The sequence below is a fragment of the Burkholderia sp. MSMB1835 genome, assembly GCF_001526365.1.
GTDB lineage: Bacteria > Pseudomonadota > Gammaproteobacteria > Burkholderiales > Burkholderiaceae > Burkholderia.
The window spans coordinates 114,430-171,354 of the sequence record NZ_LOYP01000015.1; the positions used below are offsets into that span (position 1 = coordinate 114,430).

48 protein-coding genes and 2 pseudogenes (1 of these 50 only partly in view) are annotated in these 56,925 nt (G+C 68.7%); 26 read left to right on the forward strand and 24 right to left on the reverse strand.

Annotated features, from left to right (window positions below; genetic code table 11):
• The first annotated feature begins 626 nt into the window (after positions 1 to 626).
• The 4 genes from WS96_RS07050 (at position 627) to WS96_RS07065 (ending at position 6,483) form a co-directional block, all read left to right on the forward strand.
• Complete coding sequence (locus WS96_RS07050; protein ID WP_059831662.1) at positions 627 to 1,367, forward strand: gluconate 2-dehydrogenase subunit 3 family protein; 741 nt, start codon at positions 627 to 629, stop codon at positions 1,365 to 1,367.
• Complete coding sequence (locus tag WS96_RS07055) at positions 1,367 to 3,145, forward strand: GMC family oxidoreductase (protein ID WP_059831463.1); 1,779 nt, start codon at positions 1,367 to 1,369, stop codon at positions 3,143 to 3,145. The genes WS96_RS07050 and WS96_RS07055 overlap by 1 nt, the downstream gene beginning before the upstream one ends.
• Positions 3,142 to 4,569: a c-type cytochrome gene (locus WS96_RS07060; RefSeq protein ID WP_059831465.1), complete on the forward strand. Its 1,428-nt coding sequence runs from the start codon at positions 3,142 to 3,144 to the stop codon at positions 4,567 to 4,569. The genes WS96_RS07055 and WS96_RS07060 overlap by 4 nt, the downstream gene beginning before the upstream one ends.
• Positions 4,570 to 4,767: 198 nt before the next feature.
• Positions 4,768 to 6,483 carry a cation:proton antiporter domain-containing protein gene (locus WS96_RS07065; protein WP_059831467.1) on the forward strand — a complete coding sequence of 572 codons (1,716 nt, stop codon included), beginning with the start codon at positions 4,768 to 4,770 and terminating at the stop codon, positions 6,481 to 6,483.
• A gap of 99 nt (positions 6,484 to 6,582) precedes the next feature.
• Here the strand turns inward: WS96_RS07065 and WS96_RS07070 are convergent, their stop codons facing one another.
• Entirely contained in the window at positions 6,583 to 8,478 is a 1,896-nt protein-coding gene (locus WS96_RS07070; protein WP_059831469.1) for a peptidoglycan D,D-transpeptidase FtsI family protein, read from the reverse strand.
• A 417-nt stretch (positions 8,479 to 8,895) separates the two neighbouring features.
• On the reverse strand, positions 8,896 to 9,243 hold the full coding sequence (locus tag WS96_RS07075) for a DUF3564 family protein (RefSeq protein WP_059831471.1): 348 nt from the start codon (positions 9,241 to 9,243) through the stop codon (positions 8,896 to 8,898).
• Between the two features lie 647 nt (positions 9,244 to 9,890).
• Between WS96_RS07075 and WS96_RS07080 the strand changes: the two genes are divergently transcribed.
• Entirely contained in the window at positions 9,891 to 11,102 is a 1,212-nt protein-coding gene (locus tag WS96_RS07080; protein WP_059831472.1) for an SDR family oxidoreductase, read from the forward strand.
• 55 nt (positions 11,103 to 11,157) lie between these two features.
• Here WS96_RS07080 and hpaR read toward each other — a convergent pair whose 3' ends face one another.
• The gene (hpaR, locus tag WS96_RS07085; protein WP_027782888.1) at positions 11,158 to 11,598 is read right to left on the reverse strand and encodes a homoprotocatechuate degradation operon regulator HpaR; all 441 of its coding nucleotides are present in this window, start codon (positions 11,596 to 11,598) and stop codon (positions 11,158 to 11,160) included.
• Positions 11,599 to 11,750: 152 nt separating this feature from the next.
• On the opposite strand from hpaR, the gene WS96_RS07090 reads away from it, so the two are divergent.
• The 7 genes from WS96_RS07090 to hpaI all read left to right on the forward strand — a co-directional run bounded on the left by WS96_RS07090 (position 11,751) and on the right by hpaI (position 17,830).
• Positions 11,751 to 12,440: a fumarylacetoacetate hydrolase family protein gene (locus WS96_RS07090; RefSeq protein WP_059831474.1), complete on the forward strand. Its 690-nt coding sequence runs from the start codon at positions 11,751 to 11,753 to the stop codon at positions 12,438 to 12,440.
• Complete coding sequence (locus tag WS96_RS07095; protein WP_059831476.1) at positions 12,437 to 13,201, forward strand: fumarylacetoacetate hydrolase family protein; 765 nt, start codon at positions 12,437 to 12,439, stop codon at positions 13,199 to 13,201. Before WS96_RS07090 ends, WS96_RS07095 begins: the two co-directional genes overlap by 4 nt.
• 22 nt (positions 13,202 to 13,223) lie before the next feature.
• Positions 13,224 to 14,687 (forward strand): 5-carboxymethyl-2-hydroxymuconate semialdehyde dehydrogenase, encoded by a 1,464-nt coding sequence (hpaE, locus tag WS96_RS07100; protein WP_059783680.1) that lies wholly within the window; start codon positions 13,224 to 13,226, stop codon positions 14,685 to 14,687.
• Positions 14,688 to 14,901: 214 nt separating this feature from the next.
• Complete coding sequence (hpaD, locus tag WS96_RS07105; RefSeq protein WP_034204956.1) at positions 14,902 to 15,750, forward strand: 3,4-dihydroxyphenylacetate 2,3-dioxygenase; 849 nt, start codon at positions 14,902 to 14,904, stop codon at positions 15,748 to 15,750.
• Positions 15,751 to 15,794: 44 nt separating this feature from the next.
• Positions 15,795 to 16,187: a 5-carboxymethyl-2-hydroxymuconate Delta-isomerase gene (locus WS96_RS07110; protein ID WP_059831478.1), complete on the forward strand. Its 393-nt coding sequence runs from the start codon at positions 15,795 to 15,797 to the stop codon at positions 16,185 to 16,187.
• Between the two features lie 20 nt (positions 16,188 to 16,207).
• Entirely contained in the window at positions 16,208 to 17,011 is an 804-nt protein-coding gene (gene hpaH / locus WS96_RS07115) for a 2-oxo-hept-4-ene-1,7-dioate hydratase (protein ID WP_059831480.1), read from the forward strand.
• Positions 17,012 to 17,023: 12 nt separating this feature from the next.
• Positions 17,024 to 17,830, forward strand: coding sequence for a 4-hydroxy-2-oxoheptanedioate aldolase (gene hpaI / locus WS96_RS07120; RefSeq protein WP_059831482.1), 807 nt, complete (start codon positions 17,024 to 17,026; stop codon positions 17,828 to 17,830).
• Between the two features lie 76 nt (positions 17,831 to 17,906).
• On the opposite strand, the gene WS96_RS07125 is transcribed toward hpaI, so the two are convergent.
• Positions 17,907 to 18,698 carry an AraC family transcriptional regulator gene (locus tag WS96_RS07125; protein ID WP_059831483.1) on the reverse strand — a complete coding sequence of 264 codons (792 nt, stop codon included), beginning with the start codon at positions 18,696 to 18,698 and terminating at the stop codon, positions 17,907 to 17,909.
• 95 nt (positions 18,699 to 18,793) lie between these two features.
• Here WS96_RS07125 and WS96_RS07130 point away from each other — a divergent pair, with 95 nt between their 5' ends.
• The 4 genes and pseudogenes from WS96_RS07130 (at position 18,794) to WS96_RS07140 (ending at position 20,994) form a co-directional block, all read left to right on the forward strand.
• Positions 18,794 to 19,045, forward strand: a complete 252-nt coding sequence (locus WS96_RS07130; RefSeq protein WP_034204951.1) for a hypothetical protein — start codon at positions 18,794 to 18,796, stop codon at positions 19,043 to 19,045.
• A 31-nt stretch (positions 19,046 to 19,076) separates the two neighbouring features.
• Complete coding sequence (locus tag WS96_RS07135) at positions 19,077 to 20,039, forward strand: quinone oxidoreductase family protein (protein ID WP_059831485.1); 963 nt, start codon at positions 19,077 to 19,079, stop codon at positions 20,037 to 20,039.
• Between the two features lie 365 nt (positions 20,040 to 20,404).
• A pseudogene (locus WS96_RS34425) lies at positions 20,405 to 20,497 on the forward strand (DUF6402 family protein); the annotation flags it as partial.
• 32 nt (positions 20,498 to 20,529) lie between these two features.
• On the forward strand, positions 20,530 to 20,994 hold the full coding sequence (locus WS96_RS07140; RefSeq protein ID WP_257127956.1) for a hypothetical protein: 465 nt from the start codon (positions 20,530 to 20,532) through the stop codon (positions 20,992 to 20,994).
• Positions 20,995 to 21,137: 143 nt separating this feature from the next.
• On the opposite strand, the gene WS96_RS07145 is transcribed toward WS96_RS07140, so the two are convergent.
• The 5 genes from WS96_RS07145 to pdxR (WS96_RS07165) form a co-directional block, all read right to left on the reverse strand.
• On the reverse strand, positions 21,138 to 22,229 hold the full coding sequence (locus tag WS96_RS07145) for a porin (RefSeq protein ID WP_059831488.1): 1,092 nt from the start codon (positions 22,227 to 22,229) through the stop codon (positions 21,138 to 21,140).
• A 131-nt stretch (positions 22,230 to 22,360) separates the two neighbouring features.
• A complete protein-coding gene (locus tag WS96_RS07150; RefSeq protein WP_059831490.1) occupies positions 22,361 to 23,428 on the reverse strand; it encodes an ABC transporter ATP-binding protein in 1,068 nt (355 codons plus the stop codon).
• Positions 23,421 to 25,193, reverse strand: a complete 1,773-nt coding sequence (locus WS96_RS07155) for an ABC transporter permease (RefSeq protein ID WP_059831491.1) — start codon at positions 25,191 to 25,193, stop codon at positions 23,421 to 23,423. Before WS96_RS07155 ends, WS96_RS07150 begins: the two co-directional genes overlap by 8 nt.
• Positions 25,194 to 25,306: 113 nt before the next feature.
• Positions 25,307 to 26,407 (reverse strand): ABC transporter substrate-binding protein, encoded by a 1,101-nt coding sequence (locus WS96_RS07160; RefSeq protein ID WP_059831493.1) that lies wholly within the window; start codon positions 26,405 to 26,407, stop codon positions 25,307 to 25,309.
• 178 nt (positions 26,408 to 26,585) lie between these two features.
• Entirely contained in the window at positions 26,586 to 28,064 is a 1,479-nt protein-coding gene (gene pdxR, locus WS96_RS07165) for a MocR-like pyridoxine biosynthesis transcription factor PdxR (RefSeq protein ID WP_059831495.1), read from the reverse strand.
• A gap of 101 nt (positions 28,065 to 28,165) precedes the next feature.
• Here pdxR (WS96_RS07165) and WS96_RS07170 point away from each other — a divergent pair, with 101 nt between their 5' ends.
• The 3 genes from WS96_RS07170 (at position 28,166) to WS96_RS07180 (ending at position 31,798) form a co-directional block, all read left to right on the forward strand.
• Positions 28,166 to 29,401 carry a multidrug effflux MFS transporter gene (locus tag WS96_RS07170; RefSeq protein ID WP_059831497.1) on the forward strand — a complete coding sequence of 412 codons (1,236 nt, stop codon included), beginning with the start codon at positions 28,166 to 28,168 and terminating at the stop codon, positions 29,399 to 29,401.
• Positions 29,402 to 29,532: 131 nt separating this feature from the next.
• Entirely contained in the window at positions 29,533 to 30,213 is a 681-nt protein-coding gene (locus WS96_RS07175; protein ID WP_034204943.1) for a response regulator, read from the forward strand.
• Between the two features lie 163 nt (positions 30,214 to 30,376).
• Positions 30,377 to 31,798, forward strand: coding sequence for a sensor histidine kinase (locus tag WS96_RS07180; protein WP_059831664.1), 1,422 nt, complete (start codon positions 30,377 to 30,379; stop codon positions 31,796 to 31,798).
• 81 nt (positions 31,799 to 31,879) lie between these two features.
• Here the strand turns inward: WS96_RS07180 and WS96_RS07185 are convergent, their stop codons facing one another.
• From WS96_RS07185 to WS96_RS07220, 8 genes are all read right to left on the reverse strand, one after another.
• The gene (locus WS96_RS07185) at positions 31,880 to 32,746 is read right to left on the reverse strand and encodes an MOSC domain-containing protein (protein ID WP_059831499.1); all 867 of its coding nucleotides are present in this window, start codon (positions 32,744 to 32,746) and stop codon (positions 31,880 to 31,882) included.
• A gap of 87 nt (positions 32,747 to 32,833) precedes the next feature.
• Positions 32,834 to 33,787, reverse strand: a complete 954-nt coding sequence (locus WS96_RS07190; protein ID WP_059831500.1) for an ABC transporter substrate-binding protein — start codon at positions 33,785 to 33,787, stop codon at positions 32,834 to 32,836.
• 33 nt (positions 33,788 to 33,820) lie between these two features.
• Entirely contained in the window at positions 33,821 to 35,002 is a 1,182-nt protein-coding gene (locus tag WS96_RS07195) for a c-type cytochrome (RefSeq protein WP_059831502.1), read from the reverse strand.
• A 50-nt stretch (positions 35,003 to 35,052) separates the two neighbouring features.
• On the reverse strand, positions 35,053 to 35,868 hold the full coding sequence (locus WS96_RS07200; RefSeq protein ID WP_059831503.1) for an ABC transporter ATP-binding protein: 816 nt from the start codon (positions 35,866 to 35,868) through the stop codon (positions 35,053 to 35,055).
• On the reverse strand, positions 35,862 to 36,965 hold the full coding sequence (locus tag WS96_RS07205; RefSeq protein ID WP_059831505.1) for an ABC transporter permease: 1,104 nt from the start codon (positions 36,963 to 36,965) through the stop codon (positions 35,862 to 35,864). The genes WS96_RS07200 and WS96_RS07205 overlap by 7 nt, the downstream gene beginning before the upstream one ends.
• 4 nt (positions 36,966 to 36,969) lie before the next feature.
• Positions 36,970 to 38,004, reverse strand: coding sequence for an ABC transporter substrate-binding protein (locus WS96_RS07210; RefSeq protein WP_059831507.1), 1,035 nt, complete (start codon positions 38,002 to 38,004; stop codon positions 36,970 to 36,972).
• A 31-nt stretch (positions 38,005 to 38,035) separates the two neighbouring features.
• Positions 38,036 to 38,875 carry a class II aldolase/adducin family protein gene (locus WS96_RS07215; protein ID WP_059831508.1) on the reverse strand — a complete coding sequence of 280 codons (840 nt, stop codon included), beginning with the start codon at positions 38,873 to 38,875 and terminating at the stop codon, positions 38,036 to 38,038.
• 16 nt (positions 38,876 to 38,891) lie between these two features.
• The gene (locus WS96_RS07220; protein WP_059822516.1) at positions 38,892 to 39,977 is read right to left on the reverse strand and encodes an LLM class flavin-dependent oxidoreductase; all 1,086 of its coding nucleotides are present in this window, start codon (positions 39,975 to 39,977) and stop codon (positions 38,892 to 38,894) included.
• Between the two features lie 246 nt (positions 39,978 to 40,223).
• Between WS96_RS07220 and WS96_RS07225 the strand changes: the two genes are divergently transcribed.
• On the forward strand, positions 40,224 to 41,672 hold the full coding sequence (locus WS96_RS07225; RefSeq protein ID WP_059831666.1) for an acyl-CoA dehydrogenase family protein: 1,449 nt from the start codon (positions 40,224 to 40,226) through the stop codon (positions 41,670 to 41,672).
• 70 nt (positions 41,673 to 41,742) lie between these two features.
• On the opposite strand, the gene WS96_RS07230 is transcribed toward WS96_RS07225, so the two are convergent.
• Positions 41,743 to 42,717 (reverse strand): LysR family transcriptional regulator, encoded by a 975-nt coding sequence (locus WS96_RS07230; protein WP_179949919.1) that lies wholly within the window; start codon positions 42,715 to 42,717, stop codon positions 41,743 to 41,745.
• A gap of 17 nt (positions 42,718 to 42,734) precedes the next feature.
• Here WS96_RS07230 and WS96_RS07235 point away from each other — a divergent pair, with 17 nt between their 5' ends.
• On the forward strand, positions 42,735 to 43,301 hold the full coding sequence (locus WS96_RS07235) for a cysteine dioxygenase (RefSeq protein ID WP_034204932.1): 567 nt from the start codon (positions 42,735 to 42,737) through the stop codon (positions 43,299 to 43,301).
• A gap of 105 nt (positions 43,302 to 43,406) precedes the next feature.
• Positions 43,407 to 45,032, forward strand: coding sequence for a rhodanese-related sulfurtransferase (locus WS96_RS07240; RefSeq protein ID WP_059831512.1), 1,626 nt, complete (start codon positions 43,407 to 43,409; stop codon positions 45,030 to 45,032).
• 69 nt (positions 45,033 to 45,101) lie between these two features.
• Here WS96_RS07240 and WS96_RS07245 read toward each other — a convergent pair whose 3' ends face one another.
• Complete coding sequence (locus WS96_RS07245) at positions 45,102 to 46,247, reverse strand: glycerophosphodiester phosphodiesterase (protein ID WP_059831513.1); 1,146 nt, start codon at positions 46,245 to 46,247, stop codon at positions 45,102 to 45,104.
• A 369-nt stretch (positions 46,248 to 46,616) separates the two neighbouring features.
• Between WS96_RS07245 and WS96_RS07250 the strand changes: the two genes are divergently transcribed.
• Both WS96_RS07250 and WS96_RS07255 read left to right on the forward strand, forming a co-directional pair.
• Positions 46,617 to 47,684 carry a phytoene/squalene synthase family protein gene (locus tag WS96_RS07250; protein ID WP_059831515.1) on the forward strand — a complete coding sequence of 356 codons (1,068 nt, stop codon included), beginning with the start codon at positions 46,617 to 46,619 and terminating at the stop codon, positions 47,682 to 47,684.
• Positions 47,685 to 48,164: 480 nt separating this feature from the next.
• A complete protein-coding gene (locus WS96_RS07255) occupies positions 48,165 to 49,385 on the forward strand; it encodes a porin (protein WP_034204928.1) in 1,221 nt (406 codons plus the stop codon).
• 104 nt (positions 49,386 to 49,489) lie between these two features.
• Here WS96_RS07255 and WS96_RS07260 read toward each other — a convergent pair whose 3' ends face one another.
• The 3 genes from WS96_RS07260 to pdxR (WS96_RS07270) form a co-directional block, all read right to left on the reverse strand.
• Positions 49,490 to 49,909, reverse strand: coding sequence for a cupin domain-containing protein (locus WS96_RS07260; protein ID WP_059822507.1), 420 nt, complete (start codon positions 49,907 to 49,909; stop codon positions 49,490 to 49,492).
• A 10-nt stretch (positions 49,910 to 49,919) separates the two neighbouring features.
• On the reverse strand, positions 49,920 to 50,357 hold the full coding sequence (locus WS96_RS07265) for a carboxymuconolactone decarboxylase family protein (RefSeq protein WP_006479143.1): 438 nt from the start codon (positions 50,355 to 50,357) through the stop codon (positions 49,920 to 49,922).
• Between the two features lie 96 nt (positions 50,358 to 50,453).
• Positions 50,454 to 51,938 (reverse strand): MocR-like pyridoxine biosynthesis transcription factor PdxR, encoded by a 1,485-nt coding sequence (gene pdxR, locus WS96_RS07270; RefSeq protein ID WP_059831517.1) that lies wholly within the window; start codon positions 51,936 to 51,938, stop codon positions 50,454 to 50,456.
• 225 nt (positions 51,939 to 52,163) lie between these two features.
• Between pdxR (WS96_RS07270) and WS96_RS07275 the strand changes: the two are divergent.
• Together WS96_RS07275 and WS96_RS07280 are read left to right on the forward strand one after the other, a co-directional pair.
• Positions 52,164 to 53,077, forward strand: a pseudogene (locus tag WS96_RS07275) (LysR family transcriptional regulator).
• Between the two features lie 122 nt (positions 53,078 to 53,199).
• Positions 53,200 to 53,949, forward strand: a complete 750-nt coding sequence (locus WS96_RS07280; RefSeq protein ID WP_059831668.1) for an SDR family oxidoreductase — start codon at positions 53,200 to 53,202, stop codon at positions 53,947 to 53,949.
• 67 nt (positions 53,950 to 54,016) lie between these two features.
• On the opposite strand, the gene WS96_RS07285 is transcribed toward WS96_RS07280, so the two are convergent.
• Entirely contained in the window at positions 54,017 to 55,654 is a 1,638-nt protein-coding gene (locus tag WS96_RS07285) for a glycoside hydrolase family 32 protein (RefSeq protein ID WP_059831518.1), read from the reverse strand.
• Between the two features lie 196 nt (positions 55,655 to 55,850).
• On the reverse strand, positions 55,851 to 56,925 hold the 3' portion of the coding sequence (locus WS96_RS07290; RefSeq protein ID WP_059822503.1) for a glycoside hydrolase family 68 protein. 509 nt of this gene lie beyond the right edge of the window; 1,075 of the gene's 1,584 nt are visible here — the last part of the coding sequence; the start codon falls outside the window, past its right edge — the gene reads right to left on this strand; it ends in the stop codon at positions 55,851 to 55,853.

The window sequence follows — 56,925 nt, forward strand, 5'->3', positions numbered from 1 at the left end:
CATCGCCATCCGAGCGGGCGTCGCCGGGAAGCGACACGCGGCCCACGTGGCTCTCACGTCTCTCACGTCTCTCACGTCCGTCACATCCCCCGCGTCCCCCGCGTCCCCGGCGCCTCGCGTCCAGCTCGTTTGCGCGACCGGCGAACGCATCCGCCATCTCGCCATCCTTGCACATTCGGTCTTGCGAACTTCCCATTGTTGCTAATTTCGATGCACTGAATTGCATCGAACCCTCTAGTAATGGAACCGGTTCCATATATAATTCGCCGCACTCGTCGCCCGGCCGGAAAAGAGGGTCGTGCACGTTGCGCTTGCTGTCCGCCGACGCGACGTCTAAGTTGAACAAGGGTCGTGGGCGATGACGGACAGATGCAGGCCGATGCCGGTATTTGTCCGACGATAGGCCCGCGAAGAGGTCCAGCCGTGCAGGGCCGCCAGCCCCGGGGCGACGTGCGGCAGCAATGACGGCGCCGCCGCGGACTGCGCCGCCGGACGCCTGCATCGAGGTTGTGCGCACCACCCGAAAGAACACGGCGACCGGCCGCCCGCGGCACGGCTGCCCGCCGGGCACGCGGCATGCGGAATGCGCGCGTCCGAACCCGATCCCCAACGATCAACATCCGACCATGTCCACGCCACCTGACAAACCCAATTCGCGTCGCCGTTTCCTGCGCACCTCGGTCGCGCTCGTGCCGATCGCGTCGGTCGCCGGCTGCGACCTGCGTTCGTCGTCGTCGTCCGCGACGACGGCCGGCAACGCGTCCACTGCGTCGGCCAGCGCCGAACGCGCGCCGTACAAGCCGACCTTTTTCGATGCGAAGGAATGGGCGTTCGTCCAGGCCGCCGTCGACCGGCTGATTCCTGCCGACGCCGAAGGCCCCGGCGCACTCGAAGCGGGCGTGCCCGAATTCATCGATCGCCAGATGGAGACGCCGTATGCGCACGGCGCGACGTGGTACATGCAGGGGCCGTTCCAGCAGGGCGTGCCCGAGCTCGGCTACCAGTTGAAGCTGGTGCCGCGCGACATCTACCGGCTCGGCATCGCGGCCGTCAACCGCTATTGCGAGAAGACGCACGGCAAGGCGTTCGCGGATCTCGACGCACCGACGCGCGACACGGTGCTCGGCGCGCTGGAGAAGGGCAGCGCGCAGATCGACGACGTCCCGCCCGGCGTGTTCCTCGGCCAGTTGCTGCAGAACACGCGCGAAGGCTACTTCTGCGATCCGGTGCATGGCGGCAATCGCGACATGGCCGCGTGGAAGATGATCGGTTTCCCGGGCGCGCGCGCGGACTTCATGGATTTCGTCAACCAGAGCGGCAAGCCCTATCCGTACGGCCCCGTCTCGATCAACGGGGAGCGCAGCTGATGGCCGCAGATAAGAAGCCGCACGTCGATGCGGTGATCGTCGGCTTCGGCTGGACCGGCGCGATTCTCGCGAAGGAACTGACCGAAGCGGGCCTGAACGTCGTCGCGCTCGAGCGCGGCGAATACCGCGACACCTATCCGGACGGCGCGTACCCGAACACGATCGACGAGCTGACCTACAACATCCGCAAGAAGCTGTTCCTCGATCTGTCGAAGACGACCGTGTCGATCCGCCATGGCCTGCAGGACACCGCGCTGCCGTACCGGCAGCTCGCCGCGTTCCTGCCGGGCGAAGGCGTCGGCGGCGCGGGGCTGCACTGGTCGGGCGTGCACTTCCGGATCACGCCGGAAGAGCTGCGCCTGCGCAGCCACTATGAAGAGCGCTACGGCAAGAAGTTCATCCCCGAAGGGATGACGATCCAGGATACGGGCGTCACGTACGACGAGCTCGAGCCGCATTTCGATTTCGCCGAGAAGGTGTTCGGCACGTCGGGGCAGGCGTACAAGGTCGGCGGCAAGGTGGTCGGCGACGGCAACGTGTTCGAGGCGAATCGCAGCGACAACTTCCCGCTGCCCGCGCAGCTCAATACGTATTCGGCGCAGCGCTTTTTCGATGCGGCGCACTCGCTCGGCCTGCATCCGTACCGGCTGCCGTCGGCGAACACGTCGGGGCCGTACACGAACCCGTACGGCGTGCAGATGGGCCCGTGCAACTTCTGCGGCTACTGCAGCGGCTACGCGTGCTACATGTACTCGAAGGCGTCGCCGAACCTGAACATCCTGCCGGCGCTGAAGCAGGCGCCGAACTTCGAGCTGCGCTCGAAGTGCCACGTGCTGCGCGTCGACCTCGACGACACGAAGAAGCGCGCGACCGGCGTGACCTACGTCGATCCGGCCGGGCGTGAAGTGCACCAGCCGGCCGATCTCGTGATCGTGGCCGCGTTCCAGTATCACAACGTGCACCTGCTGCTGCTGTCGGGCATCGGCAAGCCGTACGACCCGGTGTCGGGCGAAGGCGTCGTGGGCCGCAATTTCGCGTACCAGAACCTGTCGACGATCAAGGCGTTCTTCGACAAGGACACCTACACGAATCCATTCATCGGCGCGGGCGGCAACGGCGTCGCGGTGGACGACTTCAACGCGGACAACTTCGATCACGGCCCGCTCGGCTTCGTCGGCGGCTCGCCGCTGTGGGTGAACCAGGCCGGCGTGAAGCCGATCAGCGGCATCGCGACGCCGCCCGGCACGCCGCAGTGGGGCTCGGCGTGGAAGAAGGCGGTGAAGGACAACTACGCGCACACGATCTCGATGGATGCGCACGGCACCAACATGTCGTACCGCGACGTGTACCTCGATCTCGATCCGACCTATCGCGATTCGTACGGCCAGCCGCTGTTGCGGATGACGTTCGACTGGAAGGACAACGACATCAGGATGGCGCAGTACGTGACCGGGCAGATGAAGAAGATCGCGGAGGCGATGGGGCCGAAGGCGATCGGCGTGTCGACGCGCGAGTTCGGCAAGCACTTCGACTCGCGCCAGTACCAGACGACCCACCTCGTCGGCGGCGCGATCATGGGCACCGACCCGAAGACGAGCGTGCTGAACCGCTATCTGCAGTGCTGGGACGTGCACAACGTGTTCGTGATGGGCGCGTCCGCGCTGCCGCAGGGCATCGGCTACAACCCGACCGGGATCGTCGCGGCGCTGGCCTACTGGTCGGCACGCGCGATCCGCGAGCAGTACCTGAAAAATCCCGCCCCGCTGGTGACCGCATGAAGAGGACGATGAACCACCACAACGCCGCGCGCCGCGTTTCCCCGCTGCGGCGCGCGCTGGCGATCGGCGCGGCATGGACGGCATTCGGTCTGCCGGGCGGTGCAGCGTTCGCACAGCCCGCGTCCGCGCCGGCCGCGGCTTCGGGCCCGGCGGCCGCACCGGCGGCGCTGTCCGCCGACGCGGCCCTCGTCAAGCGCGGCGAATACCTGGCCCGCGCCGGCGACTGCATCGCCTGCCACACCGCGAGCGGCGGCAAGCCGTTCGCGGGCGGGCTGAAGTTCGACACGCCGATCGGCGGCATCTACTCGACGAACATCACGCCGGACCCGAAGACGGGCCTCGGCGGCTGGACCTACGAGGACTTCACCCGCGCGGTGCGCGAAGGCGTGCGCAAGAACGGCGACACGATGTATCCGGCCATGCCGTTCCCGTCGTATTCGCGGCTGACCGACGACGACATGAAGGCGCTGTACGCGTACTTCATGCACGGCGTCGCGCCCGTCGAGCACGAGAACCGCGCGGTCGACATCGTGTGGCCGCTGTCGATGCGCTGGCCGCTCGGCATCTGGCGCAAGATGTTCGCGCCATCGCCGAAGCCGTTCGACGCGGCGCCGTACACCGACCCGGTGGTCGCGCGCGGCGCGTATCTGGTGCAGGGGCTCGGCCACTGCGGCGCGTGTCATACGCCGCGCGCGCCGACGATGCAGGAGCGCGGGCTGACCGACGCGGACGGCCCCGACTTTCTGGCCGGCGGCGCGGCGATCGACGGCTGGGTGCCGACGAGCCTGCGCGGCGAGCCGCGCACGGGCCTCGGCACGTGGAACGAAGCCGAGATCGTGCAGTTCCTGAAGACCGGCCGCACGCTGCGCACGGCCGCGTTCGGCGGGATGACGGACGTGGTCGGCCACAGCATGCAGCACATGACCGACGACGACCTGAACGCGATCGCGCGCTACCTGAAGACGTTGTCGCCGCGCGTGCAGGGCGAGCAGCCGCACGTGTACGACGCGGCCGCCGCGAAGGCGCTGCAGACCGGCGATGCGAGCAAGCCGGGCGCGGCCGTCTATCGCGACAACTGCATGGCCTGCCATCGCAGCGACGGCCACGGCTATACGCGCGTGTTCCCGGCGCTGGCCGGCAACCCGGTCGTGCAGGGCGACGATCCGACCTCGCTGATCCATGTCGTGCTGGAAGGCAGCGCGCTGCAAGGGACGCGCACCGCGCCGTCGACCTTCACGATGCCGCCGTTCGGCTGGCGCCTGTCGGACCAGGAAGTCGCGGACGTGTCGAACTTCGTGCGCACGAGCTGGGGCAACACGGGCGCGCCGGTGACCGCCGCGCAGGTCGCGAAGGTGCGCAAGAGCGTGCCGTCGACGCGGCCCGAGCCGCCGCCGGGCGCGCGCTTCCCGCAAGCGTCGCGCTGACGGGCGCCAGCCCGCCGGCGGCCCGGCCCGCGCGACGTGCGGCCGGGCTGCGACGCGTTACCGCTGCGCAGGGGTTGCACCCCGCCAATACGCGCCGCCGCGTTGAAATTTTCGCGGCGGCGCGCCATTTTTCCGCCTCATCCCGTATCCTTTCACTCTTGAACCTTACTAATTCGTTACAAGAGCTTGGGAGGGGGGATGCCTCATGACGTCAGCCTGATTGCGTTGCTCGCGGCCGGTTTCGGTCTCGCGATGATCTTCGGTTATCTCGCGTCGCTGCTGAAAATGCCGCCGCTCGTCGGCTATCTGCTCGCCGGGATCGTGATCGGCCCCGGCACGCCCGGTTTCGTCGGCGACCTGTCGCTCGCGCAGCAGCTCGCCGAAGTCGGCGTGATGCTGCTGATGTTCGGCGTCGGTCTGCATTTTTCGCTCGGCGATCTCCTCGCGGTACGCAAGATCGCGCTGCCGGGCGCCATCGTGCAGATCACCGTCGCGACGCTGCTCGGCGGCGGGCTCGCGCTCACCTGGGGCTGGAGCCTCGGTGCGGCGCTCGTGTTCGGGCTCGCGTTGTCGGTCGCGAGTACCGTCGTGCTGCTGCGCGCACTCGAAGGGCGCGGGCTCGTCGAGACGGTCAATGGGCGCATCGCGGTCGGCTGGCTGGTCGTCGAGGATCTCGTGATGGTGCTCGTGCTGGTGCTGCTGCCGCCGGTGGCGGGGCTGCTCGGCGGCACGCCGCCCGGCGACGCGCATGCGGCCGGCGGCAGCGTGTGGGGCACGCTCGGCGTCACGATGCTGAAGGTCGCGGCGTTCATCGCGCTGATGCTGGTGGTCGGCAAGCGCGTGTTCCCGCGCATTCTTTGGCTCGTCGCGCGCACCGGCTCGCGCGAATTGTTCACACTGTGCATGATTGCCGCGGCGGTCGGCATCGCGTTCGGCGCGGCGAAGCTGTTCGACGTGTCGTTCGCGCTCGGCGCGTTCTTCGCCGGGATGATGATGCGCGAATCGGAATTCAGCCGGCGCGCGGCCGACGAGACGCTGCCGCTGCGCGACGCGTTCTCGGTGCTGTTCTTCATCTCGGTCGGCATGCTGTTCGACCCGAAGGTGCTGCTCGACGAGCCGCTGCACGTGATCGAGGTCGCGGCCATCGTGCTGATCGGCAAGACGCTCGCGGCCGTCGCGCTCGTGATCGCATTCCGCTATCCGCTGAACACGGCACTGACCGTGGGCGCCGGCCTGGCACAGATCGGCGAGTTCTCGTTCATCCTCGCGGGGCTCGGCCGCGCGCTCGGGCTGTTGTCGGCCGAAGGGCAAAGCCTGATTCTCGCGGTCGCGCTGATCTCGATCGCGATGAACACGCTGCTGTTCGCGCTGATCGATCCGGCGCTCGCTTGGATCCGCAAGCATTCGGCGTTCGCGCGCAAGCTCGAGGCGCGCGACGATCCGCTCGCCGCGCTGCCGATGTCGACGCCGCAGACGCATCTGACCGGGCAGGTCGTGATCGTCGGCTACGGCAAGGTCGGCACGCGGATCGCGCATGCGCTGGACGAGCGCGGCATCGCGTATGTCGTCGTCGAGCAGAATCGCGAGCTCGTCGAGAAGTTGCGCGCGGACGGCATCGCGGCCGTGTCGGGCGATGCGATCGAGCCGATCGTGCTCGTGCAGGCGCATATCGCCCGCGCGGGGATGCTGGTCGTGACGCTTCCCGACGTGTTCGACGTGCGGCAGATCGTCGAGATCTCGCGCACGCTCAATCCGACGCTCGAGGTCGTGCTGTGCACGAACAGCGGCGACGAGGCCGCGCTGCTGTCGAGCGAGGGCATCGGCACCGTGTTCATGGGCGAGTCGGAACTGGCGCGGGGGATGACCGAGCACGTGCTCGGCCGGATGGCGAAGCCGGCGGCAGCCACGCATTGACGGCACGCAGCCGCCATCGGCCCTGCGTGCTTCAGTCTCGGCGGCGCGTTCCAGGCGCGCGGGATCGGGCGATGCGGACACGGCATCGCCCGTGACGCGTCAACCTGCGGTAGCCGCTTTCGCGGGCGCGGGAGCCCCGGATCGCGCGGCCGTCTTGAGCGATGCCGATGGTTTCTGCGTGACGGTCGTCGTTGCCGCCGCCGCTTTCGGCGCCGCGACCGTCTTCTGCGGCGCGGCGATCTTCGCCGGCGCATTCTTCTCCGGCTCGACCGGCGCGTCGGGCGGCACGCCGAGCAATTGCAGCGAGCCGCTCGTGACCGACGCGAACACCGGGCCGGCCACCGTGCCGCCGTAGTAGCCCTTGCCGCGCGGCTCGTCGATCATCACCGCGACGATCAGGCGCGGGTTGCTCATCGGCGCCATGCCCGCGAACAGCGCGCGGTACTTGCCCTTCGCATAGGTCGCGCCGACCTGCTTGCGCGCGGTGCCCGTCTTGCCGCCGATCCGGTAGCCGTCGACGCGCGCGCGGCGCCCCGTACCGCCTTCTCCCACCGCCATTTCCAGCATCGAGCGGATCGCCGCCGCCGTCTGCGGCGACGTCACGCGATGGCCGCGATGCGCGTCGATCGTTTGCTGGTCGGTGCCGTTCTTCAGCAGCGACACCGGGTGCAGCGTGCCGTCGCCCGCATAGGCCGTGTAGGTCTGCGCGATCTGCAGCAGCGACATCGACAGCCCGTAGCCGTACGCCATCGTCGCCTGCTCGATCGGCCGCCAGCGCTTGTAGCCGCGCAGCCGGCCCGACGCGACGCCCGGGAAGGTCAGTTCCGGCGCGCGGCCGATCCCGTATTCCTGGTACTTGTTCCAGATCGTTTCGGCAGGCAGGTTCAACGCGAGCTTCGCGAGCGCGACGTTGCTCGACTTCTGCAGCGCCTGCGCGACCGTCAGCGAGCCGTGGTTCGATGTGTCGTGGATCACGGCCGGGCCGATCTTGTAGGTGCCCGGCGACGTGTTGATGATCGTGTTCGGCGTGACCTTGCGCTCGTCGATCGACAACGCGACGACGAGCGGCTTGATCGTCGAGCCCGGTTCGAACGTGTCGATCACCGCGCGGTTGCGCAGCTGCTGGCCGGTGAGGCGCGCACGGTCGTTCGGATCGAAGGTCGGGTAGTTCGCGAGCGCGAGGATCTCGCCGTTCTGCGCGTCGAGCACGACGACGCTGCCGGCCAGCGCGTTGTTCTCGATCACGGCGGCCTTCAGCTGGCTGAACGCGAGCTGCTGGATGCGCCGGTCGATCGTCAGCTCGATCGTCGCGCCGTGCTGCGCCGGCACGAGCGGACGCGTGTCCGACACGATGCGGCCGAGCCGGTCGCGGATTACCTCGCGCTGGCCCGACGTGCCCTGCAGGCGCGCGTTCGCCGCGAGCTCGACACCTTCCTGGCCCGTGTCCTCGATGTTCGTGAACCCGACCACGTGCGCGGCCGATTCGCCTTCCGGGTAGAAGCGCTTCGAATCGGCGATCTGCGTGACGCCGTCGATCGCGAGCTTGTCGAGGCGGCTCGCGGTGTCCGCGTCGACCTGCCGCTTGAGCAGCACGAACGTCTTGTCGTTGCCGAGACGTCGCTTTACCTCGACGAGCGGCATGTCGAGCAGCTTCGCGAGCTGCGGGTAATCGGTGTCGGCGACCTGTTTCGGGTTCGCCCAGATTTCATAGGTCGCCAGGCTGACCGCGAGCATCGCGCCGTTGCGGTCGACGATGCGCCCGCGCATCGCGTCGAGCTCGATCGTGCGCTGATAGCGCTTCTGGCCCTGGCCGACGTAGAAATCCTGATTCGCGACCTGCACCCAGAAAGCGCGCGCGATCAGCGCCGCGAACGCGAGGAACACGACGACCACGATCAGCCGCGAGCGCCACATCGGCAGGCGCGACGCGAGCATCGGATTCTTGGTCGCCGCCGCGTACGGATCGGCAGGGTGGGTCTTCTTTTTCACGCTCATGCAAGGGCCGGGTCGGGCCGCCAAGTGGCGGCTGGTCAGTCTGAATAATGCGATTGTAATAAATGAGTAAACATCGTGTGGGGGAAGTATGTTCCGGCCCCGCAAAAAAGGCGAACGGCAGGCGGTCCGGAAAGGGAGAGGAAGAGAGGAAGGGCGGAGCCGACGCAGGATTGCGTGCCGGGTGCGGGTGATGGAACACGGACGATCCCTCGCATGCCGATCCGGGCATGCGGCCTCCGACCGGCCCGATCTCGATCGCCCCCGGCGCGCGATCAATTGCCCGCACTCCGGTTATTTCTTTAATCCCGAAAATGAAAAGCGCCTCCAGCCGAGGCGCCATTCATGCTGAATATCGAAATGAATATCACTGTTACCGGAATAAACCCGAAAACCGCAGACGATTGATGTCAATAATACCTATCGGGCAACGGAAATAAATTCCCGGTATTCCGGCGGGGTCGTGCAGGTATCGACCGCCTGCAGGCGCCACGCGCCGTCGGGATGCTCGCCGGCGAGCACCGCGGGGCCCTGTTCGCGCCGCGTCGCATCGAACGACAGCCCCTTCAACTGGCAGACGGCATGGCCGCCGTCCGCCGCGCAGAGCGCCATCGCGCCTTCCACGTCGCGGACCTTGCCCCAGGTCGGAAGGTCGATGCCCTGATGTGCCTCGCGCGACCACAGTCCTTCGTCGGTGTCGACCCACAATACCGCGAACGATTGCCGGGTTGCCGATTCGCTGCCATTAATCCGAATGGTGAGGCGCATTGCATCGTCTCCTGAAAAAAATGACACATTCGATCGTTTGGACTTGAACAGTCTAGATAGACTGGTGTGAAACGCAAGTGATAATCCGCAATAACTCCGGATCGAGTCTATTTCGATTTCAGATGAAACGACGTCTGACGATTCATGGTCGTTCCCGAGGCGTCAGCACACGCGGGCGATACCGGCGACCACGGTGTCCGGGCGGGCACGCGCGGCGGTCCGGACATGGGATGACAGGGGGCGGCCCGCGTCGATTCGTCGCGTGCCGGCCGCCGTCGAAACCGGGACGAGCGATACGATCCGGCACCCGTCGAATGCAGCCGGACCGAACCTGTCGGCGTTTCGACGCGGCGGCCGGCACGACACACTCCGACAATCGCGTACAAATCGGCACACTTTCACGAAACTTTCGGAACAGACTTGCATGCGGTCCGGCCCCACACTGGACGCTTCCCGATCCTGCGCGACGAACGCCCGTCCGCGCCGGCTGCCGCCGCCTCGTGCCAGAGCGCGATCGACGCGATCGCTGGCCGCACGCCCGATCGGGAGCCGCCGGGGCGCGTCAGCCCCGGCGCGGCCAGTGAGCCGTGCGCCGTCCGCAACCGCGGGCGCCGCGCCGCCTGGCCGATTCTTCGAAGGAGACTATCGTGCTGATCTGGAAAACCGCGTTGTCGCTGAACTGGCGGACGAGCCTCGTGTCGCCGGCCAGCGCACCGGTCGCGGCGGCGAACGTCGGACGGCTGGTGCTGACCGGCGCGACCGGTTTCATCGGCAGTACCGTGCTGACGGCGCTCGTCAATGCAGGGCTGCTCGAACGCATCGTCTGCGTCGTGCGCGCGCAGGATCGCGGCCATGCGGTCGCGCGGCTGCGTGAAGCTGCGCTGCGCGCGGGGCTCGCGCCGTACTGGGCGTCGCGCCTGACCGATGCGAACGTGATCGTCGGCGCGCTCGCCGACGTGTGGCACGGCGCCGATGCGCCGCGCCTGGCCGGCGCGACCCACGTGATTCACTGCGCGGGCCATGCGTCGCCGGCCGACGGCGCGCACCTGCGGGCCGACATCGCCGATGCGGTGCACTTCGCCGAACGCTTTGCGCGCGCGCCGCGCCTGCAGCGCTTCGTCTACGTCGGCACGGCCTACGCGCATGCCGGCCGTGGCGGGATCGTGCAGGAGGAGGCGGAACGCGACGCGGCGAACGATGCCGCGCCGGGCGACGAAGGCCTGCCGGGCGCGGTGCTCGCGGCCGGCTACCTGCACGCGAAGGCGGAGACGGAACAGCGCCTGCGTGCGCTCGGGCTGCCGCTCGTCGTCGTGCGGCCGTCGCACGTGGTCGGCCACACGGTGCTCGGTACGCGGCCCGCGCCGAATTCGTTCTGGATGTTCCGGCTCGCGCATGCGGCACGCCGCTTCACCGCGCGGCCGATGACGCGCATCGACATCGTGTCGGTGGACGACGTGGCGCGCGCGACGATGCTGCTGGCCGTCAAGCCGACGCTCGCGCACGACGTCTATCACGTGTCGGCCGGCGACGAGGCGCCGCAGGTCGCGCAGATCGTGCGTGCGATGGACGAGGCGGCGGGGATGACCGGGGCGCCGCGCTACGCGGCATGCGCGCCGGCCGAACTGCCGCTCGTCGTGCGCGACGTGCTCGGGCGCCGCGATCCGGCACTCGAGCGCGTGATCGGCCGGGCGTTGCAGCGTTGCGGGGAATTCGCGACGGTCGATCGCGTGTTCGACAATCGCCGCGTGCGCGACGAGATCGATTTCGAGCCGTTGCCGTTCATCGACTACGTCGAGGAATGCATGCGCACGTCGCGCGGGGTGGCCGTGACCGAGCTGATGCGCGGCGCGATCCACTGACCGCCCGCGTCGCATCGGCGCCCGTTGCCGCACGTGGCGGGCGCGGGCGCCGTCTTTACGCGTGGCTGCCGAGCTCGATGAGCCGGTCGAGCGCGCGGTAGATATCCTCGAGGCCGTCCTGGCCGAATCGCGATTCGAGCTGGCGATATTGCTCGTCGATGCGCGGACCGATTTCCGTCACCAGTTTCCTGCTTTGCGGCGTCAGGCTGACCAGCAGCCGGCGCTGGTCCTCCTGCGCGCGCATGCGCGTGATCAGGCCGTCGCGCTCCATCCGTTCCAGCACGCCGGTCAGGCTCGGGCTCAGGATGCAGCAGCGTTTCGCGATCTGCCCGGCTTCGAGCGCCTGCGCCGGTTCGCCGTCGAGCACGCGAATGATCCGCCATTGCTGTTCGGTCAGCGAGAATTCCTTGAGAATGGGGCGAAACAGGCCCATCAGCGTTTCGCGGGCCTCGAGCAGCAGCATGGCCAGGTTGCGATGGTCGAGCGTACGGTTCATCAGGGTGAGCAGAGGACGGGGACGCATCAATCTTAACAGCCGAAGCTGATGAATTTCGCGTATCAGGGTAATCGAGGTTGCCAGCACCCGATTGTTTACTTAAGATATTAACTATTGACGATGCGCCGCGACGCGCGGCAGGGGAATGACGCATGGAGCTGTCTTGCACGACCGCCGCGGCGCCGCCGTTGCCGGTCGCCATCGGTACCGTCTACGGCGCGCTGCTCAACGAGCGCGCGGCGCTCGCCGCGCTCGGCGATGCGGTGAACGCCCCGCCTTACGGCCGCCCGCCGCAGGCGCCGATCCTGTACATCAAATCCGCCAACACGCATGTGGCCGACGGTGCCGCCGTCGTCGTGCCGGCCGGCGTCGACGCGCTCGAGATCGGTGCGTCGGTGGCCGTCGTGTTCGCGCGGCGCGCGACGCGCGTGGCGGCCGCGCAGGCGCTCGACTACGTGCACGGCTTCACGCTCGCGAGCGACGTGTCGGTGCCGCATCCCGATTACTACCGTCCGGCCGTGCGTTTCAAGTGCCGTGACGGCTTTTGCCCGCTCGGCCCGGCGATCGTGCCGGCCGCCGCGCTCGCCGACGTCGACGCGATCGGCCTGACGGTGCGGATCGACGGCGAGGTGGCCGCGTCCGCATCGACCGCGACGCTGATTCGCCCGGTGCGCGAGCTGATCGCCGACGTGACGGCCTTCATGTCGTTCGACGCGGGAGACGTGCTGCTGCTCGGCGTCGCGGGCGGCGCACCGCGCGCCCGCGCGGGCAGCGCGATCGAGATCGCCGCGGCCGGCATCGGCGCGTTGCGGCATACGCTGATTGCGGAGGAAGCACGATGAAGACGGCGCGCGTGATCTACAACGGCGCACTGCATGCAGCCGAACCGGCCGGCGACGGCGCGATCCGCCTCGATACGGGGCGCGTGCTGGCGGAGGACGCGGTGGCATGGCTGCCGCCCGTCGCGCCGCGTACGACGTTCGCGCTCGGCCTGAACTACGCCGACCATGCGAAGGAACTCGCCTTCAATGCGCCGAGCGAACCGCTGATCTTCCTGAAGGGGCCGAACACGTTCGTCGGCCACCGGTCGCGCACGGTGCGCCCGGCGGACGCCACGCACATGCACTACGAGTGCGAGCTGGCCGTCGTGATCGGCCGGCCCGCGCGCCACGTGAGCCGCGCGCAGGCCATCGACTACGTGGCCGGCTATACGGTCGCGAACGACTACGCGATCCGCGACTATCTCGAGAACTACTACCGTCCGAACCTGCGCGTGAAGAACCGCGACACCTGCACGCCGCTCGGGCCGTGGTTCGTCAGCCGCGACGAGATCGGCGACGCGGGCGACCTGGCGCTGCGCACGACGGTGAACGGCCGGCAGACGCAGCGCGGCAGCACGCGCGACATGGTCTTCGACGTGCCGGCGCTGATCGAGCACATCAGCAGCTTCATGACGCTCGCGCCGGGCGACCTGATCCTGACCGGCACGCCCGAGGGGCTGGCGGACACGCAGCCGGGCGACGAGGTCGTGACCGAAATCGAAGGGATCGGCCGGCTCGTGAACACGATCGTCGGCGAAGCAGACTACTATCGCGCCGGCTGAGCCCGTCGCCCAAGGAGAGCACATGACCATCAAGCACTGGATCGACGGCCGCGAAGTGGAGAGCCGCGAAACCTTCACGACGCTGAACCCGGCGACGGGCGACGTCATCACCGACGTCGCGTCGGGCGGCGAGGCAGAGGTCGACGCGGCCGTGCGCGCGGCGAAGGAAGCGTTCCCGAAATGGGCGAACACGCCGGCGAAGGAGCGCGCGAAGCTGATGCGCAAGCTCGGCGAGCTGATCGAGCGGAACGTGCCGATGCTCGCGGCGCTGGAGACGCAGGACACCGGCCTGCCGATCGCGCAGACGAGCAAGCAGTTGATTCCGCGCGCGTCCGAGAACTTCAACTTCTTCGCGGAAGTGTGCGTGCAGATGAACGGCCGGACCTATCCGGTCGACGATCAGATGCTGAACTACACGCTGTACCAGCCGGTCGGCGTGTGCGCGCTGGTGTCGCCGTGGAACGTGCCGTTCATGACGGCCACGTGGAAGACGGCGCCGTGTCTCGCGCTCGGCAACACGGCCGTGCTGAAGATGTCGGAGCTGTCGCCGCTGACGGCCGACCAGCTCGGCCGGCTCGCGCTCGAAGCCGGCATCCCGCCCGGCGTGCTGAACGTCGTGCAGGGTTACGGCGCGACGGCCGGCGATGCGCTCGTGCGGCATCCGGACGTGCGCGCGGTGTCGTTCACGGGCGGCACGGTCACGGGCAAGCGGATCATGGAGCGCGCGGGCCTGAAGAAGTACTCGATGGAGCTCGGCGGCAAGTCGCCGGTGCTGATCTTCGACGACGCCGATTTCGACCGCGCGCTCGACGCGTCGTTGTTCACGATCTTCTCGATCAACGGCGAACGCTGTACGGCCGGCTCGCGGATCTTCGTGCAGCGCACGATCTACGACCGCTTCGTGCAGGAATTCGCGCGTCGCGCGAACAACCTGGTGGTCGGCGATCCGGCCGATCCGGGCACCCATCTCGGCGCGATGATCACGCGCCAGCACTGGGAGAAGGTGACGGGCTACATCCGCATCGGCGAGCAGGAGGGCGCGCGCGTGGTGGCGGGCGGCGCGGACAAGCCGGCCGGGTTGCCCGATCGTTTGCGCAACGGCAACTTCGTGCGGCCGACCGTATTCGCCGACGTCGACAACCGGATGCGCATCGCGCAGGAAGAGATCTTCGGGCCGGTCGCGTGCATCATCCCGTTCGAGAACGAGGAAGAAGGTCTGCGGCTCGCGAACGACACGGCGTACGGCCTCGCGTCGTACATCTGGACGCAGGACGTCGGCAAGGTGCATCGGCTCGCCCGGGGCATCGAGGCCGGGATGGTGTTCGTGAACAGCCAGAACGTGCGCGACCTGCGCCAGCCGTTCGGCGGCGTGAAGGAATCGGGCACCGGGCGCGAAGGCGGCGAGTACAGCTTCGAGGTGTTTGCGGAGATCAAGAACGTGTGCATCTCGATGGGTTCGCATCACATTCCTCGCTGGGGCGTGTAACGGGAGCGGATCGTGTTGCCGCAAGAACGAACGACTCCTTGGCCGGCACGCCGGCCAAGCATGGGGCCAGCGTAAGCGCTAAAGCGCTAACTCCGGTCGACCGCGAAGCATGGGACCGGAGTAACCGCTAAAGCGCTAACTCCGGTCGACCGCGAAGCATGGGACCGGAGTAACCGCTAAAGCGCTAACTCCGGTCGACAGGGAGACTTGAACGATGGGCAAATTGTCCCTCGCCGCGAAGATCACGCACGTGCCGTCGATGTACCTGTCGGAATTGCCCGGCCGGCATCACGGCTGCCGTGATGCGGCGATCCGTGGCCATCAGCTGATCGGCGAGCGCTGCCGCGCGCTCGGCGTCGACACGATCGTCGTGTCGGACGTGCACTGGCTCGTCAACGCGGGCTATCACGTGAACTGCAATGCGCGATTCGCCGGCACCTATACGAGCAACGAGCTGCCGCATTTCATCCGCGACATGCAGTACGCGTATCCGGGCAACCCGGCGCTCGGCCGGCTGATCGCGGAAACGGCCACCGCGCGCGGCGTCGCGACGCGGGCGCACGAGATCGACAGCCTCGAGCTCGAATACGGCACGCTCGTGCCGATGCGCTACATGAACGGCGACCAGCACTTCAAGGTCGTGTCGATCGCCGGCTGGTGCATGTGGCACACGCTCGACGAAAGCCGGCGCTTCGGCGAGGCGCTGCTCGAAGCGATCGAGAAGAGCGATTCGAACGTCGCGTTCCTCGCGAGCGGCTCGCTGTCGCACCGCTTCAACGACAACGGCAGCCCCGAGGAATCGATCCACGAGATCAGCCGCGAATTCTTCCGGCAGGTCGACCTGCGCGTGGTCGAGCTGTGGAAACAGGGCGATTTCAAGACCTTCTGCGCGATGCTGCCGGAGTACAACGTGCATTGCCACGGCGAAGGCGGCATGCACGACACGGCGATGCTGCTCGGGCTGCTCGGCTGGGATCGTTACGACCGGCCCGTCGAGATCGTCACCGATTATTTCGCGAGCTCGGGCACCGGGCAGATCAACGCGATCTTCCCGCTGCCCTGAGCGTTGCCGCCCGCCCCGCATTCGAATCCGACCGGAGACTTGCCATGCCCCACATCGTCGTCGAATACACCGCGAACATCTGCGACGACGCACGCATTCCCGTGCTGCTGCGCACGATCAACGCGACGCTGATCGCCCAGGGCGGCGTGTTCCCGACCGGCGGCATCCGCTCGCGCGCGATCGAGCTGCACGACTACTGCGTCGCCGACGGCACGGAGGACGACGCGTTCGTCCACGTGACGCTGAAGATCGGTTCGGGCCGCACCGACGCGCAGAAAAAGGCTGCGTGCGACGCGCTGTTCGACGCGATCAAGGTGCATTTCGCCGAGTTGTACGCGACACGCTACCTTGCGCTGTCGATGGAGCTGACCGAGTTCAGCGAAAGCGGCTCGTACAAGCACAACAACATTCACGCCCGCTACCAGCGGGCCGGCTGAACGCCATTCCCGATCCGACCATGCTCGAACCCGCCATCATCGACCAGCTCGCGCACCGTCTGCACGACGCCGAACGCGCGCGCACGCAGATCCGCCAGATCTCGCTCGACCATCCCGACATCACGATCGACGACGCGTATGCGATCCAGCGCGCGTGGGTCGCCCTCAAGCTCGCGGAAGGCCGCACGCTGAAGGGGCACAAGATCGGCCTCACGTCGAAGGCGATGCAGAACACGTCGCAGATCGACGAACCCGACTACGGCGCGCTGCTCGACGACATGTTCTTCGAAGACGGCGGCACGATCCCGACTAGCCGCTTCATCGTGCCGCGCGTCGAGGTCGAGCTCGCATTCGTGCTCGGCAAGCGGCTCGCCGGCCCGAACTGCACGATCTTCGACGTGTACGACGCGGTCGATTACGTCGTGCCGGCGCTCGAGATCATCGACGCGCGCAGCCAGTCGATCGACCCCGACACGAAACGGCCGCGCAAGGTGTTCGACACCATCGCCGACAACGCGGCGAACGCGGGCGTCGTGATCGGCGGCCGGCCGGTGCGCCCGCAGGACGTCGATTTGCGCTGGGTGGCGGCGATCATGTCGCGCAACGGCGTGGTCGAGGAAACCGGTGTCGCGGCCGGCGTGCTGAACCATCCGGCGAACGGCGTCGGGTGGCTCGCGAACCGGCTGTCGCGCTTCGACGTCGCGCTGGAGCCGGGGCAGATCGTGCTCGGCGGGTCGTTCACGCGGCCGTGCGCGGCGCGTTCGGGCGATACGTTCAGCGTCGATTACGGCCCGCTCGGGACGATCCAGTGCTACTTCGAATGAGGTGAGCGAACGATGCAGATTTCGTCGAATGTCTTCAAGGCCGCGCTCGCGCGCGGCGATGCGCAGATCGGGTTGTGGCTCGGCCTCGCGAATCCGTACAGCGCCGAAGTCGTCGCGGGCGCCGGTTTCGACTGGCTGCTGATCGACGGCGAGCATGCGCCGAACACGGTGCCGACGATCCTCGCGCAACTGCAGGCGATCGCGCCGTATCCGTCGCATCCGGTCGTGCGCGTGCCGTGGAACGATCCGGTGATCGTCAAGCAGGTGCTCGATCTCGGCGCGCAGACGCTGCTCGTGCCGATGGTGCAGAGCGCGGACGAGGCGCGTGCGGCGGTGGCCGCGACGCGTTACCCGCCGCACGGCATGCGCGGCGTCGGCAGCGCGCTGGCGCGCGCGTCGCGGTGGAGTCGCGTCGACGAGTACCTGCATCGCGCGAACGACGAGATGGCCGTGCTCGTGCAGGTCGAGACGCGCGCGGGGCTCGACGCGATCGATGCGATCGCGCGGGTCGACGGCGTGGACGGCGTATTCATCGGGCCGGCCGATCTGGCCGCCGATCTCGGTCATCTCGGTCATCCCGGGCACCCGGACGTGCAGGCCGCGATCGACGGTGCGATCCGCGCGATCCAGGCGGCCGGCAAGGCGGCGGGGATCCTGAGCGCGGATGAGGCGGCCGCGCGGCGCTATCTGGAAGCGGGGGCGCTGTTCGTCGCGGTCGGCGTCGATACGACGCTGCTGGCGCGGAGCGCGGAGCGGTTGGCCGCGCAGTTCAAAAGGGCCGGCGACGCCGCCGCGAAGCAGGGGGACGGCACGTATTGACGCGGCGGCAGGCGGCGGTCGTGTGCCGCCCGCGGGTTTTTCGCCACGCGGCTTCGTGAACGCGCAAGGCCGCGCCCTATCCGTTCGCGCTTCGTCCCGCGTCCATATACCGTCCCGGCGTCGTTCCCAGCGCGCGCCGGAACATGTCGATGAACGCGCTCACGTTGTCGTACCCGAGATCGAGCGCGATCGTCGTCACCGGCACGCCATCCGCAATGCGCTCCAGCGCCCGCAGCAGTCGCGCCTGCTGACGCCACTGCGCGAACGTCAACCCCGTCTCGGCGACGAAGCGGCGGCTCATCGTCCGTGCGCCGATGCCGGCCCATTCGGCCCATTCCTCCAGCCGCCGGTCGTTCGCGAGATCCGCAGCCAGCGCATCGGTGATCTTCACGAGCCGCGGATCCCGCGGCCGGACCAGGCCCAGCGCCTCGGCTTCCGATGCCGCGATTTCATCGAGGATCACGTCGGCGATCCGGGCCTGTGCGGCATCCAGCTCGGCATCGCCCCAGCTTGCCGCGCGCTGCACGGCTTCGCGCAGCAGCGGCGTCGTGCGGATCGCGCGCGGCGTCGCCGGCAACGCCGCGCAGCGGGCTTCGGCGACGAACGCCGACCAGCCCGAAATCGGCCCGAACGAGCGCAGCGAATGCCGGCAATGCGGCGGGATCCAGATCGCATGGATCGCCGGCACGACCCACTCCTGGTCGTCGAGGCCGATCGTCACCAGACCGCTCAGCGCGCCGACGAGTTGGCCGCGCGCATGCGAATGCGGCGCGGTGATGCGCGGGTCGCGTTGCGACAGGACGGCGGCGACCACGAACGGGCCGTCGTCGGACGTGACGAAGCGGGCGGGCAGGAGCGGATCGGACATGGCCGGATATCGGTATCGAATGGCCGTTATACCGGAGATTGGCCGGATTCGCACGCCTACACTGCGTCCATCGATGACAACCGGAGCAAGACGCGATGCGAGCCGAACAGATGCTTCCCGACCATGCCGACCGGGTCGATGCCGGCGGAACGACGATTCGCAAGGGGACCGTTGGTGCGTTTCTGGTCAACGCACGGGTGTTGACGGATCCCAACGCCGCGCCGGCGGAGCGGGCGCGTGCGGAGGCCGATGCGATCGACGCGTTGCCTGCGCTGCGAGCGCTCGGCCTCTTCGACGTGCTGGAAGTACGCGATCCCGCGCTGCGCGCATGGCTCGATGCCCGGTAAAGACCCATCTTCCAGAATTGAAGGAACCACCATGAAAGCAGCAGTCGTGGCGGGCGCCGGCGCGCGTCCCGTCCATATGGAATTCGACGCGCCGCCCGCGATGCCGGGCCACCGCCTGATCGACGTGACGGCGTCGGCGTTGAGCCGGCTCGCGCAGGGGCGCGCGGCCGGCACACATTACTCGTCGGACCGACGCTATCCGTTCGTCGTCGGTGTCGACGGCGTCGGGCGTCTCGACGACGGTCGGCGCGTCTACTTCTTCGGTGCCCCGGCGCCGTTCGGTGCGATGGCCGAACGCACGATCGTGCCCGATACGCAGTGCGTGTCGCTGCCGGATGCGCTCGACGACGTCACGGCCGCGGCGATCGCGATTCCGGGGATGTCGTCGTGGGCGGCGCTGACCGAACGCGCGCGGCTCGCCGCGGGCGAGACGGTGCTCGTCAATGGCGCGACCGGCACGTCGGGGCGGCTCGCGGTGCGGATCGCGAAGCATCTCGGCGCGGCGAAGGTCGTCGCGACCGGCCGCAACGCGGCCGCGTTGCAGGCGTTGCTGAATGCCGGCGCGGACGCCGTCGTGTCGCTGCAGCAGGACGACGCGCATCTCGCGCGGGCGCTCGAACCGCATTTCCGCACGGGCGTGGATGTCGTGCTCGATTATCTGTGGGGAGCCAGCGCGCAGACGCTGCTGGTTGCCGGCGCGAAGGCGACCCCCGATGGCCGCCGGCTGCGTTTCGTGCAGATCGGCTCGATCGGCGGCGCGGACGTGCCGGTGCCGGGCGCCGTGCTGCGGGCGACCGCGATCGAACTGATGGGCAGCGGGATCGGCAGCGTGTCGCTGCCGCGCTTGCTGGCGTCGGTGCGTGGCGTATTCGAAGCGGCCGGGCCGGCGGGCCTGACGATCGACACGCGGGAGGTGCCGCTGTCGGCGGTCGGCGAACATTGGGGCGATACGAGCAGCGTCGTGCGTCCGGTGTTCACGATGCGTGGCGATTAACGGCGACGGGCGTGCAACGGCCATCGTCTGTCAAGGGGAAGGGCCAGAAGACGGAGCGCCGTGCGATGGAGGAGTCGGGTCGGCAAGCGCAGCAGTTCGGGGATGGGCTGACGAATGACACGGTCACCGTTCACAGTTGGCAACGATACTTGGGTGTCTTGTCCCACACCGCGAGACTATCTAGCGCTTGTATCAAGACATGTGTTTTCCGCCAGAAACGAACGAATAGATGTGGAATCCATGTCAGGTGATGCGGAATGCTCCGCGTTCGCGACCCCGTCGGATTCGAGATTTTCGATGAATGGTGCATGCGGAACATTGTGAGGCGTTGAGTGGGTTTGTAAGGTCCGGGGTTCCGAGACTGGCAAACCAGACACCATCGAGGTGGCAATTTCATCATATTTTCCGACTATAGGCCGATCATGCTGGACAGACCCATAACGGTGTACTTCGAATGAACGGATTGGCGAGTGCCACGCAAGGGGCGGGCATGGTTGCGCTTGCAGCCATCGCGCTGTTCGGAATCGCGGTGTGTTTGTTGATCGTTGTCTTATACAGCCTTGCACACCAGGAGGGGCGCGCCGCCCGAATGAAATCGGGATTGAAAGCGCTCGGTTTTGGTGTGGCAGTTGTCACTTTTTTGGGCTGCGCCGGTTCTTACTATCAGGATGCGCGCATACGTGCACGAGCGACGCAGTTTGATACCGAGCTCTCCAGGAACGATGGGGGGCGCTACACGGCGCAATACAGCTACCTGGCTCGGGACCGCGTTCTTTTGCGACTCTATCGGACATCCGACATGCGACTGCTCGCCGAGCAGACTTACGAGTACCCGGATTCCGTCCGACTGGTATGGACTAAGGATTCCTTGATATTTGATGCCGCCGTTGATGGCGACGGAGAGATCAAGCTACCGCCTACGCTGTTCGATCGATTCAAGGCTATGTTGCCGTAGTCGACGTGCTTCGTGCGTATGCAATTCCGTGTTGTGCGCGTGAACAGGCGCAGGATGATGCGTAACGGCGCACGAGGATCGGCGTCACATCGAACGGAGGCGGGCGGCTATACGTACCGCCGCCCGCCGTCACGTCGCAACGATCAGAACCGCTGCTGAATCCCCGCCGTGACGCCCACCTGCGTGGTCCCATACCCCGCGAAATCGCGCGACACGCCGACCTTCTGGTCGTGTTTCGCGATCGCGAACGCGCCGGCCGCGTACAGCACCGTCCGCTTCGACAGCGCGTAGTTCGCGCGCATCGACACCAGCGTCGGGTCGGCGTCGCTGCCGCCCTTGATGTTCTGGTGATAAACGGCCGCGATCAGCGAGAACGCCGGCGCGAACTGGTACGACCCGCCGAGCCAGACCATGTCGCTCAACTGGTTCGCCGCCGTGGTGCGGAACGTGCGCTTGTAGTTGCGGTAGCCGGCCATCGTCTTCAGGTTGCCGAAGTCGTAGCTCAGGCCGGCATGGATTCCCTGGATATAGTCGACCGTATCGGCCGGCGTGACGCTGTCGGCCGCGCCGTTCTGCCGGTCGAACGTGACGACCGCCGCGAACGGTCCCTTCTCGTAGCCGACCGCGAAATCGTATTTCGAGCTGGTTTTCATGCTGCCCGGCACGTTGCCGAAGCCGTACAGCGCGCCGAACTTGAAGCCGCCGAATTCGCCGTCGTAGCGCACCGCGTTCGACGAGCGCGTGAACATGCCGTCCTTGCGGCCGCCCGTCGCCATCGACGACGACGCCCACGAGTAGTTCTGCGCGTAGCCCATCGGGTCGAACGGCAGCATGTAGTCGTAGGTGACGGTATAGTTGCGGCCGAGCGTCAGTTCGCCCCATTTGCTCTTCAGGCCGACCGTCGCGCGGCGCGCGAAGATCGAGTCCGGGCCGTCGTCGAACGCGCCGTTCGCGAGATCGATCCCGCTTTCGAGGCGGAACACGGCCTTCAGCCCGCCGCCGAGATCCTCGACGCCGCGCAAGCCCCAGCGCGACGTGTTCTTGTTGCCCGACTTGAGCTTGACCGAATTGCCGCCTTCCGGCGCCGCGTGGTTGGTGAATTCGATGCCGGCGTCCATGATCCCGTACATCGTGACCGACGACTGCGCGTGCGCGGCCGGCACGGCGATACAGGCCACTGCAGCCGAACTGGTAAGGACTACTGTGCGAATGGAACGTTCTGCGCGTGACTTCATTTTGACGGTGTCTCCTTGGATTGTTGTGGGTTGGGTGAAACGGAAAACGGGTACTCGGCGCGCCGATGCGAGGCCGCAACGGATGCGTGCCTGACTGCATGCGCGGCGGCACGCGGGCCGCCGCGAACGGATCAGCCCGCTTTCGCGAACGCCCAGCAGTCGTTGGTCGGGAATTCGATCCAGTGCTTGCCGGCCGCGCGCGGCACATGGCCGAACGCGCGCAGGCGCATGTCGCCGCAATGGAACAGGTATTCCCAGCGGTCGCCGAGATACATCGACGTGACGAGGTCGGCCTGCAGCCGGTTCGCGCCCGGGCCGTCGGCGACCTGCACGCGTTCGAGGCGAATCACGGCCTGCGCGTCCTGACCCGGCGCGAGCGTGTCGCGGGCGACCGCGCGCAGCTCCCAGCCGTCGCCGGCGAGCGTCACGCATTCGCCGTCGATCGCGGCGACGCGCGCGTCGATCCGGTTGTTGCTGCCCATGAATTCGGCGGTGTACAGCGAGCGCGGCGCGCCGTACAGCTCGGCGGGCGTGCCTTCCTGCTCGATGCGGCCGTTGCGCAGCAGCAGGATGCGGTCGGACATCGCCATCGCTTCGGTCTGGTCGTGCGTCACGCACAGGGCCGACAGCCCGAGCGACACGATCAGCTCGCGCAGCCACGCACGCGCTTCCTCGCGCAGCTTCGCGTCGAGGTTCGACAGCGGCTCGTCGAGCAGGATCACCGGCGGGTTGTAGACGAGCGCGCGAGCGATCGCGACACGCTGCTGCTGGCCGCCCGACAGTTGATGCGGAAAGCGTTCCGCGAGATGACCGAGGCCGAGCTGGTCGAGCGCGGTCTGCACGCGGCGCTTCTGTTCGGCCGGCGCCACACGCCGCAGCTTGAGACCGTACCCGACGTTGTCGGCGACGGTGCGGTGCGGCCACAGCGCGTACGACTGGAACACGAGGCCGAGCGAGCGCTGTTCGACCGGCAGGTCGACGCGGTGCGCGCCGTCGAAGAACACGCGGTCGTCGAGCTGGATGCGGCCGTCGGACGGCTGTTCGAGGCCGGCCACCGCGCGCAGCAGCGTGGTCTTGCCGCTGCCCGACGCGCCGAGCAGGCACACGACTTCGCCGGCCTTCAGTTCGAACGACACGCCCTTGAGGATCGGGTTCGCGCCGTAGCTGAGATGCAGATCGTCGACGATGAGCTTATCCATGAAGTTTCACTCCGAAGCGCAGGGCCACGCCGAGACCGGCGCCGACCATCGCGATGTTGATGACAGAGAGCGCGGCGACCTGGTCGACGGCGCCGGTCGCCCACAGCGACACGAGCAGCGCGCCGATCACTTCGGTGCCGGGCGACAGCAGGTAGACGGCGGTCGAGTATTCGCGCTCGAAGATCATGAAGATCAGCAGCCACGCGGCGAGCAGGCCGAAGCGCACGAGCGGCAGCGTCACGTCGAGCGACACGCGGCTGCGCGTCGCGCCGACGCTGCGGCCGGCTTCCTCGAGTTCCGGGCCGACCTGCAGCAGCGCGCTCTGGATGAGCCGCATCCCGTACGCGAGCCACACGACCGTGTACGCGATCCAGATGCTCCACATCGAGTTCTTCAGCTCGCGCAGGCCCGGCACGAACAGGAAGATCCACAGGAACGCGAGGCCGGCGAGCAGGCCCGGCACCGCGCGCGGCAGCAGCACGAGATAGTCGAGCAGCCTGGTCGCCCAGTCGGGGCGGCGGTGGCCGGCGAACGCGACGAGCGAGTAGAAGCCGATCGCGAGCGCGCCGCCGATCACGCCGATGCCGAGCGTGTTGACGATGGCGCGCACCAGGTTGTCCTGTTCGAACAACTCGATGAAATTCGACAGCGTCAGCACTTCGACGAGCGCGACGCCTTCGCCCCAGTTGGTCACGAACGCACGCAGCACGATGCCCGAGATCGGCACGATCACGGTCAGCATCAGCCACAGCGCAACGATCGCGAGCGCGACCCAGCGCCACACGCCGAGCGGCAGCACCGTCGCGCGGCCGGCCTTGCCCTTCACGGTGACGAAGCGGTTCGCGGTCTTCAGCAGGCGGCGCTGCAGCAGCACGAGCGGAAACGTGATCGCGACGATGCACACGGCGACCGCGGCCATCAGGTGATACGACGGCACGCCGAGCTTGTTGGTCAGCTTGTACAGGTAGGTCGCGAGCACGAGGTGGCCTTCCGGGTCGCCGAGCACGAGCGGCAGCCCGAACACCTCGAAGCCGAGGAAGAACACCAGCACGCCGGCGAACAGCAGCGCGGGCATCGTCATCGGCAGGCTCACGTCGAGCGCGACGCGGAACGGGCGGGCGCCCGTCACGCGCGCGGCTTCCTCGACGTCCGAGCCGAGATTGCGCAGCGCGGCCGACGAATACAGGTACACGTGGGGCACATGCGTGAGGCCGACGATCACCGTGATCGCGAAGATCGAATAGACGTTCCAGGGCACGTTATGCACCCCGAACAATTCCTTGAACCACACCGAGTAGAAGCCGACCGGGCCGGCCGCGACCACGTAGCCGAACGCGAGCACCATCGGCGACACGAACACCGGCGTGAGCAGCAGCGGTTCGAGCCAGCGGCGGCCGGGCAGGTCGGTGCGCACCATCAGGAACGCGAGGACGCCGCCGAGCGGGATCGAGATGAACAGCATCCCGCCGGCGATGACGAACGAGTTCTTCACGGCCGACCAGAAGTCGGGATCGCTGAAGACGAAACGGAAGCCCTCGATGCCGAGCGTTTTGTTCGCGTCGAAGAACGGCGCGGACAGCAGGCTCTGGAACAGGATGAAGCCGAGCGGCAGCGCGACCGCGACGGTCAGTACCGCGACGACGATCCAGCGCAGCATGCCGGCGAGCGGCTGCAGGCTGCTGACCGGCAGCGCGGGAATCGCGTCGCGCGGGCCGGTGGCGGGCGGAACGGCCGGTGCCGTGCCGCGTGTGCTGGTTGAAAGCATGAGTTCGCCCCTGCGGCCATCCGGATGGCCGCCTCTAGGAAGTCGGTAAGGGGAAGGGGCCGCCCGCGCGACGCGCGGCGGGCGGCCTGGGTCGGCCGAAGCCGATCAGCCGATCAGCTCTTGATCGCCTGCTGCCATTGCTTCAGGAATGCGAGGCGCTTCGACTGATCGAGATAGACGAGCAGGCCGGTGCCGATCTGGATCGGCTTCAGCGAATCGCCGAGCTCCTTCGTGAGGCTCGCGGCCGACGTTTCGCCGGTCACGTCCGTGCGGATCGCGTACAGGTTCGCCTGGTTGGCGATCATGGTCTGGCCGCGCTTCGACAGCAGGTAGTCCACCCACAGCCTGGCGGCGTTCGGGTTTTTCGCCTTCTTCGAGATCGTCGCGAGCCGGCTCACGATCTGCGTGTAGTCCTTTGGAAACACGTAGCCGATCGACTTGTCCTTCTTCGCCTTCGCGTACGCATACGAACCGATGATGTTGTAGCCGATCAGGTTCTCGCCCGACGAAATGCGCTCCATCATCGCGCCGGTGCTCGACTGCAGCTTCGGGCCGGTCGCGCCGATCGCCTTCACGAGTTCCCACGTGACCTTCTCGTTCAGGTGCGCGTCCTGCGTCAGTGCGTTGAAGCCGACGCCGGATTTCTCGACGTCGTACGTCGTGAGCTTGCCCTTGAACTTGTCCGGTTGCGACGCGAGCAGCTTGATCAGCTCGGCGCGCGTCTTCGGCACCTCGTTCTCGGGAATCAGGCGCTTGTTGTAGACGATCGCGAGCGGCTCGAACGTCGTGCCGTACGCCTGCTTCTGGTACTGCGCCCATTGCGGCACGTTCGGGCTTTCCGGCGAATCGTAGGACGCCATCAGGCCGTCGTTGACGAGCTTGACCTGCAGGTCCATCGCCGAGCTCCACAACACGTCGGCACTGGTGCTGCTCGCCGCGTTCTCGCTGATGTAGCGGTTGTACAGCTCGGTGCTGTTCATGTCGTTGTACTCGACCTTCACGCCGTACAGGCTTTCGAAGTCCTTGATCAGCGGGCGCACGAGGCCCGTGTCGGTCGTCGAGTAGACGATCAGCTTGCCTTCCTTCTTCGCGGCGTCGATCACGCCCTGGTAGTTCCCCGGGTAGCCGGCCGGAACCTGCGCGACGGCGCTGCCGGCGGCGGTGCCCAGAACGACCGCGAGCGCGGCGGCGAGGTGCTTCGGTGCAAACGGCATGTCTTCCTCCAGTTACGCTTATGTGTTGTTCGAGTGCAGCGGATGGTAATTGCGGGGCACTTTCAGCCCGCTTTCATTTCCGTTCGCAATCGCGCCGTTCATGTCATGGATTTCCCGAGGTCGAGCGGCGGCGGCCGCGGGTTCGCGGCGCGCGGCAACGCTTGAAAGGGCACGCGGGCTATGCGGGCGCGGCCAGCAGTTGTCCGAGGAGGCGGCCGCCATGCCGTGCGTGCGCGGCCGTCAGCGCGGCATATCCGACGACGACGCCCGCTTCGCACCGGGCGCTTCGACAGAAGCCGCGAATCGGCTGCAACGCGATGCCGGCCGCGCGGGCTTGCGCGACGCAGGCTGCTTCGTCCATGCCGGGCGGCAGCCACAGCACGAAATGAAAGCCGGCGTGCTCGCCGGACACCGTGTACCGGCCGCCGGCATGCTTCGCCAGCTGGTCGAGCACGATGTCGCGTCGCTGGCGGTACGCGTGGCGGGCGGCGCGCAGGTGCTTCGCGAAATCGCCGTGGGCGATGAAGCGGGCCAGCGCGAGTTGCGGCGCCGCGCCGACCGAGCGGGCGGTCGCATGCCAGACGGCGGACAGCGCCGGCCGCAGTTCCGCCGGCACGACCATGAAGCCGATGCGCAACCCGGAAAACAGCGTCTTGTTGAACGACCCGCAGTAGATCACGCGATCGCACGCATCGAGCGCTTTCAGCGCGGGGAGCGGGGCGGTCTGGTAGCTGAATTCGCCGTCGTAGTCGTCCTCGACGATCCATGTGCGGTTGCGCTGCGCCCAGTCGAGCAGTTCGAGCCGGCGCGATACCGACATCGTGACGCCGAGCGGCGCCTGATGGGCCGGTGTCACGTACGCGGCGCGCGCATCGGGATGGCGATCCAGCGATGCGGTGTCGATGCCTTCCCGATCGACCGGCACGTCGATCACGGTCGCGCCCGCGATCGTGAAGATCTGCCACGCCGACGCATAGCCGGGATCCTCCATCAGCACCGTCGTGCCGGGCGCGAGCAGCGTGCGTGCGACGAGGTCGATCGAATGGCGGATGCCGGTCGTGATGACGATGTCGCCGGCCTCGCACGGGATGCCGCGGTATTCCCGCAGGTACGCGGCGATTTCGACGCGCAGGCTTTCGACGCCCTGTGCCGGCGTCGCGCCGAGATCGTCCGCGGTCGCGGCAAGCAGGCTGGCGCCGAGCGCCTTCTTCCATTGCTGCATCGGCAGCAGGCCGGGATCGGCAAGCCGCGCGACGAACGGGACGCCGGGACGCACGCCTTGCTCGGGCTCGGCCGGGGCGGCCGGCGTGGCGGGCGTGGCGGCACGGCGCGGGCGGTCGTCGCGCGAGCGCGCGGCCGCGCGCAGATAGCTGTCCGGCACGACCGCGCACACGCGCGTTCCGGATCCCCGCGTGCGGGCGATGTAGCCCTCGGCGCACAGGATGTCGTACGCCGCTTCGACGGTGCCGCGCGCGACATCCCAGCGCGCGGCCAGCGTCCGGCTCGATGGCAGCGGGCCGTCGCCGGGCAGCAGGCGCTTCAGGATCGCGTCGCGAATCGTGTCGGCGATGCATGCCTGCTTCGACTGCGGGCTGCCGCCCGACAGCCCGGTCGGGCGTGGCAGATCCAGCGGAATCGCGGCTTTGCCTCGCGGCATAGTGGTCCAGTCGATGGTTGATTTAATGGCCCTTCAGCTTATATCACTTTCGCCTTAGATTGCTGTCGACCCTACCCATCCGACCGAAACGGACTTACCGCATGCAGACGCGTTCATTACCCCGATGGGGCTGGCTGTTCCTGTTGATGCTCGTCGTGTGCCTGCCGCGCGTCACGATCGATGCGTACCTGCCGTCGCTGCCCGCGATGGCGGACGCGCTGCACGGCACCGACGCGCAGTTGCAGCTCACGCTGACTCTCTACATGGCCGGCTATGCGTCGTCGATGCTGGTGTCGGGGCCGCTGTCCGATCGCTACGGCCGCCGCCCGGTGCTGCTCGGCGGCCTGTGCGTGTACGTCGTCGCGAGCGTCGCCTGCGCATGGGCGACCAGCATCCCGGCGCTGATCGTCGCGCGCGTGTTCCAGGCGCTGGGCGGTTGCAGCGGCACGGTGATCGGCCGCGTGATCGTGCGCGAGCGCTTTCCGGCCGCGACGCAGGCCACGATGCTCGGCCATCTTTCGGCCGGCATGGCGCTGTCGCCGGTGGTCGCGCCGCTGGCCGGCAGCGCGATTGCCGAATGGCTCGGCTGGCGCGGCGTGTTCGGCGGGCTGGCGGCGGGCGGGCTGGTCGCGACCGCGATGGTGCTTCGCTATCTGCCCGAGACCCGCGCGCGCGAGGCGCGGCCGCCAGCGGGTGCGGGGCTGCTGCGGACCTACGCCGGCCTGCTGCGCGAGCGGCGGTTCCTGCGCTATTCGCTCGCCATCGGCTTTGCTTACTGCACGTACTATCCGTTCATCGCGGAATCGTCGACGCTGTTCCAGCGGCAAATCGGCGTGTCCGGGCCGGTCTATGCGGCGATCTTCGGCGTGACCGTGCTCGGCTACCTGATCGGGTCGAGCGCGTTCGCGCGGACCGGCGCGCGCTGGACAGCCGATTCGGTCGTCGCGGCGGCGGCGGCCGTCAATCTGGTCGGCACGGCCGGGCTGTGGATCGGCGGCGCGATCGCCCCGACTTCGGTGACGGCCCTCGTCGCGCCGATGTTCGTCGTGATGATCGCGGTCGGGATCGCGATTCCGGCCTGCCAGTTCGCGGTGATGCAGCCGTACACGAAGATCGCCGGCACGGCGTCGGGGCTGTTCTTCTTTATCCAGATGGCGATCACGGCCGCGTGCGGCGGCGTGCTGGCGTGGCTGTCGGACGGCACCGCGCATCCGATGATCGTCGTCACGGGCGGCGCGAGCGTCGCGTTCGTCGCGGTGGTGGCCGGTTTGCGCGAGCGAGGCGTGGCCGGCGATGCGTGCGGCGTGGCGCGCAGCCGGCCCGCCGCCGAGCGCTGAGGCCGACCGGGGCCCGCCGCCACCGTGCGCGGCGGGTTCGCGGCGCCCGCGCAACCCGTGTTTGCGCGAGGCGTGGAGACGGAAAGGATCATGTAATGTAGCGGGCTGTCGCTGACCTTACCGGAATCCCCATGCGTGTGCTGCTCGTCGAAGACAACCCGAACCTGGCCCAGTCGCTGAACGACGCGCTGAGCGCCGCGCGCTTCGCGGTCGATCACATGGCCGACGGCGAGGCGGCGGACCACGTGCTGCGCACGCAGGATTACGCGCTGGTGATCCTCGATCTCGGGCTGCCGAAGCTCGACGGGCTGGAGGTGCTGCGGCGGCTGCGCGCGCGCCGCAATCCGGTGCCGGTGCTGATCCTCACCGCGCACGGGTCGGTCGAGGATCGCGTGAGGGGGCTCGATCTCGGGGCCGACGACTATCTCGCGAAGCCGTTCGAGCTGACCGAGCTGGAAGCGCGCGCCCGCGCGCTGATCCGGCGCAGCCTCGGTCACGAGCATTCGCGCGTCGAATGCGGGCCGCTTTCATACGACAGTATCGACCGCAGCTTTCATCTCGCGGGCGAGCCGCTGTCGCTTACGCCGCGCGAGCGCTCGGTGCTCGAGGTGCTGATCCTGCGCAACGGCCGCGCGATCAACAAGGACACGCTGTCGGAGAAGATCTTCGGGCTCGACGAATCGGTCAACGCCGATGCCATCGAAATCTACGTGTACCGGCTGAGGAAAAAGCTGGAGAACAGCGGCGTGGCGATCGTCACGCTGCGCGGGCTCGGCTATCTGCTCGAAGCGAAGGCGGAGAGGGCCGAATGAACCGTGCCCATGCTCCCGTGCGTTGCATCACACGTCCGCTGCGCGCCAAGGGGGAGCATCCCGTTCGCGGCCGGCCTTGCACAGTCGGCCGGCTGTGCGGGCGCGCGGCGATGCTCCGCGAATTCTCCGCCACGCCCGTTGGCGCGGCCCGGCGGGCGGCACGATGACCCGCCCGAACCTGCGCGCGCAGGTCGCGCTGTGGCTGCTGCTGCCGCTGCTCGGCCTGCTCGCGCTCGACTCGTGGCTCACGTATCAGCGCGCGATGAGCGCCGCGCACGTCGCGTTCGACCGGACGCTGTCGTCGTCGCTGAAGTCGATCCGCGAAGGCGTGCGGCTCAACGACGGCGAGATCGAGGTCGACCTGCCGTATCTCGCGCTCGAGATGCTCGAATCGAGCGACGGCGGCAAGATCTACTACCTGATCCGCGAGGACAACGGCCGCACGGTCACCGGCTATCCGGACCTGCCGCTGCCGCAGGGGCGCGATGCGGGCGACGGCGCGCCGTTCGTCACGCGCTACTACGACGTCGTGTACCGCGGCGAACAGTTGCGGATGGCCGCGCTGCGCATCCCGGTGCACGACGTGCCGACCGCGCAGTCGCGCATCGTGTGGGTGATGGTCGGCGAGACGATCGAGGCGCGTCAGGCGCTCGCGCGCGAGATCCTGATCGGGTCGCTGCTGCAGGAAGGGCTGCTCGTCGTGCTGGCGCTCGGGATCGTGTGGCTCGGCGTCGGGCGCGGGCTGCGGCCGCTGAACCGGCTGTCGGCGACGGTTGCCGCGCGCAGCGAGGACGACACGACGCCGCTCGACACGGGCGCGATACCCAGCGAACTCGCGCCGCTCGTCGACTCGATCAACCAGTACATCGGCCGCACGCAGCGGATGCAGGTGGCGCGGCGCCGCTTCTTCGCCGATGCGGCCCATCAACTGAAGACGCCGCTCGCGGCGGTGCAGGCGGGTGTCGAGCTCGCGTTGCGGCCCGACGAACAGCCGCGCGCGAACGTGCACCTGCGCCGCGTGAACGCCGCGGTGCGGCAGGCCGCGAAGATCGTCCAGCAATTGCTGTCGCTGTCGCGGCTCGATTCGGACAGCGGCCATGCGGTCGCGCACAAGCCGGTCCCGCTGCACCGGCTCGCACGCAGCGTGACGCTCGACTGGTCGCCCGTCGCACGCGCGCGCGACATCGATCTCGGCTTCGAGCACGAGGCCGATGTCGACGTGCACGGGCAGGCCGACCTGCTCGGCGAGATGATCGGCAACCTGATCGACAACGCCATCCGTTATGCGGGCGACCATGCGGTGATCACGGTGCGTGTCTCGCGCGACGGCGACGACGCGCGGCTCGACGTGATCGACAACGGGCCGGGTATTCCGGCCGACGAACGCGACGCGGTGTTCGAGCGTTTCCATCGCGGCAGCAAGACGCAGACGGTCGAAGGGACGGGGCTCGGGCTGTCGATCGTGCGGGAGATCGCGCGCGTGCATCAGGGCAGCGTGACGCTCGCCGATGCGGGCGGCGGCGGGCTCGTCGTGACGATCCGGCTGCCGGCGGCGCTGAGCGATGCGATGCCGCGCGCCGCGTGACGGCGCGCGACGAGACGGCACGCGCAGGGAACGGGCCGGCGCAAGCCCGTTATTGGCCGGAACAGGCCCGGGCTATCCGGCTCAGTCGCCGAAGCCGATCTCCGCTTCGACCGGCTGGCCGATTTCGAGCCACGCGCCCGCGCCCTCGACGACGATCCCGTTGATGCCGAACGTCAGCGCACCGCCGTAGTTCGGGTTCGCGCGATAGGTCTGCATCGTGTCGGTCGGCTCGTGCGGCCAGGCCGGATCGGGCGCGCCGGTGGCCTGGTCGATCGTCGGCATCGGGCAGCGCGTGCACAGCTTCACGAGCCGCAGCCGCACGGGCGTGTCGCCGCCGGTGTCGAGGTGCTCGACGAAATCCTCTTCGTACGCATCGAGGTCCGACACGACGATGTTCGGCCGGAAGCGATTCATCGGGATCGCCGGCGCGCCTTTGGCGGCAAGCCGCGCGTTCAGGTCGTCGAGCGACGACTGGCCGATCACGAGCAGCGGGTAAGCGTCCGCGAACTGCGTGTGCGTATCGATCTCGCCGGTCCACTTGCGGTCGCAATCGCGTCGGGCGTCGGCGGCGAAGCGCGCGAGCTTCGTCGGCACGCCGAGGAATTCGGTGAGCCATGCGGCCGTTTCGGCGCCCGTATCGATCGCGTCGACGGTGTCGCGCCACACGGTCGCAGCCATCTTCGGCGTGGCGGGCGTCGCGTCGCCGTCGAGCGGCGTGCGCAGTGCCGGCATGCCCGGCGCGTTCAGCACGAGCGCATTGTCGTCGAACGTCGGGCGGATCAGCGCGAGGCGCGGGTGCGTGCGCTGCGTGAGCATGTGCCCGCGCGGATCGGTGATCAGCCAGTGGCGATCGTACGCGAGGCCCGTTTCGAACAGTTGCGCGCGCGTCAGCGCGACGCCGGCGCAGGATTTGATCGGGTAGACGAAGAGTGCGGTGATGGCTGGCATGACGCTGGCTGAAGGCGGTGTGATCGAATCGCGATTGTGCCAGATCGTGCCGAAGCCGTTTGACGGCTGCGCGCCGCCACGCGCCCGTCAGGCGAGCGGGAAGCCTATATCGAAGGTCGTGCGCACGTCGAGCGGCTGGCGCAGCAGCCCGGCCTTCAGGTAGAAGTCGGCCGTGCGCTGCTGTTCGGCGATCACCGCGGCGTCGATCGGCAGCCAGCGCGTGCCGCGGCGCTCGAACTGCAGCTTCGCGGCGGCCGGCGGGATGCCGATGATGCGCGCGAGCGCCGCCGAATACGCATCGGCGTGCCGGTACGACCAAGCCTGCGCGCGCACGACGCGCCGCAGGAAATCGTGCAGCACGTCGCGTTTCGACGCGATCGCCGCGTCGGTCGCCGCGACGTAGCTGAGGCCCGACCACAGCCCGCGGCCGTTGACCAGTACGCGCGCGCGGCCGCTCGTTTCGGCGAGCGCGGTATAGGGCTCCCAGGTCGCCCACGCGTCGATCGAACCGGTTGCGAGCGCAAGCATCGTGTCGGCCGGAGGCAGGAAGCGGAACGACACGGCGTCCGGCGGCAGGCCGGCCGCATCGAGCGCCTTCAGCGTGACGAAATGGCCGATCGAGCCGCGCGTGGTGCCGATGCGCTTGCCCTTCAGGTCGGCCGCGCCCTTGAGCGCGGCGTCGGGGCGCACGAGCACGGCCGTGCCGTACGGATCGGAGCGGTTCGCGCCGATCACCTTGATGCGGGCGCCCGATGCGAGCGCGAAGATCACCGGCGCGTCGCCGATCGGCCCGCAATCGACGGCGGCCGCGTTCAGCGCTTCGGCGAGCGGCGCAGCCGCGGGGAATTCGGTCCATGCGATGTCGTACGCGAGGCCGTTCAATTCGCCGGCCGCTTCGAGCAGCGCGCGCAGTCCGCCTTTCTGGTCGCCGGCGCGCAGCAGCGGGCGGGCGACCGATTGCGCGCGCAGGGTGGCCGGCGCGGCGGCGATCGTGGCAAGGGCGCTCGCCTGGGCGAGGAAGTGGCGTCGAGTCGGATTCATCGTGAATGTGTGTCGAAGGAAGGATTCGTGAGTTCAATGCGCAAGCCCGGCCTGTACGTCGCGCACGGGTTCCGCGTCGACGCGCAGCAGCAGCGCGGTCAGTGCGTCGCCGCCCGTGGCGCGCGCGGCCGGTCGGGCCGCCGCATCCGAGCGGCACAGCAGGTCGGCATCCGACCAGCCGGCGCTGCCGGGCAATGCACGCGCGCGCAGCCAGCCGCGTCGATCGGCAAGCAGCTGTGTGCCGCCGAGCGCATCGGGCGGGACGCCGGCAATCGTCGCGAACGCGCGCCACGCATCGGTCGTCGTCGCGACGCAGTTCGCACGCGAGTCGGCCGACGACGGCACGGACGCGCCGGGTTCGGCGACGAGCAAGGTCTGCCAGCGCGGGTCTTCCGGCGGTGGCGTCGCACCCGGCGCGAGCGCGACGACACGCACGCGCTGGCCGTCGCGCCAGCGCTCGAGTGGCTGCGGCGCCGCGTCGCCGCACCGCACGTCGAGTGCCGGTAGCGGGACGGGCACCGGCCACGCACCTTCCGCCTGCGCGCCGCTACCGGCTGCCAGCGCTTTCAGGTAGTCGAGCACGGCCCACGTGTCTTGCGTGCCGAGCGTGGCCGCGAAGCCGGGCATCGTCGACGTGCCGTGCGCGTCCTGCGTGCCGTGGCGTACGCGCCAGAACAGTTCGCCGTCGAGCCGACGCGCGAGCAGCGTGCCGGCGAAGGTCGGCGGCCAGTGCGCGAGCGTGGCCGCGAGCGGCCCTTCGCCACGCCCGTCCGCGCCGTGGCAGGCCGCGCAATGTTGCGTATACAGGTGGGCGCCGCGCATCACGTTCGCGACCGAAAACGGCGCGGGATCGCGCTGGAAACTCGTCGGCACGGCAGGCGCGAGCCACAGCGAAGCGGGCGGCCACGGCGCGAACCATGCGACGGCCAGCGCGGCGACGGCCGTCGCGACACGCCGCTTGCGCGCAGCCAGCGCGAGGCAGGCGAGCACGACGGCCAACGCCGTCACGCCGCCGGCGACCGCGAGCTGCCGCGTGAGCCCCGCGTCGATGCGCAGCGTTTCGAGCGCGATGCGGTGTGCCCACGGCCACGCCGCCTGGCCATCGACGTCGCCGGTCAGGCCGATCGCGTGCAGCATGCGCGCCAACGCGATTTGCGCGCGATACAGCAATTGCAGGAACGCGATGGCCCAGTCGGCGAACGGCGGCGCGTTCATCGCGCGCGTCCGCGGCGAGCCGCAGCCAAACGTCGAACGGCGCCCGGCATCTACCAGCTCGCATCGAGCCCGAGATGCCGCAGCGCGTCGTGGCGCAATGCGGCGAGGCGCGGGTCACCGCGATGGCGCGGATAGGGCAGGTCGACACGCAGTTCGGCGACGATCCGTGCCGGGCGCGGCCCGAACACGATCACGCGCTGCGCGAGGAACAGCGCTTCTTCCACATCGTGCGTGACGAGCAGCGCGGAGAAACCGTCGCGTTGCCACAGGGCGGTCAGCTCGGCCTGCATCGTGAGCCGCGTCAGCGAATCGAGCTTGCCGAGCGGTTCGTCGAGAATCAGCAGGCGCGGATCGTTGACGAGCGCGCGCGCGAGCGCGACGCGCTGCGCCATCCCGCCCGACAACTGATGCGGAAACACGTTCGCGAAGTCCTGCAGCCCGACGCGCGCGAGCGCATCGTCGACGCGATGCTGCGCGGTGCGCGCCACGCCGCGCGCTTCGAGGCCGAGCGCGACGTTCGCGCGCACGCGCCGCCACGGGTACAGCGTCGGGTCCTGGAACACGACGATGCGCGACGGATCGGGGCGCGCGATCGGCACGCCGTCCTGCGCGATTGTGCCTTGCCGCGCGGCGTCGAGCCCGGCGACGAGGCGCAGCAGCGTCGATTTCCCGCAGCCGCTCGGGCCGAGCAGCGCGACGAATTCGCCGGCCGCGACCGACAGCGACACGTCGTCGAGCACCGGCAGCGCGCCGCCGGGGCCGTCGAACGCATGGCTCACGCGGCGGATGTCGATGCGCGCGCCGCGCGGCGGAGCGACGGCAGGCGCGGCGGCCGCGGACGATTCGAGTACGGCGGCGCTTACCATTTGACGGTTCCTTTCTGCCACGCGAGCACACGGTCGCGCACCGCGAACAGCAGCGCGATCAACCCGGAAAACAGCAGCGCCATCACGAGCAGCGCCGCGTACATGTTCACGTACGACGCCCAGCCCTGCGCCCAGCTCAGGTACCAGCCGAGCCCGGACTTGACGCCCATCATCTCGGCGACGACCAGCACCGTGAACGACGCGCTCAGCCCCATGAAAATGCCGACGAACACGTGCGGCAGCGCGGCCGGAATCGCGACGCGCAGCACGAGGAAGCGCGCGTTCGCGCCGAGCGTGCGCGCGACGTCGTAGTACTGCCGGTTGACGCTCGCGACGCCCGACCACGTCAGCACGGCGACCGGGAAGCCGGTCGACAGCGCGATCAGGAACGCGGCGGCCGAATAGCTCGACGGGAAGAAGTAGAACGTGAGCGGCAGCAGCGCGGTGGCCGGCACGGGGCCGAGCACGCGCAGCACCGGATGCACCCAGTAGCCGATCCGCCGCGACCAGCCGATCGACACGCCCACCGCGAAACCCGCCGTGACGCCGTACGCGAAGCCGAGCGCGAGCAGCTTCAGCGTGTTGCCGGCGCTGCCGGCGAGGCGCGGCCAGTCGTCGACGTAAACCTCGATCAGCGCCTGCGGCGGCGCGAAGAACGGCGTCGGCAGCCAGCCGGTTTTCGCGGTGACGATTTCCCACGCGGCGAGCACGAGCGGCAGCGCGACGAGCCACGGGCCGGCCGCTCGCACCCGCGCGAGCCGCATGCGGGTCGCGGCCACGAGATGGCCGAGCGTCGCGGCGGCGAGCAGCAGCGCGGCGATCGTCCACGCGGCGGTACCGAACGTGTCGGTGTACGCCCAGTCGCTGAAGCCGACGATCCGGTTCGGCCACAGTTGCGTGAGCGCGCCGAGCGCGGCCCACGCGAGCGCGGCGGCGATCCCGGTCGGCCAGGTGCGCTCCCGCCGGGCGTCGGCGGCCAGCGCGGCGTCGCAGGGCGTGCAGGCCGCGCGCGCGGTAGCGTCGGCGTCGGCATTGGCGGCGCCGCCGGTCGGTGCCGAGGCGATGCGTGCGGCGGAAGCGTGTTCGATCGTCGACATCGCGTTACCCCAGTACGTTGGCATAGACCTGCTGCGCGAAGCGCTGCGGGTCCGTGCTCTTCTTCAGCACGCTGATGCGGCGGAAATCGTCCGCATAGAACGCGATTTCCTGCTGCAGGTCGACGTTGGTCGGGTGATGCGTGTAGGTGAGCGTCGCGTACAGCTTGCGCAGATCCTCGGGGCTGATCTTCGGCGAATACTTCGCGAACACCTTCGCGGCTTCGTTCGGGTTGTCGTGCGTGTACTCGGTGGCCTGCACGATCGAGCGCGCGAGCGCGGCGGCCGACGGCCGGTCGTTGCGCACGAGGTCGCCGCGCGCGCCGATCACGCAGCACACCTTGCGCGCGTATTCGCCGGACAGGTTGGTCGCGAGTTCGGTATACGCGCCGTTGCTGCGTTTTTCGAGCAGGTAGAGATTCGGGTCGCCGTCGGCGATCGCATGGATTTCGCCCTTGTCGACCGCGACGCCGAGCAGGTCGGCCGGATACTGCCGCCACGTGACGTCGCGCTCGGGATCGATGCCGTTCTTCGCGAGCAGGATCGAGAAGAAGTGCTTGCCGGGCGCGGCCAGATCGCTGACGCCGACCGTCTTGCCCTTGAGCGCCTGCAACGTCGTGACGCCGGCCGCCTTCGCGCCGAGCAGCCGCACGCAGCCGCCGTGCGAGCTGCCGATGATCTTCACGTCGAAGCCGGCTTCGAGCGGCTTCAGCCAGCGGTGGATCATCCCGACCGCCGCATCGGCCTTGCCGGTCGCGATCGATTCGAGCAACTGGTCGGTCGAGCCGCTGTAGTTGATCAGCTCGACTTTCAGCCCGTTTTTCTCGAAGAAGCCGCGCTCCTGCGCGACGACGATCGGCGTCAGGCAGAACGCGTTCTGGTTCCACGCGAACGTGAGTTTCTTCAGCGGCGGCGCGGACCAGGCCTTGCGGCCGAGCGTGATCGCCGGCACGGCGAGCGCGGCGGCGCCGGCCGCGCGCAGCAGCCGGCGGCGTCGGTCGTCGTGCGCGTCGGCGGGGATGGGTGCGGTGGTTTCGGTCATGGTCTGGTCTCCGGTGTGGCGCGAGAGCGGCTCAGTCGAGCAGGTCGGGTTCGTCGGCGACGACGCGTGCGAACAGGCTGTCGAACGCATGCAGCGCGCCGTCGGGGCCGCCGATCTGGCCGTGCGTGTGGCGCGCGGTTTCGTGATCGATCGGCTGCGGCGTGCCGGCCGCTTCGGCCAGCAACTGCGTGTGCGCGGCGTTGTCGAGCGCGATGTACCACCACGCGGCGGCCTCGACCGTCGGGCCGGCCGTCAGGATGCCGTGGTTCTTCAGGATCACGCCCTTGTGCGTGGTGCCGTCCGGCTTCGCGAGCGCATCGGCGATCCGTGCGCCTTCGCCGGTGTCGACGACCATCCCCGTGAAGTCGTCGAACAGCGCGTGGTCTTCGTAGAACACGCAGGCGTCCTGCGTGAGCGGATCGAGCGGGCGGCCGAGCGTCGACCACGCCTTGCCGTACGTCGAATGCGTGTGCGCGGCGGCGACGACGTGCGGATGGGCTTCGTGGATCGCCGCATGGATCGCGAACGCGGCCTTGTTCAGCGGCCGCTTGCCGATCGCGGTTTCGCCGCGCGCGTTGACGAGCAGCAGGTCGGAGACCTTGATCTGCGAGAAATGCACGCCGAGCGGGTTCACCCAGAAATGATCGGGCAGCTCCGGATCGCGCGCGGTGATGTGGCCGGCGAGGCCCGACGCGAAGCCGAAGCGCGCGAACAGGCGGAACGCGGCCGCGAGCCGCTCCTGGCGGTGGCGGCGTTCGGCGGCCACGTCGACGCGCGGCGCGGGCGGATCGAACCAGAAGTGCTGGCGCGGGGTGTCGGCGAGCACGAGGCCCGATGCGGTGCGCCCGGACGAGGAAAGGACGGCGGACATGATCAGGTATCGCTCCTCAGGCGGCACGGCGCGCCGCGTCGCGGGCGGCGACGGCGCCGCGCACGCGCGGAATCAGTTCGCGGCCGTAGTCGATCGCGTCGTCCAGCGGATCGAAGCCGCGGATCAGGAAGGTCGTCACGCCGAGGTCGTAGTAGTCGAGCAGCGCGTCGGCGACCTGTTCGGGCGTGCCGACGAGCGCCGTCGAATTCGAGCGCGCGCCGGTGAGCTTCGCGATCTCGGTCCACAGCCGCTTGTCCACCCGCGAGCCGCGTTCGGCCGCGGCGAGCAGGCGGCGCGCGCCTTCGCTCTGCTGCGGGCCGCCGGCGCCCAGGCCGGCCGCTTCGCGCAGCCGGCGCGTTTCGTCGAGGATGCGGTGCGCACGCGCCCACGCTTCGTCCTCGGTCGCCGCGAGGATCGGCCGGAACGACACGGAGAAGCGCACCTGGCGGCCGTGCTTCGCGGCTTCGGCACGCACGCGCGTCGTCAGGTCGCGCACCTGGTCGAGCGATTCGCCCCACAGCGCGTAGACGTCCGCGTGCTTGCCGGCCACCGCGAGCGCGGCTTCCGACGCGCCGCCGAAATAGATCGGCACGTGCGGCTGCTGGAACGGCTTCACTTCCGAAAAGCCCTGCTTGAAGCGGTAATGCGCGCCGTCGTGATCGAACGGCTGCGTTTCCGTCCAGATCCGCCGCAGGATGCCGAGGTATTCGTCGGTGCGTGCATAGCGCGCGTCGTGATCGAGGAAATCGCCGTCGCGCTGCTGTTCGCTGTCCGAGCCGCCGGAGATGAAGTGCACGGCGAGCCGGCCGCGGCTGAACTGATCGAGCGTCGCGATCTGCCGCGCGGCGAGCGTCGGCGCGGTGAAGCCCGGGCGATGCGCGAGCATGAAATGAATGCGCTCGGTCGCGGCCGCCGCAAACGCGATCGTCAGCGTCGCCGACGGGCCGGTCGAGTGATGCGGCACGAGAATCCGGTCGAAGCCGGCCGTTTCGTGGGCGCGGGCAAAGTCGCGCACGTAGTCGGGATCGACCGCGGGGCCGGACGCCGGGTGGATTTCCGACTGCTTCTGGCTCTGGATCATGCCGATGAATTCGACGCTCATCTGGGTCTCCGGTGCAGGGACGTTTCCGGCGCACGGCCGGGCAGGAATGGAGCGCAGGTTAACGCCCAGATCATGCGGAATGGAAATAATCAATCCCGATTTGAATATCAGATTTGCATGGTTTGGGGCCGCATGCGTTACGCATACGCTGTGGGCTCGCGAATGATCGGGCGCGCGTTGGCGCAGGCTTTGCCGCCGCTGTCGTTTTACGCCGCCGTGTTCGAACTACCCAGGGAATCCGTTTCGATGTCCGCCAGCCTTGCCGCTTCCTCGCCGTCACGGCAGCCTGCACTGCATGTCGTGCCTGCCTCTGCCGAAGCCTCTGCCGAAGCCTCTGCCGAAGCCTCTGCCGAAGCCTCTGCCGAAGCCACTGCCGAAGCCTCCGCCGAAGCCTCCGCCGAAGCCTCCGCCGAGGCCTCCGCCGAAGCCTCCGCCGAGACGAGCGACGCGCGCCTCGCCGCGCTGCTCGAGCGCCTCGCCCCCGAACTTGCCGCCGATGCGGCCCGCAACGACGTCGAAGGCCGCTTTCCGCACGAGAATTTCGCGCGGCTGCATCGTGCCGGGCTGATCGCGCAGGTCGTGCCGCGCGAGCATGGCGGCGCGGGGGCGACGCTTGCGCGGGCGAGCCGGATCGTCGCCGCCGTCGCGCGGGCCGATCCGGCGACCGCGCTGGTGCTGACGATGACGTATCTGCAGCATCGCGCGCTCGGCCGCGCCGACAATCGCTGGCCGGCCCAGGTGCGGCGCGCGGTGTTCGACAGCGCGGTCGCGCACGGCGCGCTGATCAATGCGTTGCGCGTCGAGCCGGCGCTCGGTTCGCCGTCGCGCGGCGGGCTGCCGGCGACCGTTGCGCGCCGCGTTGCCGACGGCTGGCGGCTGTCGGGCCACAAGCTCTACAGCACCGGGATTCCGGCGCTGCGCTGGCTGGCCGTATGGGCGCGCACCGACGAACCGGCGCCGCGCGTCGGCGTGTTTCTCGTGCCGCGTAACCGCGATACCGACGGCGAGCGCATCCGCGTGATCGAAAGCTGGAATCACCTCGGCCTGCGCGCATCCGGAAGCCATGAAGTCGTATTCGACGACGTGCCGCTGCCGGCCGATCACGCGGTCGACGTGCGCGCGCCGGACGCATGGGCCGTGTCGGCTGCCACGCATGCGGATGCCGACGCGCAGGCCGATCAGCAGGCGTGGATGGTCGCGCTGCTCGGCAGCCTGTACGACGCGGTGGCGCGCGCGTCGCGCGACTGGCTGGTCGAATTCGCGACGACGCGCGCCCCGAGCGGGCTCGGCGCACCGCTCGCGACGCTGCCGCGCGTACAGGAAGCGGTCGGCGAAATCGAGGGCTGGCTGCACACGAATCGCGTGCTGCTCGACGATCACATCGCGCGCACCGATGCGGGCAACGCGCCGTCGGCGACGACCAGCGGCCTCGTCAAGCGCACCGTGACCGAGCAGGCGATCCGGACGGTCGAGCAGGCGCTGAAGCTGTCGGGCAATCACGGGCTGAGCCGCGGCAATCCGCTCGAACGCCACTATCGCGACGTGCTGTGCAGCCGCGTGCATACGCCGCAGGACGACGCGATCGCGGTGGCGGCGGGGCGGGCGGTGCTCGATGCGGCGACGCGCGGGGGAGCGAACGCGGACGCGGACGCCACGTCACGCAACGGGGGCGAACGCGGTCGACATGATGCGTGAGCCGGAGCGGGTTGCCGCGCGCGGCAACGGCGCGACGCGACGCGGGCGCCGCGCGGCCGCGCGGGCCGCGTTATGCGGCCTTGTCGTGCGATTGCTCGGGCAGCGCGAATGCCGTGCGCGCATGCGCGGCGACGGCCGCGAGCGGCGCATCGAAGCGGGCCGCATCGTGCCGGCGCAGCAGCCACAGGTCGATCTGCGGCTTGAAATCGGCGAGCGGCACGATGTCGAGCGCGTCGCGCAACGGGCTGCGTTCGACGAGCGGCAGCGGCATCAATCCGAGGCCGACGCCGTTCGCGACGCTTTGCAGTTGCAGGTCGCGGCCGTACGCATCGAGCGTGACCGGCATCGGCAGGCCCTGCGCGTCGAGCGCACGCCGCAAGCCCGCCCGAAAGCCGCAGCCGTCCGGATTGAGCACCCAGCCGCGTGCGTGGCAATCGGCGAGGCGATAGCTGCGGCGCGGCCAGTCGCCCTTGCGGCCGACCGCGACGAGCCGCGTGGCCAGCAACCGAACGCCGTCGACCTGCGCCGGCAGCACCATTTCGCGCGCGAGGAAGACCAGCGCCGCATCGAGTTCGCGGCGCGCGATGCGCTCGACGAGCTGGCCGCCCCATGCGGTCGTGACGTGCGTCGCGAGCGCGGGCCATTGTGCGGCGAGCTCCGCGATGAGCGCCGGCAGCATCAGCTCGCCGAGCCCTTGCGTGAGCCCGATCCGGAATTCGCCGGCGGGCGGTTGCTCGCCGGCCGTCAGTTCGCGCAGCGCGTCGACCTCGCGCAGGATCGCGCGACATTGCTCGAACACCTGCCGGCCGATGTCGGTCGGGCGCGGCGGCTTCGTGTTGCGGTCGAGCAGCGTCACGCCGAGCGCTTCCTCGAGATTCTGGACGCGCGGCGTGATCGCGGGCTGCGTCATCCCGAGCTCGGCCGCGGCCTGGCTCAGGGTCTGGCAGCGGACGACCGCTGCAAAAGCATCGATATCGCTAATTTTCATGTTTGTTCTGCATGGTCTTTCCGGTGCATCATGACGATCCATCATATTCGGCATCATATTCGAGGAGACGGCCGATGAGTACGCTTTCGTTGCAGCAGACGCCGCTGCGTCCGTTCGTCGAGGGTCTGGATGCGTTGCTCGCGTCCGGCGCGGACGAGGCGCGCATTCTCGACGAGGGCGGCGCGCTGCTCGCCGCGCTCGTCGAACACGACGACTGGTTGCCCGACGCGTTCGCGCAGCCCGATCCCGAACGCTATCGGCAGTACCTGCTGCATCTCGATCCGGACGAGCGCTTCTCGATCGTCAGCTTCGTGTGGGGGCCCGGCCAGACGACGCCGATCCACGACCACACGGTGTGGGGGCTGATCGGGATGCTGCGCGGCGGCGAGTTCTCGCAGCCGTACCGGTTCGACGCGGCGGGCAAGCCGGTGCCCGCGGGCGACGCCGTGCGGCTGCAGCCCGGCGAGGTCGAGGCCGTGTCGCCGCGCATCGGCGACGTGCATCGCGTGACCAACGCGTTCGCCGACCGCGTATCGATCAGCATCCACGTGTACGGCGCGAACATCGGCAAGGTCGAGCGCGCCGTGTACCTGGACGACGGTACCGTGAAGCCTTTCGTGTCCGGCTATTCGAATGCCTGACGCGAAGCCCGCTCGCGCGGGCCGTTGCGAACGCGCGCCGGCGGGGTCAAGATCGATCCGCTCCGCTTTCTTCATCGACTTCAACGTATTCAACCCAGAGACATCGTGACGCACTCCGCCGATTCCACTTCCCGTTTTCCCGTCGCGTCGTACCAGGACGTACGCGCGCGCCTGCTGGCCCGCGACGAGATCGCGCTGATCGACGTACGCGAGGAAGATCCGTACGCACAGGGCCATCCGCTGTGGGCCGCCAACTTTCCGTTGTCGAAGCTCGAACTCGACGCGTGGACGCGGATTCCGCGCCGCGACACGCCGATCGTCGTGTTCGGCGAAGCCGGCGGCGAGGATCTCGCGCCGCGCGCGGCCGCGACGCTGGCGCGGCTCGGCTACACCGACGTGCGGCTGCTCGACGGCGGGCTCGCCGGCTGGATCGCCGCGGGCGGCGAAGTGTTCATCGACGTGAACGTGCCGAGCAAGTCGTTCGGCGAATGGGTCGAGGTCGAGCGCCATACGCCGTCGCTGTCCGCGCAGGAGGTGCAGGCGCTGATCGACGCGAAGGCCGATGTCGTGATCGTCGACGCGCGCCGCTTCGACGAATACCAGACGATGAACATCCCGACGTCGACGAGCGTGCCGGGCGCGGAACTCGTGCTGCGCGTGCGCGCGCTCGCGCCGGATCCGCAGACCCAGGTGATCGTCAATTGCGCGGGCCGCACGCGCAGCATCATCGGCACGCAGTCGCTCGTCAACGCGGGGCTACCGAATCCGGTCGCCGCGCTGCGCAACGGCACGATCGGCTGGACGCTGGCCGGCCAGACGCTCGAGCGCGGCGCGGCGCGCCGTTTTCCGGACGAAATCGACGCGACGCAGCGCGCCGAAGCGCGTCGGGCCGCCCGCGCGGTGGCCGAGCGCGCCGGCGTGCCGCGCATCGCGCTGGCCGACGTCGCGGCACTCGACGAACCGGGCCGCACGCTGTACCGCTTCGACGTGCGCACGCCGGAGGAATACGAAGCCGGCCACCTGCCGGGCTTCCTGAGCACGCCGGGCGGCCAGCTCGTGCAGGAGACCGATCATCACGCGGCCGTGCGCGGCGCGCGGATCGTGCTGGCCGACGACGACGGCGTGCGCGCGGACATGACCGCGTCGTGGCTCGCGCAGATGGGCTGGGACGTGCGCGTCGTCGAACCGGCCGGCGCCGCGGCATTCGTCGAGCGCGGCCAGCCGCCGCGCGACGTGCCGGCGCCGCCGCCCGCGACCGACGTGTCGCCCGCGACGCTGGCGGGCTGGCTGAAGGAGGCCGCGCCGGGCGAACTCGCGATCGTCGACGTGACGGCCAGCGCGAACTACGTGAAGCGTCATGTCCCGGGCGCGTGGTTCGCCGTGCGCGCGCAGTTGCGCGACGCGCTGGCGGCGATTCCGCCCGCGAAGCGCTACGTGTTCACGTGCGGATCGAGTCTGCTGGCGCGGTTCGCGGCGCACGACGCCCGCGCGCTGCTGCCGGCGTCGGCCGAGATCCGGGTGCTGACCGGCGGCACGGCCGCGTGGATCGACGCCGGGCTGCCGCTGGAGAGCGGCGACACGCGTCTCGCGTCGCCGCGCGTCGATCGCTACCGGCGCCCGTACGAAGGCACCGACAACGCGGCGGCGGCGATGCAGGCGTATCTCGACTGGGAATACGGGCTGGTCGACCAGTTGAAGCGGGACGGCACGCACCACTTCAACGTGATCTGACCGACGCGGGGCGACCGGGCACGGCACGTCGTGCCCGGCGTCCGGTCGCGATGCGGAGGGCGCTCCGTATCAGCGCTTGAACGTATCGACGGCCGTGCGGCCGACGGCCGGATCGTCGGTGAAGAAGCCGTCGATGCCCGCGCGCAGGTACGCCTGGATCTCGCGCACCGAGCCGGCCGTGTTGCGCGTGGCCGGCGTGCCGCCGTCCTTCAGCGACGCGGGCAGGAAGTTGTTCTCGGGGCGGAACGTGTACGGATGCACGACGAGGCCGGCCTCGTGCGCGTAGCGCACGTACGGCGTCGGCTGCTGCAGCGTGCCGTCCGCGGCGACCGCGATGATCGACGTCTTGTACGGCCCGACGCCGTTCGCATAGGTCGCGATTTCGCGCATGCCGTCGCGCGTCGACAGGTCGCCGTAGGTGCGCTTGTCGTTCGCCTTCACGAAGTCGTACGGGCGCTGGCCGGCTTCGTCCATCAACTGCACGAGCTTCCAGTTCGGCTGGCTCGACTTGATCCGGTTGCGGATCGTCTTCAGGTTCGCGACTTCGAACGACTGGATGTAGACGGTCGCCGTGCGCGACGTGTACGGATCCTTCAGCAGCGCGTCGACGAGGCGGTCCTCGAGCGGCAGGCCGATCGACTGGAAATAGGTCGGATGCTTGGTTTCCGGATACAGGTGGATCGTGCGGCCGGTCTGTGCGGACATCTGTTTCGCGAGCGCGACGATCTCGTCGAAGGTCGGAATCTCGAACTGGTCGTTGTACGCGGTATTGGCGGGGCGCACCTGCGGAATGCGCTCGCGCGCCCGCAGCGTCTTCAGCTCGGCGAGCGTGAAATCCTCGGTGAACCAGCCGGTCAACTGCGCGCCGTCGATCGTCTTGGTCGCCTTGCGGCTCGCGAACTGCGGCAGCGCCGACACGTTCGTCGTGCCCGAGATCTCGTTCTCGTGGCGCGCGACCAGCACGCCGTCGCGCGTCGCCACGAGGTCGGGCTCGATGATGTCCGCGCCGTCCTCGATCGCCTTGCGGTACGACGCGAGCGTGTGTTCGGGGCGCAGCGCGCTCGCGCCGCGATGGCCGACCACCTGGACCTTCGCGGAAATCGGCTGCGTGGGATCGCGCGTCAGATCGTCGTCGCCGCCGCACGCGGCGAGCAGGAACGCGGCGGCACAGGCGAACGGGACGTAGCGCAGGGAGGTCGGGCGCTTGAGGAGCATGTCGATGAACCTTCGAAACGGAGTCAGAAAAGGGTGCTCGCGCCGGTGGCCGGGCGGGGCGCCGGGCTGAACGGGATCGAACGGAGCGCGATCGTCGCACTGAATAATTACATATGTATTACTTGCGCCTTTCCGTTTGTTTTTCGGGGGCGGCGCATGCGCCGGGGCGGTCGAGCGCGGGCTTGCCCGCGCGGGCATCCGCCCGCCGCAGGCTGCCCGTGCGCCGGATGCACTAAACTTGCGGGAATTTTGCATCGCCGCACCGGGGCCGCCGCCGCCGCGCGCGACGATGCGGCGACTCGCGGGCCGGCGCGGGCGCCCGGCGCCCGCGTGCGGCCGGGGCGCGCGCCGGCCGATTTTTCCCGACCCATGACGACCCATACCGATTCCGCCTATCTGCTCGGCGAGCTGCTGAAGAACGTTTCCCGCTCCTTCTACCTGACGCTGCGCGTGCTGCCCGACGGCATGCGCGACCCGGTCGGCCTCGCGTATTTGCTTGCGCGCGCGGCCGACACGATCGCCGACACGGCGCTCGTCGCGCCCGACCGGCGTGCGACGCTGCTGACCGACCTGCGCGACGACGTCGAGCGGCTCGGCGACGGCGCGGCGCTGTCGCGTTCGCTCGAGGACGTGACGCGGATGCAGACCGATTCGCACGAACACCTGCTGCTGGGCTCGATGGAGCCGATGCTCGCGCTGCTGCGCGCGCAGCCGGAGGCCGATCGCGCGTCGATCCGCAAGGTCGTCGCGACGCTCACCGCGGGGATGGAATTCGACCTGCGCACGTTTCCGGACGAACAGTCGGGGCAGGTCGCATCGCTGCCGACGCGCGATGCGCTCGACCGCTACACGTACCTCGTCGCGGGCTGCGTCGGCGAGTTCTGGACCGACATGACGGACGCGCACACGCGCGCCGCGCGCGGCTGGGATCTGCCGGACATGCGCGAGAAGGGCATCCGTTTCGGCAAGGCGCTGCAGATGACCAACATCCTGCGCGACTGCGCGAAGGATCTGCGCATCGGCCGCTGCTACCTGCCCGACGACGTGCTGCGCGCGCACGGGCTCGTCGTGGCCGACCTGATGCAGCCGGAGGCTTCGGCGCGCGCGCGCGGCGTGCTGGTCGACCTGCTGCGCGTCGCGCTCGACCAGTATCGCGACGCATGCCTGTATACGCTCGCGATCCCTCGCCGTTTCGTGCGGCTGCGGCTCGCCTGCCTGTGGCCGATCATGATCGGCCTCGAAACGCTCGAACTGCTGGCCGGCCACGCTGCATGGCTCGACCCGGCGAAGCCGGCCAAGGTGCCGAGAAAGCGCATCTATCGGATCATGGCGGCGTCGCTCGCGCGGGTCGGTTCGAACACGGCGATCCGCGCGCGCTTGAACGCGCTCGTCGACGCCGTGAGCGCGCGGCTCGCGCACCCCGCGACGCAGCATTGAAGATCGCCGGCGCGGCAGGCGCCGGCATCCCCTCCCGGCCCGCATTCGTCGGGCCGTTCCCGTTGCGTCTGCGGCACGCCGACTAAAACGTTTTCATGATTTCGTGTTTCGAAACGTGCGTGTCATGAACGTCGGCGATCCTGCGCGGCGGCGTGAATCGCGGCGTCAGCTTCGATCGCGCATTTGTAAGACGTTTCATCGCCGAAGGCGTCTGACGACATCGGACGGTCGCGTTGCACCCGTAAAAATGTAAAGCTAGGGTTTTCACCGGCAAACGCCGGAAACGCCCGCCGCACAAGCGTTTTGGGCTGTCATGTAACCGTTTGGTGAACCCGCGCGTTGCGTCGATCATACGATGACCGACTGCACATGTTGGGAAACAATTGGTAATCCGTCAGAATCGCGTCGGCATGTACTCGCACATGTGTCAGTCATAAAACCACACCAGAAAAGAAATCATTCTTTGAGGACGGAGAATCAATGAAAAAGCGCGTCGCTTTCGCCATGACGGCAGTCGGTCTCGCAGCCGCTACCGCCGCCCACGCCCAGAGCAGCGTGACCCTGTACGGTATCGTCGACAACGGTCTCGCGTGGCAGAACAACTCGTCGGCAGTCGGTGCGACCTCGGGTGGTCACTCGAAGGTACAGATGTCCACCGGCGTGTGGGCAGGCAGCCGCTTCGGCCTGAAGGGCAGCGAAGATCTCGGCGGCGGCACGAAGGCGATTTTCCAGTTGGAAGCCGGCGTCAACACGGCTAACGGCTCGTCGCAGTGGACCAACGGCATCTTCACGCGTCAGGCATGGGTTGGTCTGACCAACACCACGTACGGTACGCTGACGGCCGGCCGCCAGTACACCGCGTACTACACGCTGCTGTCGCCGTACAGCCCGACGACCTGGCTGACCGGTTACTACGGCGCGCACCCGGGCGATATCGACTCGCTGGATACCAGCTACCGCGCGAACAACTCGCTCGTCTACATGTCGCCGAAGTTCTACGGCTTCACGGTCGGCGGTTCGTACTCGTTCGGCGGCGTTGCAGGCGCGACGAACCGCGGCTCGACGTGGAGCGCGGCGATCCAGTACCTGAACGGCCCGGCAGGCATCGCGGTCGGCTACCAGAAGGTCAACAACTCGACGCTCGGCGGCGGCGTGTGGGGCGCGAATTCGACGGTCCAGAACGGCCTGACGGCAACGGGCGACGGCAACCAGCCGGCCGTTTCGTCGATCAACAACGGCTACGCGACCGCGCAATCGCAGCAGCGGATCGCCGTGACGGCGGGCTATCAGTTCACGCCGGCATGGGACATTTCGGCATCGTACTCGAACGTCCAGTACACGCCGGGCACGGGTTCGTTCTTCCGGAACAAGGCCATCTTCAACACGGCTGGCGCCGTGCTGCACTGGAAGGCAGCGGCTCAGTGGGACTTCGCGGCAGGCTACTCGTACACGGCCGCCACGCAGTCGAACGGCATCACCAGCTCGGCCAAGTACCACCAGGTCACGCTGTCGCAGTACTACAGCCTGTCGAAGCGCACGGGCCTGTACGCGGTTGAGGCTTACCAGCACGCGAGCGGCAACACGCTGAACGCCAAGGGCAACGCAATCATCTCGGCGACCACGTCGATCGGTGACGGCGTGGGCGCAGGTTCGAAGCAGAACCAGATCGGTGTCGGCGTCGGCCTGATCCACCGCTTCTGATGTCGCGCGGCGCGCGAGCGCCGCTCACGGCATGCGGGATGAAAAAACCGGCTTTCGAGCCGGTTTTTTCGTTTACGTCGCGAGCGTTCGCCCGGTCCGCAGGATCACCGATCGATCGGCGACTTCAACGGCTGATGCTCGCCCGTCAGCCCGAACACGACGAGTTGCGCGGGCTCGGTCGCGCTCGCATTGCGCGACACCTGATGTCGCGAGCCGGGCGGCTCGTACCAGCCTTCGCCGGCGCGATAGCGTTGCAGCGGGCCGCCGTTCACCTGCGACAGCACTTCGCCTTTCGACACCACGGCGAACACCGAGCCGAGATGCCGATGCGCTTCGGACGCCTGACCGGGCGCATAGTCGACCGTCGCGACGACGACGCGCTTGCCGGGCGCTTCGGGCACGGCCTGCTGCATGATCGCGTGCACGGCGTCGCCGGCGTCGTGCGCATGGGCGGCGGCCGGCAGCGCCGCGGCGAGCACGAGCCCGGCGGACAGCGCGACACGATGGAGCGGGGCACGGATCATCGTCGCCTCCTTACTCGGGCATCTTGCGGAACGCGATCGCGAAGCGGTTCCACGAGTTGATCGTCGCGATCAGCATCGACAGGTCGAACAGCTCCTCGTCGGTGAAGTGCGGCTTCACGGCTTCCCAGACGGCGTCGGGCACATGGTTGCTGGCCACGAGGGTCAGCGCCTCGGTCCATTCCAGCGCCGCGCGTTCGCGCTCGGTGAAGAACGGCGTTTCGCGCCACGTGACGACGGTCGCGAGACGGCGATCGGTTTCGCCGCCCTTGCGCGCGTCGGTCGTGTGCATGTCGACGCAGAACGCACAGCCGTTGATCTGCGACGCGCGCAGGCGGACGAGCTCGGCGAGCGGCTTCTCGATCGAGCTTTTCGCGAGGAATTCCTCGGCGTTGCGCATCACCTTGATGGCATTCGGGCTGGCGGCATAGAAGTTCAGGCGCGGTTGCATGGCAGGTCCTTTTCGGTTGGGTAGCGCCGGGGTGGCGCGACAGGACCCACTTTAAGAGCCGTACTGGCCTGCTTGAATAACCAATTCCGGGAAAATTCAGGTAACCAGTGGCGACCCGCCCGCGAGGCCGGCCTCCAGCAAACCGGCCAGCTTCGCGAGCGCCGCGTCGATGCGCAGCGCGTCGATTCCGCCATAGCCGAACAGCAGCCCCGGGCGCACCGGCACGCCCACGTGGAACGCCGAGATTCCGTATAGACCGATGTCCTGCGCCCGCGCCGCGCGGACCAGCGCCGCTTCGTCGAGCCCCTGCTTCAGGTGCGCGGCCAGGTGGATGCCGGCGGTCGGCACGATCGCGTCGAACCACGGCGCGAGTTCGCCGCGCAGGTGGGCGATCAGCATCTTGCGACGCGCGTCGTAGTGCTTCTGCACGCGTTTCAGGTGCCGCGCGAAATCGCCTTCGAGCATGAAGCGCGCGAGCGCTGCCTGCGTCAGCGTGCACGTGTGCCAGTCGACGATCTGCTTGGCCTTGGCGAGCGCGCCGCGCAGCGCGCGCGGCGGAATCGCGTAGCCGATCCGCAACTCGGGAAAGATCGTCTTCGAGAACGTGCCGACGTACGCGACGAGGCCCGTGCGGTCGAGGCTCTTCAGCGATTCGACCGGCCGCCCTTCGAAACGGAATTCGCCGTCGTAGTCGTCCTCGATGATCACCGCGCGGCGGCGCTGCGCCCATTCGAGCAGCGCGACGCGGCGATCGAGCGTCATCGGCATGCCGAGCGGGAACTGGTGCGACGGCGTCACGTAGACGAGCCGCGCGTCGTCCGGCAGCCGCTCCGTGACGAGGCCGTGCGCGTCGACCGGCACGCCGATCACCGTCGCGCCGAGCGACGCGAACGCGGCGCGTGCCGGCGGATAGCCGGGATCCTCGACCGCGACGACGTCGCCCGGCCGCACGACGACGCGCGCGAGCAGGTCGAGCGCCTGTTGCGCGCCTTGCGTGACGAGCACGTCGTCCCAACTGCAGGCGACCGCGCGGCTGAATGCGACGTAGCGCGCGATCGCGCCGCGCAACTGCGAGTCGCCGGCCGGGTCGTGATACTGACCGGGGCCGCGCGCCTGCCGGCGCAGCGCGTGATGCAGGCAGCGCCGCCATGCGTCGAACGGGAACAGCGTCTTGTCGGTCACGCCGCCGCGAAAGTCGAGGCCGGGCGAATCCTGCGGCGCGGGCATCGCGAGCGCATCGGGCAGGTCGTTCCACAGCGCGCGCGCATCGACTGCGTCGATGCGCGGCGTCTCGTCGACGATCGACGGCGCCGACGTCGCCGCGGCGTGCGGCACGCGCGCCAGGCCGTCGGCGACGAACGTGCCGTCGCCGGCGCGTGTCGTCAGGTAGCCCTCGGCGACGAGGCGCTCGAAGGCGTCGAGCGTCGTCTTGCGCGACACGCCGAGCTGTTTCGCGAGGTCGCGCGTCGACGGCAGCCGCGCGCCGCCTTCGAGACGCCCGTCGACGATCGCGGTGCGCAGTTGCCGGAAGATTTGCCCCGTCAGGTCGTGACGGCCTTCGATGCGGATCGCGATGTCCATCGCAGTGGTTACCTCGATTCGTGTCATTTTGCGTGAATCAGCATACCGGAAGTTGCTCACGTCAGCCCCGGGTCGACGGTGGGCGAGCGGTTTCGCGCGAGGGCGGCCGGGCCACGCATTCCCGCAGCGGGAACCGGCCGTCCCGGCAACCCGGCTCGTCGTCCGATTGGACCGCCGCCTGCCGCTGCCGTACGATCCACGACAACCTCATCCCGGAGCGACCTCATGCTGTCCGAAGACGAACTGGCGCTGCTCGACGCGATCCGCGCCACCGGCAGCCTGTCGCGTGCCGCCGCGCGGCTCGGCAAGGCGCCTTCGACGGTGTCGCATGCGGCGCGCCAGCTCGAAACGCGGTTCGACGCATTGCTGTTCGACCGGCGCGGCTACCGGCTGCAACTCACGCCGGCCGGACAATTGCTGGCCGACGAGGCGGCGCGGCTGGCGCTCGACGTCGCACGGCTGACGCAACGCGTGCGACAGGTCGCGAGCGGCTGGGAGGACCGGCTGTGGATCGTCAGCGACGAAGTGCTGGAGTTCGATACGCTGCTGCCGGTCGTCCGCGCCTTCGATGCGCTCGATTCCGGCGTGTCGCTGCGTTTCACGCACGAGGTGCTCGGCGGGACTTGGAAGGCATTGCGCGACGGCCGCGCGGATCTGGTCGTCGGGGCGACCAACGAGCCGCCGGCGATTCCGGGCCTCAAGTGGTTCGAACTCGGTGCGATGGAATGGGTGTTCGCGGTGTCGCCGCGCCATCCGCTGGCGTCCGCGAGCGGATGGCGCGCGACGCGATCGGCGCGCACCGCGCGGTCGTCGTCGCCGATTCGTCGCGGCGCGCGGCCGGCCGCGCGTACGGCCTGCTCGGCGGGCAGGCGATGCTGGCGGTGCCGTCGATGCGCGCGAAGATCCTCGCGCAGCGCGATGCGCTCGGCGTCGGCTGGGTGCCGCGCCGGCGCGTGACGTCGTTGCTCGCGCGCGGCGAACTGGTCGAGAAGCAGACGGCCGATCCGCGCGAGCCGAATCTGCTGTACGTCGCGTGGCACGGCGACCGCGACGGTCGCGCGCTGCAATGGTGGCTGGAGCGACTGCGCGAGCCGAGACTCGCGCGGCGGCTGCTCGACGGGATCGACGTGGTCGGTTGAGCGCGCTCGTTTCAACATGTTCGATGTTTTCGAACATGTTCGTCGCGGCGGTCGTACGGCAACGCCGCGCGCCGCGCGCATCCTGTGCTCACGGTCAACTCACCGGTTCACAGGAGAACATCATGCAACGCTTCGAAGGAAAGACGGTCCTCGTCACGGGCGGCAACAGCGGCATCGGCCTGGCGGCCGCCCGCGCATTCGCGGCCGAAGGCGCGCGAGTCATCATCACCGGGCGCGACGCCGACACGCTGGAAGCCGCCCGTCGAACGCTCGGCGAAGGGGCGCTGGCGATTCGCAACGAAGCCGGCAGCGTCGCGTCGGCCCGCGCGCTGGCCGACGCGATCGCCGCCGCCGACGTGCGGCTCGACGCGGTATTCGTCAACGCGGGCGTCGCGAAACTCGCGCCGTTCGCCGACAGCGACGAAGCGATGTGGGACCTCGTCTTCAACACCAACGTGAAGGGCGCGTATTTCCAGATCCAGTCGCTCGTGCCGCTGCTGAACCGCGGCGCATCGATCGTGATCAACGGCTCGATCAACGCGCACATCGGGATGCCGGGTTCGTCGGTGTACGCGGCGAGCAAGGCGGCCGTCAATTCGTTCGCGAAGACGTTGTCGACGGAACTGCTGCCGCACGGCGTGCGCGTGAACGTGGTCAGCCCGGGGCCGGTGCAGACGCCGTTGTACGGCAAGCTCGGGCTCGATGCGGCGACGCTCGACGAGACGGCCGACAAGATCAGGGGCCTCGTGCCGGTCGGCCGGTTCGGCACGCCGGACGAAATCGCGTCGACGGTGCTGCACCTGAGCGCGCCGGAATCCGCGTTCATCGTCGGCGCGGAAATCATCGCGTCGGGCGGGATGGGCTTGCTCTGAGGGGCGACGCGGACGGGGACCGTCACCGGCCGATACGGTGCCGGGCGAGCGGCCCCCGTCACATGCGCTAGCGGGACGCACAGGCGCCGCGCGCGGCGTCGCCGGTTTCCAGTTGCGTCACCGTCAACCCCGCGAACGTCGCGCGGCCTTGCTCGGCGAACACGGCCACGCGATCCGCATCGAGCGGCGGAAAGATCAGGTCCGTCAGCGCCACGCGGCCGCCGTTCGCGAAGACCTCGACCGACCCGCGATCGACGACGATCTCGAGCCGCAGTTGCCCGTGTTCGAGCGGCAGATCGACGATGTGCTCGCGGCTGAACGTGCCGGCGAAATTCGCTTCGCCGGATTGCGAGCGGTCGAGCGTCAGCGTGCGCTTCGCGGTGTCGTACACGATCCGGGTGCCGATCGAGCCGTCGCCCGAGCGCCGGACGATCAGCCCCGCGCGCGCGGCACGCTGCGGCGAGATCGTCACCGTGATGCGCTGGACGACGCCGCGCGTGGCGGCCGACAGCACCCGGGTAGCGGAGTCGACCGTGACGTCGCCTTCATGCACGGCGGGCCGGCCGTCGGCCCATGCGTCGAAGGCGGCGGCGGGCGCGACGACGAGTCTCGGCTCGCCGTCGATCGTCTTCAGCGACAGTTCGCGCGGCAGCGTGGTCGCGCCGCGCCATGGGGCGGTCGGCGCCTTTGCCGCGTAATCCCAGTTGCTCATCCATGCGATCGCGACCGGTCGGGCGCCGGGCGCGCCGGAGAACGTGCCGGCCGCATAAAAATCGGCGCCGTGATCGACCCAGCGGAATTGCGCGGGATCCGAGCCGCCCGGCGCGACGCGGTCGGGCACGAACGTGCGGCCGTCGAAGTCGCCGACGAAATACATCGCGCCGGAGCCGCCGGCGATCGACCACGGATTCACGTTGACGATCATCACCCACTTGATGCGGCGGGGATCGCCGTCGAGCGGCAGCGGGACGAGATCGGGCATTTCCCACAGCGCGCCCGCATGCGGCACGTCCGGCAGCGTGAAATCGCTCAGGAACGACCAGTGGATCAGGTCGTCCGAACGATAGAGCTTCACGACCTGCGCATCGGCGACGACCGTCGTCATCAACCAGTAGCCGCCCGGCGCATACCACGACACTTTCGGGTCGCGAAATTGCTTCGATTCCGGATCGAGCGTCAGCACCGGGTTGTGCGCGTACGACTGCCACGTCGTGCCCCGATCGAGGCTGTACGCGAGCGACTGGGCCTGTATGCCGGGTGCGTGACCCGAGCCGGGCTTGTAGACGCTCGTATAGAGCGCGACGAGCGGCGTGTGGCCCGGTTTGCCGAGGCCGGACGTGTTCAGGGTATCGGCGACGATCGAGCCGGAGAAGATTTCCTCGGTGGCGTTCGCGCGCATCGCGACCGGCTGCTCGCGCCAGTGGACGAGATCGGTGCTGATCGCGTGGCCCCACGACATGTTGCCCCAGTCGTTGCCGAGCGGGTTGTACTGATAGAACAGGTGATAGCGGCCGTTCTCGTAGACGAGCCCGTTCGGGTCGTTCATCCAGTTGCGCTGCGGCGTGTAGTGGAGGGCGGGCCGCCATTGCGGCGTGCCGTTTTCGGCCGGCGTGTGGCATGGCGCGGCGGCGGCCTGCGTGCAGGCCATGCAGACGAGCAGCAGCCGGACGAGGCGGACGGAACAGCGAAAAGACGTCGATTTCATGCGGGGCCAGGCGCTTCGTCGGACGAAGCGGGAAAGGAGGGCGCAGGCCGGCTGCAACGGCGGCATGCGCGATGGTCGAAAGAAAAATCGAAATAAAAAAGAGGAGGCGCACACGCGACACGCGCGATACGCGCCTCCTGAACCTCGTGCCTTCAGAGACGATCGTTATCGTTGGTTGTCCTGATTGCCGCCGCCGTTACGGACGGGTGCCCGGGCCGCCGTCGTGGCCGGCGCCCGTCGCCGGCAGGTTCGCCGGGATGTCGCCGTAGCCGCCGAGGCCGCCGCGTCCGTACGTGCGGTCGACCGCCGTCGACGTGCCGTTGATGTTGACCTTCACCGTCGGCGCGAGCGTGCCGCCGCGGCGCGGGCCGATCGCATCGATGAACGACTCGACGAGCCCGCCCGGCATCACGTAGTGCGAATACGACTGGAATTCGCGCGGGTTCTGGTTCGGGTCCTGCGAATACGGTGCGCCGGCCGGCGCGGAGAAGTCGGTCGGGTTGCCCAGCACGAGGCCGCTGCCGCCGTTCAGCGGCAGGAAGTCGCTGCGGATGCCGTTGCCGACGAAGCCGTACACGCCGTCCGGGCCGTCGACGCCGGCCGCCATCGTCGTGCGGTGGCTGATCGTGAACAGGTAGTACTTGCCGTCCTTCAGATAGATCTGCGGACGCTCGGTCTGGTCGTCGACGCAGTTCGCCGACAGGATCGGCGGCAGGAACTTCCACTGGGTCAGTTGCGGATTCGTCGCGACCGCAAGGCCGACGTTGGCCTTTTGATACACTGCGCCCGAATTCATCACCGCGTTGAGATCTTCCCGGTTCGGATCGTTCGGCGCATAGCCGAGATCGGCCTCGGTGCAGGTGCGGGCGCCGCGCGGGCCGCCGGTATTGCCTTCGAACACCATGTAGGTCTTGCCCGGATGGGCGGGATCGGTGAACACGAACGGATCGCGGAACGAGAAGTAGGTATTCTGCTGGCCGGTCTGGTAGTAGTTGCCGTCCGGTTCCAGCAGCGCCTTGTGATCGTCGAAGCCGGTGAACCACACGTGCTTGTCGTCGGCGTGGATGTGGCCGTCGGCGCGCGTGATGATCGCCTGCGGCGGCGTGATGTCGGCGCCGCCGGGGGCCGAGCGGTTGAACGACGTCGCGGTGTAGTAGAGGCTGACGTTGTCGCCGTTGGTGAGGCGCGCGGAGCCCGACCATTCGGCGTTGTTGGTCATCGGCGCGGTGCCGAACACCTTGACGCTCGCACCGTCCGGGAACAGGTGGCCG

Bases quoted from the DNA above. Each gene is read 5' to 3' on its own strand.
- WS96_RS07170 (WP_059831497.1), top strand. From the start codon at position 28,166: ATGCAGACGCGTTCATTACCCCGATGGGGCTGGCTGTTCCTGTTGATG.
- pdxR (WP_059831517.1), bottom strand. From the start codon at position 51,938: ATGGACATCGCGATCCGCATCGAAGGCCGTCACGACCTGACGGGGCAA.
- WS96_RS07185 (WP_059831499.1), bottom strand. From the start codon at position 32,746: ATGCCAGCCATCACCGCACTCTTCGTCTACCCGATCAAATCCTGCGCC.
- WS96_RS07190 (WP_059831500.1), bottom strand. From the start codon at position 33,787: ATGAATCCGACTCGACGCCACTTCCTCGCCCAGGCGAGCGCCCTTGCC.
- WS96_RS07160 (WP_059831493.1), bottom strand. From the start codon at position 26,407: ATGCCGTTTGCACCGAAGCACCTCGCCGCCGCGCTCGCGGTCGTTCTG.
- WS96_RS07180 (WP_059831664.1), top strand. From the start codon at position 30,377: ATGACCCGCCCGAACCTGCGCGCGCAGGTCGCGCTGTGGCTGCTGCTG.
- WS96_RS07050 (WP_059831662.1), top strand. From the start codon at position 627: ATGTCCACGCCACCTGACAAACCCAATTCGCGTCGCCGTTTCCTGCGC.
- WS96_RS07220 (WP_059822516.1), bottom strand. From the start codon at position 39,977: ATGAGCGTCGAATTCATCGGCATGATCCAGAGCCAGAAGCAGTCGGAA.
- WS96_RS07140 (WP_257127956.1), top strand. From the start codon at position 20,530: ATGGTTGCGCTTGCAGCCATCGCGCTGTTCGGAATCGCGGTGTGTTTG.
- WS96_RS07230 (WP_179949919.1), bottom strand. From the start codon at position 42,717: ATGATGCCGAATATGATGGATCGTCATGATGCACCGGAAAGACCATGC.
- WS96_RS07135 (WP_059831485.1), top strand. From the start codon at position 19,077: ATGAAAGCAGCAGTCGTGGCGGGCGCCGGCGCGCGTCCCGTCCATATG.
- WS96_RS07260 (WP_059822507.1), bottom strand. From the start codon at position 49,909: ATGATCCGTGCCCCGCTCCATCGTGTCGCGCTGTCCGCCGGGCTCGTG.
- WS96_RS07225 (WP_059831666.1), top strand. From the start codon at position 40,224: ATGTCCGCCAGCCTTGCCGCTTCCTCGCCGTCACGGCAGCCTGCACTG.
- WS96_RS07150 (WP_059831490.1), bottom strand. From the start codon at position 23,428: ATGGATAAGCTCATCGTCGACGATCTGCATCTCAGCTACGGCGCGAAC.
- hpaI (WP_059831482.1), top strand. From the start codon at position 17,024: ATGCAGATTTCGTCGAATGTCTTCAAGGCCGCGCTCGCGCGCGGCGAT.
- hpaH (WP_059831480.1), top strand. From the start codon at position 16,208: ATGCTCGAACCCGCCATCATCGACCAGCTCGCGCACCGTCTGCACGAC.
- WS96_RS07175 (WP_034204943.1), top strand. From the start codon at position 29,533: ATGCGTGTGCTGCTCGTCGAAGACAACCCGAACCTGGCCCAGTCGCTG.
- WS96_RS07130 (WP_034204951.1), top strand. From the start codon at position 18,794: ATGCGAGCCGAACAGATGCTTCCCGACCATGCCGACCGGGTCGATGCC.
- WS96_RS07095 (WP_059831476.1), top strand. From the start codon at position 12,437: ATGAAGACGGCGCGCGTGATCTACAACGGCGCACTGCATGCAGCCGAA.
- WS96_RS07060 (WP_059831465.1), top strand. From the start codon at position 3,142: ATGAAGAGGACGATGAACCACCACAACGCCGCGCGCCGCGTTTCCCCG.
- WS96_RS07215 (WP_059831508.1), bottom strand. From the start codon at position 38,875: ATGTCCGCCGTCCTTTCCTCGTCCGGGCGCACCGCATCGGGCCTCGTG.
- WS96_RS07285 (WP_059831518.1), bottom strand. From the start codon at position 55,654: ATGAAATCGACGTCTTTTCGCTGTTCCGTCCGCCTCGTCCGGCTGCTG.
- WS96_RS07205 (WP_059831505.1), bottom strand. From the start codon at position 36,965: ATGTCGACGATCGAACACGCTTCCGCCGCACGCATCGCCTCGGCACCG.
- WS96_RS07245 (WP_059831513.1), bottom strand. From the start codon at position 46,247: ATGCTCCTCAAGCGCCCGACCTCCCTGCGCTACGTCCCGTTCGCCTGT.
- WS96_RS07280 (WP_059831668.1), top strand. From the start codon at position 53,200: ATGCAACGCTTCGAAGGAAAGACGGTCCTCGTCACGGGCGGCAACAGC.
- hpaE (WP_059783680.1), top strand. From the start codon at position 13,224: ATGACCATCAAGCACTGGATCGACGGCCGCGAAGTGGAGAGCCGCGAA.
- WS96_RS07055 (WP_059831463.1), top strand. From the start codon at position 1,367: ATGGCCGCAGATAAGAAGCCGCACGTCGATGCGGTGATCGTCGGCTTC.
- WS96_RS07110 (WP_059831478.1), top strand. From the start codon at position 15,795: ATGCCCCACATCGTCGTCGAATACACCGCGAACATCTGCGACGACGCA.
- WS96_RS07145 (WP_059831488.1), bottom strand. From the start codon at position 22,229: ATGAAGTCACGCGCAGAACGTTCCATTCGCACAGTAGTCCTTACCAGT.
- pdxR (WP_059831495.1), bottom strand. From the start codon at position 28,064: ATGCCGCGAGGCAAAGCCGCGATTCCGCTGGATCTGCCACGCCCGACC.
- WS96_RS07200 (WP_059831503.1), bottom strand. From the start codon at position 35,868: ATGGTAAGCGCCGCCGTACTCGAATCGTCCGCGGCCGCCGCGCCTGCC.
- WS96_RS07075 (WP_059831471.1), bottom strand. From the start codon at position 9,243: ATGCGCCTCACCATTCGGATTAATGGCAGCGAATCGGCAACCCGGCAA.
- WS96_RS07090 (WP_059831474.1), top strand. From the start codon at position 11,751: ATGGAGCTGTCTTGCACGACCGCCGCGGCGCCGCCGTTGCCGGTCGCC.
- WS96_RS07195 (WP_059831502.1), bottom strand. From the start codon at position 35,002: ATGAACGCGCCGCCGTTCGCCGACTGGGCCATCGCGTTCCTGCAATTG.
- WS96_RS07070 (WP_059831469.1), bottom strand. From the start codon at position 8,478: ATGAGCGTGAAAAAGAAGACCCACCCTGCCGATCCGTACGCGGCGGCG.
- WS96_RS07255 (WP_034204928.1), top strand. From the start codon at position 48,165: ATGAAAAAGCGCGTCGCTTTCGCCATGACGGCAGTCGGTCTCGCAGCC.
- WS96_RS07155 (WP_059831491.1), bottom strand. From the start codon at position 25,193: ATGCTTTCAACCAGCACACGCGGCACGGCACCGGCCGTTCCGCCCGCC.
- WS96_RS07065 (WP_059831467.1), top strand. From the start codon at position 4,768: ATGCCTCATGACGTCAGCCTGATTGCGTTGCTCGCGGCCGGTTTCGGT.
- WS96_RS07125 (WP_059831483.1), bottom strand. From the start codon at position 18,698: ATGTCCGATCCGCTCCTGCCCGCCCGCTTCGTCACGTCCGACGACGGC.
- WS96_RS07265 (WP_006479143.1), bottom strand. From the start codon at position 50,357: ATGCAACCGCGCCTGAACTTCTATGCCGCCAGCCCGAATGCCATCAAG.
- hpaD (WP_034204956.1), top strand. From the start codon at position 14,902: ATGGGCAAATTGTCCCTCGCCGCGAAGATCACGCACGTGCCGTCGATG.
- WS96_RS07210 (WP_059831507.1), bottom strand. From the start codon at position 38,004: ATGACCGAAACCACCGCACCCATCCCCGCCGACGCGCACGACGACCGA.
- hpaR (WP_027782888.1), bottom strand. From the start codon at position 11,598: ATGAACCGTACGCTCGACCATCGCAACCTGGCCATGCTGCTGCTCGAG.
- WS96_RS07250 (WP_059831515.1), top strand. From the start codon at position 46,617: ATGACGACCCATACCGATTCCGCCTATCTGCTCGGCGAGCTGCTGAAG.
- WS96_RS07235 (WP_034204932.1), top strand. From the start codon at position 42,735: ATGAGTACGCTTTCGTTGCAGCAGACGCCGCTGCGTCCGTTCGTCGAG.